Raw genomic sequence first — 56920 nt, forward strand, 5'->3', positions numbered from 1 at the left:
CCAACCGCCGAGCCGGCGGCATACCACCAGCCAAAGCCCACACCAACTACCAAACCCGCGCCCAGCAACCCCTGGCCGCCTAACCAAAAACAACAACGAGACCTGTCTCAAAAACTTGACGACCGCACACATCCCACTGCTTGCGGAGGGACCTTCTCTCACATCCCACTGCTCTCTGGCGGCTAGTGCCGCGGCGGCGTAGGGTCGGTTGGACCATGACTGAACAGCAGCCGTACGATCTGGTCCAGCAGTATCCGCACTTCGAGCTTCGTCGCTACCCCGCGCATGTCCTCGCGGAGGTGCAAGTCCACGCGGCGTTCGATCGCGCCGGGAACGAGGCCTTCCGTTACCTGTTCAACTACATCAGCGGCAACAACACCAGCAGGCAGAAGCTGTCCATGACCGCGCCTGTCATTCAAGAAAGCGGAACGTCGGAGGAACTGGTCATGACGGCGCCGGTCTTGCAAAGCGGACCGATCTCTGGGGCTGCAGATGATGACTACGTTGTTGCTTTCGTCCTGCCAGCAGTACTGACAGCAGAGACTGCTCCAAAACCTGAAGAGCCCAGGGTCAAAATCCGTGAGGTACCGGGGGCGTTATCTGCAGTAGCACGATTCACAGGCAATGGCTCAGCCGCGGCCTTTCAACGCCATACTGTAGCGCTGATGGAGGCTCTTCAACTGGCTGATCTAACTCCCATCGGTTCGCCCAGGTTCGCGCGCTTCGACCCACCTTTCAAACCTTGGTTCCTCCGCCACAACGAGATAGTCCTTGACGTTAAGGAACCCTAACCTGACCGATGTGAGAGATGGTTGGCCGGGAGGGCTCGGGATGTGAGAGACGGTTGGCCGGGAGGGCTCGGGATGTGAGCGATGGTTGGCCGGGAGGGCTCGGGATGTGAGCGAGCGTTTGGGTCCGGACGCCCCAATAGACTGGAACGGTGACTTCCCAGGACTCTCTGACATCCATTGGCGCCGCCCGGATCGCCGTTACGGCACTGCTCGACGGCGGTGTGCGGCACGTGGTGGTGGCGCCTGGTTCGCGTTCGGCGCCCATGGCCTACGCGCTCGCGGAAGCTGAAGCTGAAGGCCGGGTTCGGATCCACGTCCGCATCGATGAGCGGGATGCAGGGTTCACCGCGCTGGGCCTTGCCCTCTCCACAGAGGCTCCCGTGGCGGTGGTGACAACCTCCGGGACGGCGGTCGGCAACCTCCTGCCCTCGGTCATGGAAGCCAATCATTCGGCTGTCCCCGTGGTGGTGATTTCAGCTGACCGTCCCCAAGAACTTCACGGCACCGGGGCGAACCAAACCACCACCCAACTGGACCTTTTCGGCGATCACGTGAGATTCGCCGTCGACGTCCCGGCAGGTGATCACCCTCAAAAGGCGGTTGCCACAGCACTTTACGCCGCCACGGGGGCCCTTGAAGACACCCCGCCCGGCCCTGTCCAGGTGAACCTCGCGTTCCGGGATCCGCTGGTTCCGGACGCAGGCGACGCTCTTCCCGAGACCGCCGGTCGCGGGGTGTTCCATTACGACGCCGGTCCGCAGGCACTGGATCTTCCGGCAGCTTCCCGGCAACTCGCCGAAAGACGAACCGTGGTCCTTGCCGGGCATGACGCCGGCCCCGTAGCTGAAGCCTTTGCCCGCGCCCACGGTCTGCCACTGTTGGCGGAACCTTCGTCCAACGCACGCTTCGGGCCGAACGCTATTGGACCTTACCGGGTCTTGCTGGCCCACTTTGGTCCGGATTCACCCACGCCGATCGAACGCGTTGTCCTGTTCGGACGGGCAACGCTCTCCCGTCCTGTGGCTGCCCTGCTGGCGCGTGAATCTGTTGAATCCGCCATCTACCAGCCCGTCCCGGTTGCCTGGTATGAAGCAGGGCGGCGCCGCGAAACACCCATCGAAACTCTTCCCGAGCTCGCCGACTTTGCCGGACGTGGGTCTGCCGAATGGCTCGATTCCTGGCTGCTCGCCAGCGCGGCCGCCCAGCATGGCCTCGACGGCGTGCTCGCGGGGGAGAGCCTTGCAACCGGTCCCTCGGTTGGCGCTACCGTCTGGGAGCACTCCCGCGGACAGTTGGTGCTGGGTTCTTCCAGCGGCATCCGCGACGTCGACCTCGCGGGAGCACCTCACCCCGAACCCATCGCTACGGTTCACGCCAACCGCGGCCTCGCCGGCATCGATGGAACCATCGCCACAGCCACCGGAATTGCCCTGGGCAGCGGCCGTGAAACCACGGTCCTGCTTGGCGATGTCACCTTCCTTCACGATGCCGGGGGACTCCTCCTCGGCCACGGAGAACCCGCGCCGGATCTCAGGATCGTGGTGCTCAACGACTCCGGCGGCGCCATTTTCGGCCTTCTCGAACACGGTGCTGTGGAGGATTCGGGAGCCTACGGCACCGCCGTCGAGCGCCTTTTCGCTACCCCGCACTCAGTGGACATTGCGGCACTCGCGGCGGCTTACGGCGTCGGACACCAAGCAGTAACCACGACGGCGGAACTCGCCGCGGCCCTCAAGTCGCCTGTGAAGGGCCGCACCATAGTGGAGGTGCGCGTGGACCGGGCGGGTTTGAGGGCACTCCATGCGCGGATCAAAGAAGCCATATCGGCTGCGGTGGGCCAAGTCCTGACGGCGGGCTAACCCGCTCCGCCCCACCTCGCTACCGTTACCGCCGATCGCACCCGTAACCGCTGGTGCGAATGGCGCGAAGGGGTGCGCCGCGGGTGAAGGAGTGGTGCGCCGAGCGCGAAGGGGTGCGCCGCCCGCCGTCGTACTTCACTAGGGACAGACACCCACAATTCGACGGTGACGCAAAACGGGAGGGCGACACCCAAATGTGGGTGTCGCCCTCCCGGTTGGGTGGTGCTAACGACTATGCGCGGGGTTAGTCCTCCACCACGTCAATGTGCGTGGGATCGAGGACGCGGCGCAGGAATTCCTTGGTGCGCGGCTGGGTGGGAGCACTGATGACGTTCTCCGCCGGCCCTTCTTCCACCACGACGCCGGCGTCCATGAACACCACGCGGTCTGCCACTTCGCGGGCGAAGCCCATCTCGTGGGTGACCACCAGCATGGTCATGCCTTCCTGGGCCAGCTTGCGCATGACGGCCAGGACGTCGCCCACTGTTTCCGGGTCCAGGGCTGACGTGGGCTCATCGAAAAGCATGAGCTGCGGGTCCATGGAGAGGGCCCGGGCAATGGCCACACGCTGCTGCTGGCCACCGGAGAGCTGGTCCGGGAAACGGTCGGCAAGGTGACCCAGGCCGACGCGCTCGAGGTTGTGGCGCGCTACGTCGCCAGCCTCGGACTTGGACCGTTTGAGGACCTTCACCTGCGAGATGGTGCAGTTGTCCAGCACGCTCAGGTGCGGGAACAGGTTGAAGTGCTGGAACACCATCCCAACGTTCCGGCGCATCCTGTTGAGGTCCACGTCCGGGTCTGTTGCCTCGAACTCACCCACGTTGATGGTGCCGCCGTTGGGCTGTTCGAGCAGGTTGACGCAGCGCAGGAGGGTGGATTTACCCGAACCCGAAGGCCCAATCAGGCAAACAACCTGGCCTGGTTCAACGGTCAGCGAGATGCCTTTGAGGACCTCGTTGCTGCCGTAGGACTTGCGCAGATCCTTGATGTTTACGCCGGCGGCTTGAACGGTGGCCGTGCTCCCAGTGGAGTTATTCATGACTGTCCTGCCTATCGCTTAGTCCGCGCGGAGCGGCTTTCGAACTTCCGTGCCAGGAGGCTCAACGGGATGGTGATGACCAGGTAGAAAGCACCGGCTACGAGCAGCGGCGTGAGGCCGGCGCCGAGGCTGGAGATGCCGTCACGGCCAAACTTGGTGAGCTCGTACTGGGACGCGGTGAGACCCAGAACGTAGATCAGCGAGGAGTCCTTGGTGAGCAGGATGATCTCGTTGGTCAGCGGCGGCAGGACGATTTTGAATGCCTGGGGGATGACGATTGAGATCATGGCCCGCCAGTGCGGCATGCCCAGTGAGCGGGCTGCTTCCATCTGGCCCTTGGGCACAGCCTGAAGGCCGGCGCGGAGTGTTTCAGCGATATAGGCCGAGGCCACCATGCCCAACGAAACCATGACCACGATGTTGACGTCCCACTGCACGCCGAACGCCAGCGGAACGCCGTAGCCGAACGCGATGAAGACCAGCAGGGCGGGAACGCCGCGGAAAAACTCGATGTAGCCGGTGGCCAGCCAGCGGTACAGAGGGAAGGAGGAGAGCTTCATCAGGGCAAGCAGAAGGCCGCCGGACAAGCCCACTATGAAAGCTAGTGCCGTGTAAATGAGGGTGTTCTTGAGGCCCACCAGGAAGATGTCCGGGAACATCGGCCCGATCTTGGCGAAGTTGAAGACGCTGGTACCAATGGTCTTCCAGTCCACAGCAAGGATCACTGCGACCACGGCCACTACGAAGATTCCGGCCTGGACGTACAGACTGACTTTGGCGCGTTGACGTGCAGTCATTGCCATGGTGTTCTCACATTCGTGTTGCGCAGGTGGGGCCCCGAAACAACATATGGTTTCGGGGCCCGCCTGCGTGGATCTCGGGAGCCGGGGCTCGGACTACTTGGTGGCTTCGCCGAACCAGGTGGTCTCGAACTTCTTCAGGGAACCGTCATCGGTGATGCGCTTCAGGGTGGAGTTCACGGCGTCGGCCATGGCGGTGTTGCCCTTCTTGATGGCAATGCCAAGCTTCTCGCCCGTGGCGTAGTCTTCAACGCGCTTGAGGTTGGAGTCGTCCTTGATGGCGTAGCCCAGAACGGACTGGTTGCCGATTGCGGCGTCAATGGTTCCGGCCTTGAGGGCCTGGACCAGGAGGCCGGAATCCTCGAACTGCTGTGCGTCGATGCCCTTGTCCTTGGCGTACTGGGCGCCGGTGGTTGCCTGCTGGACGCCCACCTTCTTGCCCTTGGCGCCGTCAATGTTGTTGATGCCGGAGGAGGACGTGGCCACGAGGGTCAGGTCGTCGTCCAGGTACGGGGTGGAGAAGTCCATGACGCTCTTGCGGACGTCCGTGATGGAGATCGAGGAAATGGAGACGTCGCAACCGGTCAGGGCGGTGCCGGTCTCGATTGCTTCGAAGGAGCTGTCCACCACATTGAGTTCGGTCTTGGTGTCCTTGGCAATTTCGGCCGCGATGTCCATATCGAAGCCAACGATCTTGCCGTCCTTCTGGAATTCGAAGGGCTCGTAAGGCACGTCCGAGCAAACGGTCAGCTTGCCGGCGTTGATGAGCTTAAGGCCGGAGTCCGAGGACGCAGCCGGGGTGGAGGAACCACCGCAGGCGGTGAGGGCCAGGGCGCCGGCGGCGAGCACGGCGGCAATCTTGGTGCCGGACAGAACCGAACGGGAGATCTGCATGTTGTTTACCTTTTGTTGCAGTGGATGCTGAACTGAGTCGGTTTTAGTGTAGCGCCGAACGTGAGATGTGCATCACAGGAAACGAAGTTTCACTATTGGATAACAAGTTTACGCACTAATCAACCACTGCAGAAGTGATGGTGTCTGAAATCCCAGATTCAGCGCTTGATGCCCAGGGCTTCCAGCATCGGCCGGAATTTGGCCCACGTTTCGGCCAGTTCGGCCTCCGGCACGGAGCCTTCCACGATCCCGCAGCCCGCATACAGGCGCACGGTATTGGCGTCCTCAATCACAGCGCCACGGAGTGCGATGCCCCATTCACCATTCCCGGCAGCGTCCAGCCAACCTACGGGGCCGGCGTAAGGGCCGCGGTCCAAATGCTCCAGTTTGCGGATCAGGGCACCGGCTACCAATGTGGGCGTTCCGCAGACCGCCGCTGTGGGATGCAGGGCGTTGATCAGGGCCAGGCAGGTAGGAACGTGTCCCTCGATGTCAGCCAGCTCCGCCTTCACGTCCGAGGCCAGATGCCACACATTGGGCAGCTCCAGAATAAAAGGCTCGCTATGGGAATTCATTGCTTCGGAGAACGGCGCAAGCTGCCGCGTCAGTGAATCAATGGCGATCTCGTGTTCGTGGCGCTGTTTTTCCGAACCGGCCAGGACCCGCTCGGCGTACTCCATGGGGGAGCCGTCCATGCCGTCCGCATCGCGGCGATCCAAGGTTCCAGCCAGCACGCGGGCCTGCGCTGTGCGGCCCTCCACCTGAATCAGCATCTCCGGAGTAGCACCCACCAGTCCGTCGACGCCGTACGTCCAGCATTCGCGGTACCTCGCCGCGAGCTGACGAAGAACCTCAGCGGCGTTGACGCCCTCAGGAAGGTTAGCCACGACGTCGCGCGCCAACACCAGCTTCTCCAACTTTCCGGCGCGGATTTCCTCCACGCCGTTGGAAACGGCCTCCATCCAAGCGGCCTCGCTCAGGGAACCGCGGCTGAGATGACCAGCCGAACCGTTCGCCGCAACAGCGTCCGGTGAGAGTCCGACGTCGGGCCCTCCGGTGGCTGGAGCGTCGCCGTTGGGCTCCGGCTGAGTAAGCCAGCGGTCCACGGAGGCGAGGACACCGGCCTCGGTGAGGGGGCCGTCGTCGAACGTCAACTGGGTGGCCCACGCGCTGCCGTCGCGGATTCCAATCACGAGTTCGGGAAGGATCAAGCGGGAAACGTGGGGTGAGGTTTTGGAGAAAGCGAACGATCCAAAAGCCACCGGACCAGTGCCCGGGACCTCCACAAGATCCGTGATTTCCGCCTCAATAATGAGGTGCCGCCACCAGATGTCGGCCTCCAAGAACCGCTCGGGGCCTGTGGCGTTGAAGCGGGTTAACTCGCCATAGCCAACCAGGCCGGCCTCCCTGCGGGACCAGCACAGGACGTCGTCCCGCACCAGAAACGACGGCAGCCCCCCGGAGGATGATTCAACATTCAGGGGGACTGTCAAGGTGCGGAGCGTGCTCGTCATGATGGAACAACAGTACTCCCGTGCCCAGCCAGAATCTGAGCCGACTTCTACAGCGCAGCAAAGTCGGTTGAATGTCTGAGACAATTACAGGGTGAACCGAGCATCCTTGGAAAAGCGTCCGGACGAAGTTGCGACGATGTTTGATGATGTCGCCCCAAAATACGACGTCGTCAATGATGTCCTGTCCATGGGACAGACCCGGCGTTGGCGCCGGATCGTGGTGGACGCCATGGATGTGAAAAAAGGCCAGAAGGTCCTGGACCTCGCCGCCGGAACGGGAACATCCAGCGAACCCTACGCCGACGCAGGCGTGGACGTTGTGGCCTGCGACTTTTCCCTGGGCATGCTCAAAGTAGGCAAGCGCCGCCGCCCGGACATCGACTTCATTGCCGGCGACGCCACTAACCTGCCGTTCGCTGACAACAGCTTCGATGCCTCCACCATCTCCTTCGGCCTCCGCAACGTGGTGGAACCGCGCAAGGCTCTTGAAGAGATGCTGCGCGTCACCAAGCCTGGCGGGCGGCTGGTCATCGCCGAGTTCTCGCACCCCGTGGTTCCCTTGTGGCGCAACCTCTACACCGAGTACCTGATGCGTGCGCTTCCGGCCATCGCCACCAAGGTCTCCTCCAACCCGGACGCCTACGTGTACCTCGCCGAATCCATCCGCGCCTGGCCGGACCAGGACCACCTGGCCCAGTGGCTCAGCGACGCCGGCTGGACGGACGTAACTTACCGGAACCTCAGCGGCGGCATTGTTGCCGTGCACCGTGCGCAGAAGCCCGCCGATCACCGCGAAAGTGTTCCCGTGGCCAAGCTCCGCCGCCAGATCAAGCCGCGCCACCAGGCCGGCTAACCAGCACAGCCCGTTGATTAGGACGTCGTGAAAGTACTGATTGTTGGCGCGGGCCCTGCCGGGTCCACCGCCGCGTATTACCTCGCCCAGCAGGGCATCGATGTCACGGTGCTGGAAAAGACCTCTTTTCCCCGTGAAAAAGTCTGCGGCGATGGGCTCACTCCACGCGCGGTCCGCGAGATCCAGAAGCTTGGGCTGCCCCATGCTGTCTCGGAGGGTTGGCGCCGGAACAAGGGCCTTCGCCTTATTGCCGGTGGCCGCACCATCGAATTGCCGTGGCCCGAGGTTGCCGACTTCCCCACCTACGGCCTGATCCGGACCCGACTCGGTTTTGACGAGGACCTGGCCCGCCACGCCGAGTCCGCGGGCGCCGTCGTGCTTGAACGCCACAGCGTCACCTCCGCGTTGACCGCAGAAGACGGCCGCGTGATCGGCGTCCAGGCTTCCATCCTTGACGAGTCCGGACGCAAGACGGGCGAAACGCGCGACTTCCACGCCGACGTCGTCCTCGCCGCGGACGGCAACTCAACGCGAACTGCGGTGTCGTTGGGTATGCACAAACGCGACGACCGTCCGCTGGGCGTCGCAGTGCGCACCTATTTCACTTCGCCCAGGCATGACGATGACTGGATGGAGGGCTGGCTGGAACTCCCCGGCAAGTCCGGTAAACCGCTGCCCGGATACGGTTGGGTGTTCGGGGTTGGCGACGGAACCTCCAACGTGGGCCTGGGGATACTGAACTCGTCCAAGGAATTCGGCAAACTCGACTACAAGCAGGTCCTGCGCGAATGGACCGCCGGCATGCCGTCCGATTGGGGCTTCACACCGGAAAACCAGGTGGGGGAGATCCGCGGTGCCGCGCTGCCCATGGGCTTCAACCGCACCCCGCACTACTCACCCGGGCTTCTCCTGTTGGGTGACGCCGGCGGAATGGTGTCCCCGTTCAACGGAGAGGGCATTTCCTACGCCATGGAGTCGGCCCGGTTCGCGGCTGAGTTCCTGATTGACGCGTCGTCGCGCTCGGCTTCCGCCGGTTGGACAACGCACGACGCCGATGCTCACCTTTCGCGGTACGCGGACTATGTGCGGGACCAGTGGGGTTCACACTTCACACTGGGCCGCATGTTTGCCTCCCTGATCGGGAAGCCCGCCGTGATGAAGCTGGCACTGCGCACGGGTATGCCCATTCCTGTGCTCATGCGCTTTGTGGTTCGAATGCTCGCGAACCTCACGGATCCGTCCGCGAAGGGCTTCGAAGACCGGGTTATCCGGGTCCTCGAAATGCTGGTTCCGGCCACCTCCAACACTTCGCCTGCCCGCGCCCTTACGCCGGCAGGCTCCAACACCGCGGTTTCCGCAACAACTAGTTAGGGTTAACCCGTGACGAACTCTGCCGAACACAGCTGGACTCATGCCGGGCACGGCTTGCCGCAGGCCGTTGAGCCTGCTCCCAACACCACCGCAATAGCAACGGGACTCCAGCTGCCCGCCGGATTCGCCGCCATTGCCGGCGATGCCGAGCTCGGACCGGCCATCACCACCAACCTTGCACGGGTTGAGAAAAAGCTCCGCGAAGCCATTTCCAACTCGGACCCCCTGGCTGACGCGACGTCGCGCCACCTGGTGGAAGCCGGCGGCAAGCGCATTCGTCCGCTGTTGACCCTGCTGTGCGCTCACCTTGGCGATGCTTCCCGCCCCGAGGTTGTTCAGGCCGCTGTTGTGGTGGAACTGACACACCTCGCCACGCTGTACCACGACGACGTCATGGACTCCGCACCCTTCCGCCGCGGTGCTCCCACGGCCCACGAAGTATGGGGCAACTCCGTCGCCATCCTCACCGGTGACCTCATCTTTGCCCGTGCCTCCATCCTGGTGTCCGAGCTCGGTTCCCGCGCGTTGGGCATCCAAGCGCGGACCTTCGAGCGCTTGTGCCTCGGCCAGCTCCACGAAACCGTGGGCCCGCGCGAAGACGAAGATCCCGTGGAGCACTACCTGTCCGTCATCGCAGACAAGACCGGCTCACTGGTGGCAGCGTCCGGCCAGCTCGGAGCGATCTTCGCCGGCGCCGATGAGTCCTACGAGGACCTGCTGGTGGAATACGGCGAGAAAGTTGGTGTGGCTTTCCAGCTTGCCGACGACGTCATTGATGTCACCGGTGTGAAGGTCAAGTCCGGTAAGTCCCCGGGCACTGACCTCCGCGAAGGTGTTCCCACTTTGCCTGTCCTGCTGCTTCGCCGGGATGCTGGTGCAGGGGATGCCTCCGCTACTGCCCTCCTTGAACTGATCGACGGCGATCTGTCTTCCGACGCGGCTTTGGCTGAAGCCGTTGCTGGCCTGCGCGAGCACCCGGTCACCAACGAGTCCTGGAAGATCGCCCGCCAGTGGTCCGCCGAGGCCGTTGCGGCTCTGGACCCGCTGCCGGAGGGCGTCGTGAAGGCGTCGCTGACCAACTTCGCCCATGCTGTGGTGGACCGCAGTAGCTAGGTTTCTCTTTGCTTGCGGCAGGCGTCCGGCCCTTAAGGGGCTGGGCGCCTGTTTTGTTGGCTGCCCGTGTACCGCTGCCACCTACTTTGGGTGTAATGAGGACTGCATGGCCCTCGTTTTACGGCAAGTCCGGCTTTCTTGGCTTCAAAGTAAGTGGTGGCCGCACAGCCGTTTCGGCGCAGCCCCTGGTTTAAGAAGGAATGGCCCCGGTTCGTTGCAACGTTACGAGTCATACGCTGCACCGAACCGGGACCACAATCTCCGTTCGCATCAGACCCACCGGAGGCATTTAGTGGATCCGTGAAAAGCTTATGACAATCCTGTCACATATGCAACTTTCCAGGTCAACGGTTTTTTCGTTCACGCAGCGTGATTTACAGGACGGCGTTGGTCCTCCACCACCTACTTTGATCCTGGGAAACCCGGGACACGCCTACTGCGGGGTGTGTCGCAGCCTTCGAGCCCTCAAAGTAGGTGGTGGCGGCCCGCGAGAGTTGTCCACATAAGGAACTTCTCAACAACTGCAGGCTCTCCGCCGAAGTCAGCATGGCCTTATGAACATCGAGAACTTCCTCCACAGCCGCCACGGAGCAGCGACCACTCGGACCCTGCTGACCGCAGGCTTTACTCGCCGCGTGCTCGCGAATGCAGTCAGGGACGGCCGAGTGACCCGCCTTCATCGTGGCGTCTACACGTCCAGAAAAGCGGACCCCGACGTCGTTGCCGCCTTTCGAGCCGATGGCTTACTTACCTGCGTTTCAGCAGCTCGCTTCTATCGGCTTTGGACCCTTGGCGACCCCGGCTCTCTCCATTTGAGCTGCAGTACGGGCCAGGCGAGACGTGGTGTAGTACACCACGGAGCCTGCCTACACCCGGCACACTCGTATCTACCAGTTGCAGGGGTAGCCGATGTCCTGATCCACTCCCTCAGGTGCCTACCGGAACTTGAAGGACTGGTCATGGTGCAGAGCGCAGTTAGCCAAGCACTCCTGTCTACGGATTTCCTGAGATCGAAGCTACCCGGCAACCGGAATGGCAAGGTCCGCGAGATCTTGGGTTTGGTTCTCCCTCGTGCCGACTCCCTCTTGGAGGTGCTGGCCCATACACACTTCACCCGGGCAGGTCTCCGAGTCCGTATGCATGTGGACGTACCAGGCGTGGGAGAAGTGGACTGTATGGTCAATGAATGCCTGATTGTAGAACTCGACGGCGGGACTCACCTTGAGGGAAAACAGGTCAAGAAGGACCAATACAGGAACAACGCGGGCATCCGGGGAGGCCTTTTGACGCTCCACTATTACTACGTGGACGTCGTACACCATCCGGAGAGAATGGTCGCCGAAGTCCTGACAGTCCTGCTCAATAGGGAAGCCGGCCGTTTCGGCCCGTTCCGATACATAGCCGGCCGCCCGCCGTCGTAATCCTTCGCGAGAGGTGTACCGCCACCACCAACTTTGACTCCGAAATGCCCCAACAACGCCCTCCGAAGGTGTGTCGCCGTTGGAGTTGGCTCAAAGTGGGTGGTGGCGGTTTGGGGAGGGGAAACAAAACAGCCCCTTCCCAACCCGGAATGGGTGAGAAGAGGCTGCTCGAAAACTTCAAACTTAGTCTTCGTCGTCGTTGAATGCCCACTCGAACATGTCGAACACGAACTCGGAGAACGTACCTTCTTCGCTCTTCCACTGGCCGCGGGCGTTATTGCGGCGCCAGACGATGGGGTCCGGGATGCTGAGATCCGCGGTGCGGAAGCCCCACGTGAATTGCTCGTCCTCGTCTTCGAGGAACATGAGGAAGCCTTCGTCATCAACTTCGAGTTCCTCAGGGTCCCAGAAGTAGTGGTAAGCCTCCATGAGGTCCTCGCAGCCGCCGATAGCAAGGTAGAACTCGCGCAGAACCAGCGGGATGGTGAAGGAGTGATCGGCCAGGGCGTCGTCCAGCTCGGCCGGCGTGAGGCCGTCTTCTTCCTGCCATTCATCCTCGAGATACTTTGGGACCAGCGCGCGGAACTTCTCGAGGAACATGTCAGTCATGCTCTTATCCTAGCTAATCCCGGGGGCCCGAAATTGCGCCCCCACCGGTGGCTGCTCGATGCCATCCGCGCACAGCCAACGGCACATACCAACTGCGCCGCCACGCGGTCACCCGGAAAGCGAAAACAACGCCAGCGATGACACAAGCGGTAACCCCATTGAACAGGCCAAGGTTCCACAACAAGGTGGTCAAGCCGGCACCCGCGAAGGCCGGCAGCGCATAGATGTCGCGGTTGTTGAACAGGGTAGGGATTTCGTTCGCGGTGATGTCACGGAGCAGGCCTCCGCCCACGGCAGTGGTGACCCCCAGCAGGATCGCAGCCACCGGATTCATGCCCGCGCCGATTGCCTTCAGCGTGCCCGTGATGCAGAACAAGGCCAGCCCGCCGGCGTCGAACAGGGTCAGCAGAGAGGTGAAGCGCTGCACGGAGGAAAACAAGTAGTAAACCAGCAGCGCAGCCAACAACGGCGGGGCCAGGTACGCGGGGTTGGTGAAAGCGATAGGGGGACCGGCGTTGATCACGATGTCACGGATTACGCCACCGCCCAGTGCCGCGATGGACGCGAGAAGTATGGAGCCCACGAAGTCGAACTGCTTCCGGGCCGCCAACAACGAGCCTGACACAGCAAAAAAGAACACGCCGATGAGGTCAAGCCAAAGAAGAACAATGTCAAAGGAAATCAAGTGGACGGGTTCTTTCTTAACGCGCTTAACAACAGGTGCTGGCTCAACGTTACGCTAGCTCCCATGAACAGCCCCGTTTTGATCGCTTGCGCCCATGGAACCCGCAACGCCGAAGGCCAGGCTGCCATCCGGCGCGTGATGGCAGACATTGAAACTCTCCGCCCCGGTTTGCGTGTTGTTGAGGCGTACGTTGACGTTCAGGAACCGGAGCTGGGCGGCGTGGTGGAGGGCCTGCCGGAGGGGACTGCCGCCGTCGTCGTACCGCTTTTGCTCTCTACCGGCTTCCACATCAAAGTGGACGTGCCCAAAGCCATCAAGAGCCGCCCTGAGGTAATTGCCGCCAGGCCCCTGGGTCCGGACCCTCGGCTGGCAGAGCTGTTGGCCAACCATCTGCGTGCGGCCGGGCTGACTGAGAACGACGGCGTGCTGCTGGCCGCCGCTGGATCGTCCCTTCCGGACGGCTCGGTTGACTCGGAAGAGCAGGGGAGGCTGCTCGGCGAGCTGCTGCCGAACAAAGTGCGCGTCGCCTATGGCGCCAGTGCCCAGCCAACAGTGCCCGACGGCGTCGCCTCCTTGCGTGCCGAACTCGCCGCAGACGGTGGGACAGGCAGGGTTTTCATTGCCTCATACCTGCTGGCAACCGGCTATTTCCACGACCAGTTGGCCAAAGCGGGCGCGGACGTTGTGGCGGCACCTTTGCTGCCTTCTCCTGTGTTGGCAGAGATCGCGCTGGAACGGTATGACGCAGTGGTGGCTAGCCGCTGACGACAGGTTTGCGGCGAGGGTTGTTGAGTAGTTCGGGGGGTAACTGCCGCAGTTTGTCGGCGACTTCCGAGCGGGCTTCTGCCCCTCCTTGACTGATGTAGGCCGTCTCTTTAGGGTGCAGCAGGGCAACGCCGACCAAGGCCACATCACCATTTGGGGTGTTGACTACTGACGGTATGCGCGGATGATTGATGCCCATGATGAGATCGGCTTTGCCGGCCGCGTTGAGCCACCGCCGGGGAGTTCTTGCTGGCACAATGTTGTGCAGAATCAGGGCCTCGTAGTGCCTCAGCGCGGCGATAATGCCCGGGTTATCTGCACATACCTGCGCAGCCATGTAGAGCAGTTTGAACTGCCAGACCTTATCAAGGTTGAGAATGTCTTTGCCGACGAGGCCGGTGCTGGCCAGATACACCTCGAGACCGTCGCCAATGGGGGAATTGCCTTCCAGTCAGGGGTCGGAGAGCCCGTCGGACGCAACGACCGATACACGCCCGACATTGTCAATTTTCTGGAAAGCTTGCCGAAGGCCGGGCCACCTGGGGCCGCCGAAGAAGACTGGATTCAGTATGTGCGTATAAAGAATCGGGTCAAGAGTACCGACTTCCGACCACAGCGCATCCAGGGCCTCGGCTGTCTGCTCAAGAACGCGGTCATGGGCTTCCCGGCGTGCATTGTCCAGTTCTTCTTGGGAAGGGGTCTTGATGCCCTTGAGTTCGTCCCTGAACCAGTCGGGGATGTGCTCGTCATCCCGGGGGAAGATCCGTAATTCGTCGGCGTAATCTGCGGTTCCCGGTTCTTCGGACTCCCAAGAGGGCTTCTTCGAGTGGTTGTAGATGGACGACTTCCCGCTTCCATCCGCCCAAACCTCAAACTGCATCGACAGCCACGTTCCGTGGTCAGGCTGGCTCATGTGTTCGCGGATTCTCAGTGCGGCAGCACGAACTGCCCCGTCCGGCTCAATGCGGCCCACTTCCTTGTCTTCAACGCAGAGCCGTACGATGCAACATTGCTTTGATCCGGTCGCCGATATGTCCAGTCTGATGCTGTCCCATTTCGAGTTCCGAGGTCCCAGGTCCAAAAGTCGATCGGCCAGGACCTGACTCCGAGCGTCGTTTTCCTTCGTCCATTCCGGATTGGAAAGCTGCTCCGACATGCGTTACTCCTTTTGCGCCGCCGAGTAGACCGTGCGTTTGCGGGAGTCTGGGTCTCCAAATGGGTGTGACTTTCGCCTCGGGGAAGGGGAATTTCTAGGGTGCGGGCGGGAGGCTGGAGATCTAATCAGTCTCCGGGGTCCAGGTGGAGTTCTTTATTTTCTCCTTGAACCAGTCGGGGATGTGTTCCTCGTGGCGGGGGAAAAGGTAGAGCTCCTGGGCGTAGGTGTCGTCGACTGGGTCTCCGAGTTCCCATACGGGCTTCTCGGTGTAGTTGTAGTCCGCTTCCCAGCCGTCGCCTTTCGGTGTGATCTTCAGGGTCATGGAAATCCATGTTCCCTTGCCCGGTTTGTACATGACTTCCCTGAGTGTCCGGGCTGCAATGAGAACGTTATCGTTCACGTGCACGCGTTTCACCTCGTGATCGGTTAGGTAGGCCTTTGCGTTTGAGCTCGCTCTGCTTCCAATATCGGCGCGAATATACACAAAGGAATCCCACTGGATGTCCTGGGGACAGCCCAGAGTCCTTCCGCAATGGTTCTCTCCAATTCTCTGGCTTCCGCAAAATCGTTCAATTAAGTTGCTCCCTGGTGGCGCTGACGTAGCGGGTTCCGCCGTACACTCCGCGGATCTTGTTCGCGCAGTCCTGCTCGGCTTCTGCGAACCGGGCTTTGATCTTGTTGAGTTCGGCGAGGAGCCGGTGCTGTTCGTCCACGATCGCCGGGACGGTCCCCCAGTCATCACCTTTGAGGTCGATGCGACTACTGAGCTTCGAGGCGTCCTCCGTGAGATTCCCGGACAGGGTCTTCACGGCTTGGCAGGCAGTGGCAAATTCGGACAAAGCCGCGGCGGCCACGGACGTGCCGTCGTTGACTGTGCCGGCCATGACTCTCACCGGGGTGAAAGCGGCCAGGAGGTCAGGGAGTTCCGGGGTGTGGAACGGGACGGCCAGAACGTTCCAGTTCGTTGCGGTTGTGGTGACAGCATCCCGGAGTCCGGCTCCTGCGGCGTGTAGGTCCTTTGCCGCCAAATCGAGTGCGGCGGGATCCGGGACCATCGGCAACGCCGCTAAGTCCAGGCCCGGGACGCCGCCCTGCGGGGCGATACACCTGCCAAAGTTGTCTGCCATGCCGTACTCAGCCGCGCTCGGGCGAACGGCGACCGCCCCACGACAGCGAGCCGCCGCCGTCGAGCCCCGAGACACGACCCAACCCTGACCCGTCGGCTGCCAGGGTGGATGCCGAGGCCTGCGCCTGTCGCGCCATGTCGGCGTCGGCCCGTACATAAGCCGTCAACGCGACCGCTGCGCCTTCGATGATGCGGTTGGACCGTCCGGCGATGGCTGTGAGGTGGGGGAGCACGGAGATCTCGGCGTGCTCATGAAGGGCCTTGCCCACCAGACCACCGCCCACCACAGTGCCTGCGCCATCGAGCGAGGCGCCCAACCGTGCGGCAGCTTGGTTCTGCCCGTCCGCATCCGCGGTAGCCAGCACAGCCCGCGTACCGGCAGGGTCAATATCCCAGCTGATCGTCACCACATCCCCCCAAAACGGCTCCTCCGGGACCGGAAAGCAAGACTTGAGAGGATGCTACTAATTCGCAGGGCCGGCATCGCAGCCCATAAAAAGTCCCCAAAAAAACGTCACGAAAAGGGCCAGAGCGCCACAATAAGAACCTGCACAAGATGCCCTCAGCAACAAGGCCAATGACGCCTTCGTGACGAAATGTTTCCCTAGGTGACTTAGCATTTCCGGACCTTTGCTGGCGAAATCTGGCCAGACCTACAGTCGATGTATGACAGATACAGCTGTAGCCGGTGCGTCCGCGGACACCGCAGTCCCCTCGCGTCCGGCGCGCACCCGCCCTGCCGCCAAGCCCCACGGCCAGTGGAAGGTTGACGGCACCGCTCCACTCAACGCCAACGAGACCTGGAAACAGGAAGACAACGGGCTGAACGTCCGTGAACGCATTGAGTCTGTCTACTCCAAAGAGGGCTTCGATTCGATCGACGGCACCGACCTTCACGGCCGCTTCCGTTGGTGGGGCCTCTACACCCAGCGCAAGCCCGGGATCGACGGCGGCAAGACCGCAACGCTTGAACCGCACGAGCTCGAAGACAAGTACTTCATGCTGCGTGTGCGCATTGACGGCGGCGCGCTGACCACCGAGCAGCTTCGCGTTATTGGCCAGATTTCCGTGGACTTCGCCCGCGGCTCAGCGGACCTCACGGACCGCCAGAACATCCAGCTGCACTGGATCCGTGTTGAGGACGTGCCGGAAATCTGGCGCCGCCTCGAAGGTATCGGGCTGTCTACTACTGAGGCTTGTGGCGACGTTCCCCGCGTCATCCTCGGCTCCCCGGTTGCGGGCATTGCCAAGGACGAGATCATCGATCCCACACCGCTGATCCACGAGCTCGCCGAGCGTTTCATCGGCGATCCCGAGCTGGCCAACCTGCCGCGCAAGTACAAGACCGCCATCACGGGCCACCCGTCCCAGGACGTGGTGCACGAGATCAACGACTTCGCCTTGGTAGGCGTGGTTCACCCTGAGCTCGGCGCGGGCTACGACCTCTGGGTTGGCGGCGGCCTGTCCACCAACCCGCGCCTGGCCGAACGCCTGGGTGTGTTCGTTTCCGCCGACGTCGCCGCAGAGGTGTGGCTCGGCGTCACCAGCATCTTCCGCGACTACGGCTACCGCCGCATGCGCACCAAGGCCCGCCTGAAGTTCCTCATGAACGACTGGGGACCGGCCAAGTTCCGCCAGATCCTTGAGGACGAATACCTCGGCTTCAAGCTTCCCGATGGCCCTGCAGCTCCCAAGCCCACGGCTCCCGGTGACCACATTGGTGTTCATGAGCAGAAGGACGGCAAGTTCTTCATCGGCGTGACCCCGACTGTGGGACGCACGTCCGGCGAGGCACTCGTTACGCTGGCAGACACTTTGGAGAAGCACGGCAGCTACCGCCTGCGCACTACTCCTCACCAGAAGCTGGTCATCCTGGACGTGGCCAAAGAGCAGGTTGAGCCGCTCATCGCCGAACTGGACACTTTGGGCCTCTCGGCTCGTCCGTCCGTGTTCCGCCGCGGCACCATCGCCTGCACGGGCATCGAGTTCTGCAAGCTGGCCATCGTGGAAACCAAGGTCACAGCTGCTACGGCCATCGCTGAGCTGGAGCGCCGCTTGGCCGACCTCGTGGAAACCAAGCAGCTCCCGTCGGCACTGTCCCTCCACATCAACGGCTGCCCCAACTCCTGCGCCCGTATCCAGACGGCCGATATCGGCCTGAAGGGCATGATGCTGCCAACGCCCGACGGCGACCCCACCCCGGGTTTCCAGGTCCACCTCGGTGGCGGGCTGGCCAACAACGAGCGCGAGGAAGCCGGTTTGGGACGTACCGTCCGCGGCCTCAAGGTCACGGTGGAAGACCTGCCCGACTATGTGGAGCGCGTGGTCCGTAAGTTCGTCGCCGTTGGCGCCGAGGGCCAGACCTTCGCAGAGTGGGCACACTCGGCAGATGAAGGAGATCTCCAATGACAGATCCCGTCACCATTACCAACCTCGCCAGCGCACCAGCCCGTCCGGCGCTTCGTTCCCATGAGGAACTTAAGGCCCTGGCCGAATCCGGCGCCGCTGAGCTCGGCTGGAACGCTCCTGCCCGGGATGTCATCGCCTGGGTGGCCCGCAACTTCGAGCTGCCTACGGTCACGGTCGCCTGCTCCATGGCCGACGCCGTCCTGCCGGCTTTGGTCGCGGACCAGCTTCCCGGCGTCGATGTCTTGTTCCTGGAAACCGGCTACCACTTCAAGGAAACGTACGAGACGCGCGACGAAGTCGCGGCGAATCTCCGCGTCAACGTGGTGGACGTCCTTCCCGAAACCACTGTGGAACAGCAGGACAGGCTCCTGGGCAAGGACCTGTTCGCCCGCGACCCCGCCCAGTGCTGCGCGCTGCGCAAGGTCCAGCCGTTGCGCCGCTCGCTGGCTGGCTACGAGGTGTGGTTCACCGGTGTCCGCCGAGACGAAGCACCCACCCGCACCAACACGCCCGTGGTCACCTGGGATGAGGGCTTCGGCCTGGTCAAGGTGAACCCGATGGTCGACTGGACCTTCGATCAGCTGATCGAGTACTCCGAGGACAACATCCTTCCCGTCAACCCCCTCCTGAGCCAGGGCTACCCGTCCATCGGCTGCCAGCCCTGCACCCGCAAAGTGGCCCCGGGTGAAGACCCCCGCGCCGGCCGCTGGGCAGGTTCCGACAAGACAGAATGCGGACTACACACATGAGCACCCAAACAACGTCAACGGACGCCTACGCAGCAGATGCCGCCCCCGCCCCTTCGCTGGACGGCAATGCTGCAAGCAGCATTGCGTCCAGCTTCGACAGGCCCGATGCCACTCCCGGGGCGGCATCTGCTGCTTCGGCTCTGCAGTCAACTCGCCTTTCGTCACTGGACACCCTCGAGTCCGAAGCAATCCATATCATCCGCGAGGTTGTTGCCGAGTTCGAGAAGCCTGCGCTGCTGTTCTCCGGCGGCAAGGATTCCGTGGTCATGCTGCACCTGGCCACCAAGGCGTTCTGGCCGGGCAAGGTTCCCTTCCCTGTCCTTCACGTGGACACCGGCCACAACTTCCCGGAGGTCATCGACTTCCGTGACCGCACCGTTGAGCGTCTGGGCCTGAAGCTGGTTGTTGGCTCAGTCCAGGAATTCATCGACCGCGGCGAGTTGGCTGAGCGTGCCGATGGGACCCGGAACCCGCTGCAGACCGTTCCGCTGTTGGATGCGATCCAGCGCAACAAGTTCGACGCCGTGTTCGGCGGCGGCCGTCGCGACGAGGACAAGGCCCGCGCCAAAGAACGCATCCTGAGCCTCCGTGACGAGTTCGGCCAGTGGGACCCGCGCAACCAGCGCCCCGAACTGTGGAACCTGTACAACGGCCGCCACACTGTGGGCCAGCACGTCCGTGCGTTCCCCATCAGCAACTGGACCGAGCTGGACATTTGGCGCTACATCGAACGCGAGAACATCGAGCTTCCCAGCCTGTACTACGCCCACGAGCGCGAAGTCTTCGCCCGCGAAGGCATGTGGCGCGCTGTGGGCGAAGTTTCCCAGCCGCTGCCGCACGAGGAAGTCATCACCAAGCTGGTGCGCTACCGCACGGTGGGCGACATGTCCTGCACAGGTGCTGTCGAGTCCGACGCACGCACCGTGGCCGACGTCGTTGTTGAAGTCGCTGCCTCCACCCTGACCGAACGTGGCGCCACCCGAGCAGATGACCGCATCTCCGAGGCAGCCATGGAAGACCGCAAGAAGGACGGCTACTTCTAAATGAGCACCGAAACATTGGCTGCCGGGCTGGAAACAGCCCTGCCCACCACCCTTTTCCGTTTCGCCACTGCCGGATCGGTGGACGACGGCAAGTCCACTTTGGTGGGCCGCCTCCTTCACGATTCCAAGGCAATTCTTGCTGACACGCTCGACGCCGTTGCCCGCACCTCTGCGGACCGCGGCTTCGGCGGGGAAAAAGGTGGGATTGACCTGGCCCTCCTGACCGACGGCCTGCGTGCCGAGCGCGAGCAGGGCATCACCATCGATGTCGCCTACCGCTACTTCGCTACGGACCGCCGCAGCTTCATCCTGGCGGACTGCCCCGGGCACGTTCAGTACACCAAGAACACGGTGACCGGCGCGTCCACTGCGGATGCCGTCGTCGTACTCATTGACGCCCGCAAGGGTGTGCTGGAGCAGACCCGCCGGCACCTGTCCGTGCTGCAACTGCTTCGGGTTGCCCACGTCATTGTGGCCGTGAACAAGATCGACCTGGTGGACTTCAGCGAGCAGGTGTTCCGCGACATCGAAACTGACGTGCAGAAGGTTGCCCGTGAGCTCGGACTGGGTTCCGACGGCGTGGCTGACCTGCTGGTGGTGCCGGTGTCGGCCCTTGATGGCGACAACGTGGTGGACCGCTCTGAGCGCACCCCTTGGTACACGGGCCCGGCACTGCTGGAGGTCCTCGAAACCCTCCCTGCTGCTGACGAGCTTGAGGCCGAACTGGAGAGCTTCCGCTTCCCGGTCCAGCTGGTGATCCGCCCGCAGGGTGCCCTCGCTCCCGACGCTGTAGCTGGTGGGCTCGATGTGGAGGCGTACCGCGATTACCGCGCCTACGCAGGCCAGATCACCGAAGGCTCCGTGAAGGTTGGCGACGAAGTTTCTGTGATCAGCCCGGGCCACGAACCTCGCACCACCACGGTGATCGGCATCGACTTTGCCGGTCAGTCGCTGGAGGAAGCTGCTGCTCCGCAGTCAGTGGCCGTCCGTTTGGCCGACGAGATCGACATCGCCCGTGGCGACACTATCGCCGCTGCCGGAACTGTCCGCGAAAGCACAGCTGACCTGTATGCCTCGCTCGCATGGCTTTCACCGAAGCCGCTCCGCGAAGGCCAGAAGGTCCTGGTGAAGCACGGTACGCGCACCGTCCAGGCACTGGTTCGCAACGTCACGGGCAAGCTTGACCTGGCCACGTTCAACGTGGAGCCCGCGACCAATCTGGAGCTCAACGACATTGGGCACGCACAGCTGCGCCTGTCCGCTCCGCTGCCGCTGGAGAACTACCTGCACCACCGCCGCACCGGCGCTTTCCTGGTGATCGACCCCATCGACGGCAATACTCTCGCCGCCGGTCTTGTGAAGGACCACCCGGGCGACCACGAAGACGAACGTTACGTCATCTAGGGTCACACACAGTCACAAAACCGCAGCTTGTTCGCGACTCCTCACGTTGTACGGCGGGAATTTCGAACAGGCTGCGGTTTTCTTTTTGGGGAAGGACCCATGCCACAGAACACCTCGCTCAGCACTCTCCTCAACGCCGGCAAGGATCTGGTCCTGGACGGTGCGTTGGCCACGGAACTGGAAGCCCACGGCTGCGATCTGGAGGACGCATTGTGGTCGGCCAAGGTGCTGCTGGAACAGCCGCATCTGATCAAGCAGGTTCACCGGGATTACTTCGACGCCGGTGCCTCCGTGGCCATCACGGCCAGCTACCAGGCGACCCCGCAGGGTTTCGCCAGGCGCGGGTTGTCCGTAGAAGAGTCGTTGGAGTTGGTGGCGTTGAGCTTCCGGCTGGCCGATGAAGCCCGCCAGGAAGCCTTGGCGGAAGGTTCAGCGAGTGGGCCTCTATTGGTGGCCGGATCCGTTGGCCCGTACGGCGCCTACCTCGCTGATGGCTCTGAATACCGCGGCGATTACACGCTTTCCGCCGCGGAATTCCGGGACTTCCACCGCCCGCGCATCTCTGCGCTCGTGGAGGCCGGCGTGGATTTCCTGGCATGCGAGACCCTGCCGTCGTACGCCGAAGCAGAGGCGCTGTTGGCGCTCGTGGCGGAGTTCGACGTCGAATCCTGGTTTACGTTCACGCTGCGGGACAGCGGCCACATCAGTGACGGAACGCCGATTGCTGACGTGACTGCGCTGCTCAGCGCGGAACCGCGGGTGGCCGCCGTCGGCGTCAATTGCGTGCCGCTGGAACTGGTGACCGAAGCGCTTGCCAACCTTCAGAAGTCCTCGACCAAGCCGCTGGTGGCGTACCCGAATTCGGGGGAGACCTACGATGCTGTGAACAAGACGTGGGGTCCTTCGGAGGGCGTTCAAGGTAACGGAACTTTGGCGGGCAACGCAGCTTTTTGGCTTGACCGGGGCGCCCATCTCATAGGTGGATGCTGCCGCACAACTCCACGCGACATTGAAGGCCTGGCAGCGAATATGACGCCACGTGAACCTGCGTGAACCTTGATTTCTACGGGATTGAAGCCGAAATATGACAGTCCCTACTGTGAAGGCATGACCTCTCCGGAATGGTCCTTGCTTGCCCTCGACGGGCGATGTCACGGGGCCTGATCTTCGCCCCTCTCGCATCCCACATCTCCTAAGGACCCACCCCCATGGCTAACACACCCGAGTCGCCCAACACGGGCACCACCCGCATCGTCGCCGGTGAATCCGCATCCAAGCCCAAGCGCCGCCGCACACTGGAAATCGGCCTCGCCGTCGGCCTCGTGCTGCTGATCGGTGCAGGCGCTGCAGTTGCTTCCGCTGTCTCGCAAAACAACCAAGCTGCACCGGCACCCACCACCACGCCTGCAGCCGAACTCAAACTCGGATACTTCAGCAACGTCACGCACGGCCCCGCGCTGGTAGGCACCAGCAAGGGCCTCATTGCCAAGGAACTTGGCGAAACCAAGCTCAGCACCCAGGTCTTCAACGCAGGCCCCGCCGCGATCGAAGCCTTGAACGCCGGCGCCATCGACGCCACCTACATCGGCCCGAACCCGGCCATCAACTCCTTCGTCAAGAGCAAAGGCGAGTCCATCAGCATCATCGCCGGTGCCGCTTCAGGCGGTGCCCAGCTGGTGGTCAAGCCGGAGATCACCTCCGCAGCCGACCTCAAAGGCAAGATCCTCAGCTCCCCGCAGCTCGGCGGAACCCAGGATGTGGCCCTCCGGGCCTGGTTGGGCGATCAAGGCTTCAAGACCAACACCGATGGCAGCGGCGACGTCAACATCAACCCGACAGAAAACGCCCAGTCGCTGAAGCTCTTCCAAGACGGAAAGCTCGACGGCGCGTGGTTGCCTGAGCCTTGGGCCTCCCGTCTGGTGCTCGAAGCCGGAGCGAAGGTGTTGGTTGACGAGAAGGACCTCTGGGAGAACGGTGACTTCACCACCACCATCCTGATCGTGAACAAGAAGTTCGCCGCAGAACACCCGGAAACCGTGAAGGCGCTCCTGAAGGGCCACGTTGAATCCGTGAACTGGCTCAACTCGGCCTCGGCTGAGGAGAAGGCGACCACCATCAACGCGGTTCTCAAGGACACGGCAGGCAAGCCGCTTCCCGCGAACGTGATTGAACGCGCTCTGCAGAATATCAAGTTCACCACCGATCCGCTGGCTGGAACCTACAACAAGCTCCTGGAAGACGGCGTCAAAGCCGGAACCACTCAGAAGGCCGATATCAACGGCATCTTCGACCTTCGCACATTGAACGAGGTTGAAGGCAAGAAGACCTCAGCTGCAGGTCTTGGCCAGGACTAAGCAGTAACAGGCTGGTCCGCTTCCCTCAGCACGGGGGAGCGGGCCGGCCTTTAGCCACATCAGCTCTACCAATCAACACGAAGGACGGGACCATGCCAGTCGTACTCGAGAACCTGGGCAAGCGCTTCGGCGACGGCGCCCCGGTGCTGGACGACGTCAACGCCACCATCGCGCAGGGCGAGTTCGTCGCCCTCCTCGGTGCGTCCGGCTGCGGCAAGTCCACCCTGCTAAACATCATGGCGGGACTGGAAAGGCCGACGTCGGGCGCTCTTGAAGTACCCAGCGACGGTGCCGCCTTCATGTTCCAGGACGCGTCCCTGTTCCCTTGGCTGACCGCGCGCGGAAACATTGAGTTGGCGTTGCAGCTTGCAGACAAGTCCAGCACCAAGGCCAGCCGGCGTGCCCGCGCCACGGAACTCTTGGAACTGGTGCATTTGGGCGGCGCGGGGGATAAGCGTCCCCACGAACTGTCAGGCGGCATGAGGCAGCGCGTTGCCTTGGCCCGCTCCTTGGCTCAGGACCGTCAGTTGCTGCTGATGGACGAGCCGTTTGCTGCCCTTGACGCCATCACCCGTGACCTTCTGCACGATGAACTTGAGCGTATTTGGAAGGAAACGGGCCGGACCATCGTGTTCGTTACCCACAACGTCCGCGAGGCCGTTCGCCTGGGCCAGCGCGTACTGCTGTTGTCCTCGCGTCCCGGCCGTGTGGTGGCCGAATGGGACGTCACCGAAGAGCACCGCACCGATGCCGGGCGCGCAGGGGAGCTCACCGGAACCATCACGCGCCGCCTTCGCGAGGAGATCCGCCGCCATGCCAAGTAACCCCATCACCACCGAAGAGCGGACCCTTCCCGTGACAGATTCCAAAGAGCACATCACCTCGCCGTCGCTGAAGGGCAACGCCTCGGAACTCCGGGACCTTGAAGCAGGCCTGGACAACCTCCAGTCGGACAGCGGACGTAAAACCGGCATCGAATGGAAACGGGTACTGCTGCCTGTTGCCGCCTTGGTGGTCCTGATTCTTGCGTGGCAGTTCTACGTATCCCTCGAGTTCAAACGACGTGACCTGGTTCCCGGGCCCCTGGACGTTCTCACCCAGTTCGTCACTATGTGGAGCGAAGGTAAAGTCCAGGAAGCAGTGTGGACATCGCTGCAGCGTGGTGTGATCGGCTTCCTGATTTCGGTGGTCATCGCTACCCCCGTGGGGTTGATCCTGGCTCAAGTGGCTCCCTTGCGCCGTGCGTTCGGGCCGCTCATTTCCGGTTTGCAGGTGCTCCCTTCCGTGGCATGGGTTCCCGCTGCCATCATCTGGTTTGGCCTCACTGACGCCACCGTCTACTTCGTGGTGTTCATGGGCGCTATCCCGTCCATCATCAACGGGCTCATCTCCGGTGTGGACCAGATCCCGCCGCAGTACCGCAGTGTGGGCACAGTTCTCGGAGCGAACCGTCTCCAGATGGCACTGCAGATTGTCCTGCCAGCAGCTCTTCCCGGGTACATCGGCGGCTTGAAGCAGGGCTGGGCTTTCTCCTGGCGTTCACTCATGGCCGCAGAGATCATCGCAGTGGGCGGAACGATTGGGTTCGGTCTGGGCTCGCTGCTGGATCAGGGGCGTTTGCTCTCCGACATGACAATCGTGATGTCCGCGATCCTGCTGATCCTGTTTGTGGGAATCCTGATCGAACTGCTTGTGTTCGGGCCCATTGAGAAGCGTTTGCTGCAGCGTCGGGGTTTGCTGGCGGGAAGCAGCCGCTAACCCTCCGGAGTTTTCGTACACATAATGCCCTTAAGAGCCCTTCTTTGGGGCATTATGTGTACACAAACTCCTGTTCGCGGGTTCACACCCCATCGGCTTCTGGCTCCCCTTCCTCCGCTCTCTGCGCGCACCTAGAATCGTCGAATGGGCCTTCTAACGTTCAGTATCAACGTCACTCTTGATGGTTGCGTCGACCACCGGGAGGGAATCGCGGACGACGAGACTCATGCCCTCTTCACCCGTCTCCTGGAGCAGGGCGGTGCGATGCTCTGGGGCCGTACTACCTACGAAATGATGGAGAGCTATTGGCCCTTGGTGGCAAGCGGTGAAGTAGACGCACCGCCAGCGTTGCGGGAGTGGGCGCTGACCCTGGAGACAATACCCAAGTACGTCGTATCGTCCACTCGGTCAAAATTCCCCTGGACCAATAGCCACCATCTTGTTGGCGATCTGCAGATTGCGGTGCAGGAACTCAAGGACAGGACCCCCGAGGGCGTGCTGGTCGGCAGCGGCAAACTAGCCACAGAACTGGACCGCCTTGATTTGATCGACGAATACAAATTCCTTATCCATCCCATGATCGCTGGCCACGGGCCCACCCTGTATCAGGGCGGGCTGCCCAGCACCCGGCGCCTCAAGCTTGTCTCATCGGAGCCGCTCAGCAACGGCGCGGTCTACATGCACTATCGACGAGCCGATTGAGGGCCGGTCCCGCACCGCGCGCACCCGTTTCCGCCTACCGCACCCGTTTCCGCCTACCGCACCCGTTTCCGCCTACCGCACCTTTTCGGCGTGGGGACCGCTCCCTTTCGCGCCTTCCGCGCCAGAGGTTACGGGGGCGCCAGGCGGTAGAGACTGCGGTGCCTGGCGGAAAACCCGACGCGAACGCACGACGGCGACCTGCCGCCGTCGTGTGTTCGCCGTGCAACAGGCCTGCTAGAGGGTGGCCAGCAGGGCTTTCATCTCCTGAATCTCCTTCTCCTGCGAGGTCACGATGTCCTTGCTCAACTGGATGGCCTCCGGGAACTTGCCTTGGCTGGTCTCCGTCTTAGCCATGCTGATGGCGCCTTCATGGTGGGCAATCATCTGTGAGAGGAAGATCTTGGACGCTTCCGTGCCCTGGGCTTCACTGAGTTTCTGGAGGTCGCTTTCGCTGACCATGCCGTCCATGCCGTGGCCGCCATGACCTGAGGAACCCATGACCGGCATGTTCCAGCTCTGGAGCCAGCCCGTCATCTTCTCAATTTCGGGTGCCTGAGCCGCTTTGATCTTATTGGCCAACTCCGTTATCGCGGCAGGAATGTTGGCCTTTGCGAGCATGGCATCGGACATCTCCACCGCTTGGGCATGATGGGGAATCATCATCTGGGCAAACATGACGTCCGCCGCGTTGTGCTCTGCAGAAGTGATATTGGTGGGCGCGCTGGTATTGGAGTTTCCGTGGTCCATTCCCGGCATGGAGCCAGGGTTCGCGGGAGAGGCACAGCCCGCCACAGCAAGGAGACCTGCAAAAGTGGCGGCGCTAAGGGTGAGCTGGGTTTTGTTCATCAGGGTTGTGGTCTTTCGATAGTGGGGCGGCCCGGGGCGCGAGCCATCCTGGTGATAAGCACGATGATTGCCTCGTGGTCCTACGTGGAGGGATGCGAGGCCTTGCGAAGGCGGCAAAACTTGGGGCCGCCAAGGCAAAACGCTTACGTCCTACTGATCGAAAGTTGACTCAGGGACGGCTTGGGAGGGAGATAGGTCCACGCTCGCGGTGCTTCGACTGTGGCCCACGGACCATCAGCCAAGCCGCCAGCTCCGCTGCCCGGAAGCGGAGCGACCAAGGAGCCGGTCTTCAACGAGGGGGTGCAGTGCTCAGCGGTTGATTCTGCACATGAGCAGCTACCCGAGGAGCAGGACTGTGCATCAATGCTGGAACCCAGCGGGTGGTGGAGCGTGCTGGCTGCTTGGGAGCCGGGCGTTGCATGCCCGAGATGAGCACTGTGCAGCGCTAAAGCCTGAGTAGCGGGAGCGGAATGGGTCGCATGGGAGTCCGTCACCACATGCATGCCGAAAATTCCGGCAATGACGCCAAACACCAGTACGAGCAGGGAAGCCCGACGAAGGGGTTGTAGAAGTGCTGATGGGCTCACGTTGGGCCTCCTTCCGCCGACTATCCACTGGGGTTACGTTCACCTCTACCATACCCCTGGAGGGTATGGATGCAAACGAGGAATCAGCGTATGTGGAATTCCCTCGCCCCCCGCACGGTTGTCCTGAGCATGCACAAGAAACGGATCGGCTTCCTCTCCTTCGGACACTGGGCGCGTGTACCTGGCTCATTGGTTCCCACGGCTGGGGAGGCCCTGAAGCAGGGGATTGAACTCGCTGTCGCGGCGGAGGAACTGGGCATGGACGGGGCTTTCTTCCGGGTCCACCACTTCGCCCGGCAGCAGGCTTCTCCCTTCCCGCTCCTCAGCGCGATCGCGGCCAGGACCAGCCGGATCGAAATCGGCACAGGCGTGATCGACATGCGCTACGAAAACCCGCTCTACATGGCCGAGGAAGCCGCCGCCACGGACCTCATCAGCGATGGGCGTCTGCAGCTCGGCGTGAGCCGCGGTTCACCTGAGCCCGCCCGGAACGGCGCCGCGAACTTTGGCTACGTCCCCGCCGACGGCGAGGACGGCGGCGACATGGCACGCCGTCACACGGCGCTGTTCCGGAAAGCCATCGCCGGGCACGGTGTTGCCGAAGCCGATCCGCACTACGCTGGCGGAGCCACGGGGCTGCTACCCATCCAACCCCAGTCACCGGGCCTCTCACAGCGGATCTGGTGGGGAGCCGGCACCCGGAAAACTGCCGTGTGGGCCGCAGAGCAGGGCATGAACCTTATGAGCTCCACACTCCTCACCGAGGACACAGGCGTGCCGTTTGATGAGTTGCAGGCCGAACAGATCCACATGTTCCGTGAGGCCTGGGCCGCAGCCGGGCACGACCTTGAGCCGAGGATCTCAGTCAGCCGCAGCGTGATCCCGATTGTGGACGAGGTAGACAACCACTACTTCGGCCTCCGCGCCCAAGCCGACAGCAAGGACCAGGTGGGCGTCCTCGACGGCGCGCTGTCCCGCTTCGGCAAAAGCTACATCGGGGAGCCGGATCAGTTGGCGGAGGAACTTGCCAAGGACGCTGCGGTTCAAGCGGCTGACACCGTCCTGCTCACTGTGCCCAACCAGCTGGGAGTGGATTACAACGCCAAGCTCCTGAGGAACGTAGCAAAGCACGTAGCCCCTGCCATCGGATGGAGTCCACACCTGGCCACATAACCTATGGCTGTGCGTAACGTCCCTGCGTGTACGCCAGCGGTCCACACGGAGCCGCTTTAAGGCAGGTAGTGTTGCTGGCTGTGTGTTGTTGCGCCAAGAGCGCGCGAACACTTGTCGGTCCCTTCAACGGCGAGGGGGCTACGCAGAAAGCAAAGGTTATCCCGTGGACATTCAAAACCTTCTCGAAGACATTGTCGGGGCGGTTCAACCGCACATCGGCCAAGGCAAAGTAGCGGACTATATCCCGCAACTCGGCGCAGTAGACCCGCATCAATTCGGGATCTCGGTAGTCACCCGGGAAGGCGATGTCTTCTCCGCAGGGGACGCCCATGTGGAATTCTCCATTCAAAGCATCTCGAAGGTCTTCGCCCTCGCCCTGGTGTTGGCTGCCGACGGTGACCACATCTGGAAGAGGGTTTTCCGAGAGCCCTCGGGCAACCCCTTCAACTCCCTGGTCCAGCTGGAGAGCGAGGACGGCATTCCCCGTAACCCGTTCATCAACGCCGGAGCCATTGTGGTGACGGACAGGCTCCTTAGCCTTACGGGCAACGCCGCCCACGCAGTCCGGGACCTGATGCGCCAAGAGACCGGCAATGCCGGCGTCGACACGGATCACCGCGTGGCGTCCTCCGAATTGGGCAAAGGGCACCGCAACGCCTCGCTGGCGCATTTCCTGGCGAGCTGCGGCAACTTGGAAAACCCCGTGGAAGAGGTCCTGAACTCCTACGCCGAGCAATGCGCCCTGGCCATGACGTGCGAAGACCTGGCGCTCGCAACCCGGTTCCTTGCATCCAACGGTTTGGGTGCAGATGGGACACTGGTGCTTTCCCCCGCGCAGACCAAAAGAATCAACGCTGTCATGCTCACCTGCGGTACCTACGATGCTGCGGGCGAATTCGCGTACAGGGTGGGGCTGCCGGGCAAGAGTGGCGTCGGCGGAGGGATAGTGGCCGTGGTGCCCAACAAGTGCTCCATCAGTGTGTGGAGTCCCGGCCTGGGAAGGTCGGGCAACTCGGTGGCTGGTGTGGCCGCGCTGGACGAATTCACTACGCGTACTGGCTGGTCGGTCTTTTAGGCGCATTATTGAGTGATGACCCCCAAGTCCGGAAAGACCCCAGACACCGGTAAGAAACTCAACACCGGGAAGACGGCCACCGCTGCCAAGGCCCCCAAGGCAGGCAAGTCCCCAAGAGCCGCGCTGGCGCCGGGCACCCAGCCCACCGCCGTCGAGTTTCTGGCACGGCTGCAAGTGCGGCAGTCCGACGTCGAACAGGCCAAATACCAGCGGTATTTCAAGACGGGCCAAGGAGACTATGCCGAGGGTGACTTTTTCCTGGGCGTCCGCATGGGCGAGGTTTTCACTCTCGGCAAGGAGTTCGCAGCCATGCCCCCGAAGGAGATTGAGGAACTCCTGGAGCAGGACATCCACGAGGCAAGGGCCGGGGCCGTGAAGATCATGGCCCTGCAAATGCAGAAAAAGAAGACCACTGAAGATCGGCGCAGGGAACTTTACGAGCTGTATCTGCGCAGGCACGACCGCATCAACAACTGGGACCTTGTTGACCTGGGTGCCGGACGGGTTGTGGGTGGGTGGCTGATGGATAAGCCGCGCGATCCCCTCTATCACTTGGCCCGTTCGGAGGACATGTGGGAGCGCCGGACAGCCATCGTGGCGACGTCGGCGTTCATCCGCGAAGGCCAGCTGGACGACACTTTCGCCATCGCCGAGATCCTGCTCCATGACACTGAAGACCTCATTAACAAAGCCGTGGGTGGTTGGGTCCGGGATGCCGGGCGCAGTAGCCGCGAGCGCCTCCTGGCTTTCTTGGATGAACACGCTGCCACCATGCCGCGGACGGCGCTTCGTTACGCGATCGAGCACCTCGGCAAGGAGCAGCGGGCCTATTACTTGAGGCTCAGGGACAGTGTTTCTCCGACTTAAGCGGGGAATTATGTGACGTTGGATTACCCAGCGTTACCGGGTGTTTCCGAGCCTTTGAAGCATGTTACGGAGCCGCCCTACAGTTTTTTCATGGCAATACAGGACATTTACCCCACCGCCCTGCGGCTGCTCGGCCGCCCGGTGCTGGTGGTTGGCGGCGGCCCCGTTGCGCAGCGTCGCGCCAAGGGACTGCTCGACGCCGGTGCTGAAGTCACCGTGGTCGCACCCGTTGCCACCGAAACACTTCGCGGTCAGGCAGCATCCGGGCTTCTCACCTGGGAGCCGCGCGAGTACCGCACCTCGGACCTCGACGGCGTCTGGTTCGTCCAGACCGCCACTGGCACAGCCGCTGTGGACACCCAGGTAGCGGCCGACGCCGAAGCTCAGCGCGTCTGGTGTGTCAACGCCTCTGATCACGAAGCATCCGCTGCCTGGACGCCGGCCGTTGCCGTGGTGGACGACGTCAAGATCGCCATCAATGCCGGGGGAGACCCTCGCCGCGCCATGGCCCTTCGCAACGCTGTTGCCACCGCACTGGAAACGGGTGATCTTCCGCTCCGCCGGCACCGTAAGCTGGACGCCGCCGGCAAGGCACCCCTTGGCTCTGTGGCTTTGGTGGGTGGCGGCCCCGGCGACTCGGGACTCATCACCGTCCGCGGCCGACGCCTGCTGGGCCAGGCCGACGTCGTAGTGGCGGACCGTCTTGGCCCCCGTGCGCTGCTGAATGAACTCGCTCCGGATGTCCGTGTGATCGAGGTAGGCAAGACGCCCGGCCATCATCCCGTGCCGCAGCTGGAGATCAACCGCATCCTGGTGGAGGAAGCCCTGAAGGGCAACCGCGTGGTCCGCCTCAAAGGCGGCGATCCCTACGTCCTGGGGCGCGGAGGCGAGGAAGCAGAATTCTGCCGGCAGAACGGCGTCGAGGTTGAAGTAGTGTCCGGCGTGACGTCGGCAATCTCGGTTCCGGCCGCCGCCGGTATTCCAGTGACACACCGCGGCCTGGCCAAGGGCTTCAGCGTTGTGACCGGACATGAAGAGCTGTCCGAGGTCCCCGCGCGCCCCGATCACACTGTGGTGTTGCTCATGGGAGTAGCGCAATTGCGCGATTCCGCGGCTGCGCTGGCAGGCTCGGGTCTGCCTTTGGACACGCCAGTAGGTATCGTAGAGAACGGGTATTTGCCGGATCAGCGCGTCACCATCGGCACTCTGGGCACCATTGCGGACCAGGCGGAAGCCGTCGGCGTGGCCAACCCGGCGGTCATTGTGATCGGCGATGTGGTCCGTGTCAGCCCCTTTGCCCCGCAACATTTCAAGACCGCTGACTACAGCACTATTACCCCCAACCGTCCCCGCGTCCGCAGTAACTGAGAAGAAGAAGGAACACAGCCGTGTCAATTAGCACCCCCGTAGGTTCTGCGGACCGTCCGCTTCGCGTCGCCGTCATCGGCTCCGGCCCGGCCGGCGTGTACGCAGCGGACATCCTGACCAAGAGCGAGGCCGTCAAGAGCGGTGAGCTCACCGTCAGCATCGACCTCTTTGACCGCTACCCGGCACCGTATGGCCTCATCCGTTACGGCGTAGCCCCGGACCACCCCCGCATCAAGGGCATCGTCAACGCCTTGCACAAGGTGCTGGATCGCGGCGATATCCGCTTCTTCGGCAACGTGGACTACGGCACGGACATCTCCATCGAGGACCTCCGCAAGCACTACGACGCCATCATCTTCGCCACCGGCGCCATCAAGGACGCGGACCTGAACATCCCGGGCATCGAACTTGAGGGTTCCTTCGGCGGCGCGGACTTCGTTTCCTGGTTCGATGGACACCCGGACGTTCCCCGCGAATGGCCGCTGGAGGCCACCGAAATCGCTGTCCTCGGCAACGGCAACGTGGCCCTGGACGTAGCGCGTGTTCTTTCCAAGCACGCTGATGACCTGCTGGTCACCGAAATCCCGGACAACGTCTACGCCGGCCTGAAGGCCTCACCCGTCACGGATGTGCACGTCTTCGGCCGCCGCGGCCCGGCACAGGTGAAGTTCACCCCGCTGGAACTCCGCGAACTCTCGCACTCCAAGGACGTAGACATCATCCTCTACGCCGAGGACTTCGAATTCGACGAAGAGTCCGACCGCCAGGTCCAGACGAACAACCAGATCAAGACCATGGTTGGCACGCTCACCAACTGGATCGCCGAGCAGCCCGAGGACCTCTCCGAGCTGAAGGCTTCCCGCCGCCTGCACCTTCACTTCCTGCACAGCCCGGTGGAGATCGTTGACTCCGCCGAGACTCCGGGCAAGGTTGCCGGCATCAAGTTCGAGCGCACCGAACTGGACGGCACGGGCAACGCCCGCGGCACCGGCGAGTTCATCGACTACCCGGTCCAGGCCGTGTACCGCGCAATCGGCTACTTCGGTTCGGCCCTGCCGGACGTCGAGTTCGACCACAAGAAGGGCGTCATCACCAACGACGGCGGCCGCGTCCTGGACGCCGACGGCCAGCACGTCCCGGGCCTCTACGCCACGGGCTGGATCAAGCGTGGTCCCGTAGGCCTGATCGGCCACACCAAGGGCGACGCCTTGGAAACCGTCACGTACCTGCTGGAAGACCGCGAGAACCTGCCGGTTGCCGAGGTTCCCGCAGCTGATGCAGTGGTTGATCTCCTGGACTCCCGCGGCGTGAAGTTCACCAGCTGGGAAGGCTGGCTGGCACTGGACGCCCACGAGCTCGCCCTCGGCGCCGCAGCAACCGAGGCTGGCACCTCCCACGGTGTTGAGGTCAAGCGTGAGCGCATCAAGGTTGTTCCGCGCGAGGACATGGTCAACATTTCCCGCGATGGCGTCGCCGCACAGGTCTAGTCGTTCCATGCAGGGCGGGTCACTCATTTCGGGTGGCCCCGCTCCTGTTTAAAGCCCAGCGGTTCTGGGCCTCAGCGGTACCCTGAATCATGGATGTCGTCGTCATCGAAACTCCTCCGTTGGGCGACCGCAGCTACCTTGTGCACGACGGCGATGTGGCTCTGGTAGTTGATCCCCAACGAGACATTGACCGGGTGGAAGCCGCTGCGCGGGACTCGGGAGTCCGTATTACGCACGTGGCCGAAACCCACCTCCATAACGACTACGTCACCGGCGGGTTGGTGCTGGCCGAAAAACACGGGGCTGCCTATCTGGTGAACGCCGAGGACCACGTCACGTTCACCCGTGTCCCCGTTTCCGATGGCCAGGTCCTCCGCGTCGGCCGCCTTGTAGTCACCGTGGTGGCGACCCCCGGGCACACCCATACCCACCTGTCATATGTGGTGCGGGATGAAGCGCGCGACGGCGGCCCGGCGGCTGTGTTTTCCGGCGGCAGCTTGCTCTACGGCTCGGTGGGGCGGACGGACCTGGTCTCGCCCCATGACACCGCGACGCTGGCGCACCATCAGTATTCATCGGTCCGTCGATTGGTGTCCTCGGCTCATCCAGACGCTGCGCTCTACCCGACCCACGGCTTCGGGTCCTTCTGCTCGACCGGGCCTGCGAGCCGCCAGGAATCGTCAACCATTGGCGAGCAAGCTCTCTCCAACCACGCACTGACGGACCCTGACGAGGACCACTTTGTTGCAGAGTTGCTGGAGAATCTCACGGCGTACCCCGCGTATTACGCCCACATGAGCCCTCTCAACGCCGCCGGTCCGGGCGCAGCGGACCTGTCCGTGCCGGATTCCGTGGATGCCGGTGAGCTGGGCCGGCGGTTGAGGGCCGGGGAGTGGGTGGTGGACCTTCGGCACCGGGTGGCTTTCGCCGAGGACCATCTCCAAGGCAGTGTGGGCTTCGAGTACGGCACTGGAGAGAATTTCACCAGTTACCTCGGCTGGGTGATCCCGTGGAACCAGCCACTGACGTTACTGGGGCCTTTGGCGGAAGTGGAAAAGGCGATCCGCGATCTGGCGAGGATCGGCATCGACAGCCCGGATGCCGCCGTCGGGCCTGACCCAACACCTCTGGAGATTGGGGCGCTGGCGCCGGAGTCTCCCCGTGCCAGATACCCGCACGGGGACTGGACGTTGCTGTTGAGGGAGCGGAACCCTGAGGACGTGGTCCTGGATGTTCGCCGTCCGGATGAGTTCGGGACCTCGCACGTGGCGGGTGCGCTGAACATCCCCGTTTACGAGCTCCTGGGGAGGATCACGGAGGTACCGGATGCCCGGATCTGGGTGCACTGCGCCACTGGATACCGGGCGGGTGTTGCCGCGAGCCTGCTGGACCGGGCCGGGCGCGACGTGGTGCTGGTCAATGCGAGGTTCAGGGACGCGGCCGGGGCGGGGATCGAGGTGGCAACCTGATGCGTTGCGGTCCTGTCCTGACTGGGGCCAGGCTATTCCAAGCCATCAAGGCGGCGCAGCGCACCGATCCGGTGCAGAGGTACCAGCAGGGTACGCCTTATGGCGTTGCCTCATAGGTCCGGATTTTTGTGATCGCTGCGGTCTTTGCGGTGTTCGCGAAACGAAGCACATGGCAGAAGTTCACCACCTGACCGTCTTTGAACAGCGTCACGCCGTCAATGCTTGCTTCCCTGCCGTGGGTGATGACCGAGAGAACACGTAGCTCGACGGCCGGGCTCCTCGGCTCGGCATTGGCAAGAATTGCAGGTAGGCCCCGGGATGCTGCCTTTCCCAGAACGTCCCACTCGGCATCGGGAGAGAGCAGCGATTCCAGTTCTGTTGAATCAGCGCCTGCGAGAGCTACGGCTAAGCGGCGGGCAACCTCATGCCGAGGCGCGTTACCGCAGTTGGGTTCGGTGTGAACGCGGATGACCATACGACCAGTTTGGACTTTTCCTGAGGGCACGTGTCAACCGGACACGCCCTGAGTCGTTCCTCAGCATCACCTTCATCGTCTTCGTCGCCTTCATCGCCGAAAGTTACCGAGGCGCTGAGTCCGAGCAGTAATCCAGATTCCGGTACACGCTCTGCACGGCGGCATCGGGATCATGCGCTTCGAGGGCATCAACCAATTCGTCGTGGCCTTCGCGGGGGATGCCATTGAAGCCACCCTTGCGTTGCTGGCGCAGCAGATCGTTGTGGAAGACGCCGCCGAAGGAAGCGTAGAGCTGGTGCAGCAGCGGATTGCCCGAGGCCAGGGCTACGCGCTCGTGGAATTCCCAGTCGGCGCTGGCCCAGGTGGGGTAGTCCCCGGCCTGCCAGGCATCGTGCCGGAGGGCAAGGAGGCGCCGCATCTCGGCCAGGTCTTCGGTGGTGGCATGCTTGGTGGCCAGACGGGCTGCTTGGGTGTCCAGGCCCAGGCGGACTTCCACGATATGTTCCTGGGTGTGCTCCAGGTACATGCGCTGGGCTGCGCCGGACATCTCGCTGTTGGCCCTGACGTAGGTGCCATCGCCGCGGCGGACTTCCAGCATGCCGGAGTGGGCCAGCGCCTTGATGGCTTCGCGGAGGGTGCCGCGCGAAACGCCCAGTGTGGACATGAGCTCGGGCTCGGCAGGAATTCGCTCCTGGAGCGGCCATTCACCGGACTTGATCATGTCCCGCAGCTTGGCGGTGATCTCCTCGGCAAGGGCCGGGCGATGCGAAGGCGTAAGGGTCATGCTGTCCTCGGTCCGGTCTTGGTGGCAGTGCGCTTACTGGTGAGCATGTGGCAAGTAACCATGAGCGCCACGGCAACCACCGACAGCAGGCTCAGGGGCAACACCCAGCCGCCCGTGGCGCTGTGGAGAAGTCCCATGCCGAAGGGACCAATTGCCGCAATCAAGTATCCCAGCGATTGGGCGATGGTGGAGAGCGCGGTGGTTTCCGCCGTCGAACGTCCGCTGCGGCTGATGATCACCAGAACCAGCGGGAAAATGCCCAAGCCCAACCCGAAAAGAACAGCAGGGACAACGGCCAACGACGTCGGCAGCCAGAGCATGGCGGCAATGGCCACCAGCGTGGAGCTGCTGGCGAGATACAGTGCGGGGCGCAGCATTCCCGGGCGGGAGCCGAAGGCTAACAGGATCATGCCGGCGGCAACGGACACCAGCTGCATCACGCCAAACTGCAGGCCGCTTTCGGAGGCGCTGAGGCCTTGGGACGTGAGGATGTATGCAAACCAGCTCATCACGGCGTAGGCAAGGAAGGCCTGGAAGGTGAAGATTGCGGTGATCAGGATGCCCAAGCGGGTGCGCAGGAGAGGCCACATGGAGACCCTTGGGCGATCAGTTTTGGTGGTGTTCCGGTGAGTGTGCAGGACAACCGGCAGGAATCCAAGCAGGGCCGCGACGCCCAGCAAGCCCCAGGCAGCCAGGCCCATGGACGGGGAACCGAGCTCCTGGGCCAAGGGAACGCTGACGACTGCGGCGAAGGTGGCGCCGCCGGACATGGTGAAGGTATAGAGGCCTGTCATCATGGAGGTGCGCTCGGAGTAGTGCTCACGGATGAAGGACGGCATGGCCACGTTGCACACGGCCAGGCCGGACATCGCCAGGACGGTGCCTCCGAGGAGTGCACCTGTTACCGGAACGCCGCGGACCAGCAGACCGCCAGCCAGCAGTGCCAGCGCAATTGCGATGGCTTTCTCTACACCCACCCGACGCGTGAGCCATGACGTTCCCATGCCCGCAACCGCAAAGCACAACAGCGGGATGGACGGCAGGATGGAGGCCACCAACGCGCCATAGCCCAGTACCTGTTGCAGATCGTGGAACAACGCCGCGGCACTGGTGATGCCTGCCCGAAGGTTCAGGCCGATGAGCACCACGGCAATAATGCCGACGACGGCGACGACGCGCGTCTTGGGAGCCGAAGGGTTCGCAAGGACTGCGGGGGCAACCTGGGCGTTGCTCACAGTGGGGATGTTTCCAGTGCTGGGGGTAAGAGGAGTCGTCGCGGCCATATCTAAAGGTTAGACGTTTGACGTCTAATGTCTAGAACTTTGTGGCGAACCTCTCCACGCTCACTACAGAGGGGACTACCGCGGGTTGCGCGAACCCAGCCGCTGCACGGCAAGGGCAAGCCATAGCTGCACCCGGTCTTGCGTCTGTGAGGGGTCGTAGCCCGTCAGTTCTGTGATTTGCGCCAAACGGTAACGCACCGTATTGCGGTGCAGGGTCAAGGCCTCGGCGACGGCGGCCACTGATCCGTTGTGGTTCAGGTAGCTTTCCAGTGTGGTCACCAGTTCGGCGCCGTGGGCGGCGTCGAACTTCCGCAGCGGCGTGAGGGACTCGCTGGCCATATCCGCCAAAGGAACATCCTCGCTGGCGAGCAACAGCGACGTCAGGCTCAGCCGTTCGGGTTCGTTGACCGGCAAGCCGTGCGCCACGGCGTCGCGCGCTTCAAAGTAGCTCCAGCGCAGGCCGTTTGGCTTCGTGTAGGCACCGCCGATGCCGATCACGGCGTGGATTCCGGCCTCCTGCAAGTGATCACTGAGGCTTTTGGCCAGAGCGGTGGCCGAGCTGCCGTCGTCGTTGATGACCGTGACCAGGTCCTTCCCGACGACGGCGCTCACGCCGGCTTCCAGCGCCTGGGGCAGGGAAATGCTGACCAGCTGCTTGTGGTGTGCGGTGGACTCCGCCACGAGCACCACGTTCTTCCTGGTGCTGTTGATGCCCACTCCAGCCAGGCGCCGGGCGGCCTCGATGCTCTCCAAAGTGCCGTGGATAACGTCGTCCAACACTTGCCCGGCCATGGCGCGCTGGGACTGGCGCTGCTTGACCATGTTGTTGAGCTCAACGCTGATGAGGTTCTGCGCGTAGCTGACTATCCCGGAGTCCACAAAAGGCTGCCTAAGCCACAGCGTGCAGGCATCCCTGCGGCCGGTGGGAATCGGATATGAAGCCCAGCCGTCCGCCGTCGGGGCCGGTTTCCCAGCCATGCTGTTGTAAAGCTGCGCGCTGAACTGGGTGAGCACCACGTCGGTGCGGAGCATGCTGCCCAATTGTTTGAGGAGCTCGTTCAGGCCGCCGCCGGTGAGGAGTGAGCGTGCCAGGATCTGGTGCCCGGCGAGGAGCCGCTCCAAGTTGGAGTAGTGGTCAGCCGAATGCGATTCCGCCACCAGTTTGCCGATGGCTATGAAGGGGGTCTCGTAGGGGACTTCCACCAGCGGTAAACCCCAGCGGTTGGCTTCGGCGATGAGGGCTTCCGGAACGGACTCGTGGGTGAGGCCGATGCCGAAGCCGATCCCCACCGCGCCGGCGCGCTGGGCCTGACGAACGAACCGCCGCTGGTCCGCGGCGCTCTTGAGGCGGAGCCCGGTGGTAAGGACCAATTCGCCGCCGCTGAGGAAGCGCTGGGGATCTTCCAGTTCTGTCACGGCAACCCAGCTGATGTCCTGGTTCCAGGTAGTTTCGGCAAGGCCGGCCTGGCGGAGTTTCAGGGAGGGGACAGCGACGAGCGAAGCGAGGGACATTGCCATGCTTTAAAGCGTAACCCGGCACTGGTCAAGCGCACTAAGCGGAGGGTTCTTGTGTGTGCAGCTGGCTATTCCTTGGTCCACCTCCCTGGCATAGGCTCTGATCAGCTAAACCCATGCCCAGACTCCGAAAGAGGGTTGCACACCGTGGTTCAAACCTTGCAGAACTTCATCAACGGCGAATTCGTTACGCCGGCAGGTACGGGTCTTCTGGACATCGTGAACCCCGCCACCGGGGACATCGTTGCCAAGTCGCCGATTTCGGTGCAGGAAGACGTGGACGCCGCCATGACTGCGGCCAACCAGGCCTTCAAGTCCTGGAAGAAGGCCACCCCGGGCCAGCGCCAGCTGATGCTCCTCAAGCTCGCCGACGCCGTGGAGGCCAACAGCGACGAACTGGTCGAAGCCCAGCACCGCAACACCGGACAGGTCCGCTCCCTGATCGCCTCAGAGGAAGTTGCCGCCGGCGCAGACCAGCTCCGCTTCTTCGCCGGCGCTGCCCGCATCATGGAAGGCAAGTCCGCGGGCGAGTACTTCGAGGGCCACACCTCTTACGTACGCCGCGAACCGATCGGCGTGGTGGCCCAGGTTGCTCCGTGGAACTACCCGTTCCTCATGGCCATCTGGAAGATCGGCCCGGCCCTGGCCGCAGGCAACACCATTGTCCTGAAGCCCTCGGACACCACCCCAGAATCCACCCTCGTGTTGGCACGTCTCGCCGGGGAGATCTTCCCGGCCGGTGTCCTCAACGTTGTCCTCGGCACCGGCGAAACCGGCGCCATGATGGTTGACCACAAGGTCCCCGGGCTGGTTTCCATCACCGGCTCCGTCCGCGCAGGCATCGCCGTGGCAAGCGGCGCAGCCAAGGGCCTCAAGCGTGCCCACCTGGAACTTGGCGGCAAGGCTCCGGCCATTGTGTTCAAGGACGCAGACATCAAGAAGAGCGCCGCGGCCATCGCCGAGTTCGCTTTCTTCAACGCCGGCCAGGACTGCACGGCCATCACCCGCGTTCTGGTGGAAGACTCCGTTCACGACGACGTCGTGGCAGCCATGGTCGAACACACCAAGACCCTGCACACCGGTTCGCAGAACGACGAAGACAACTACTTCGGCCCGCTCAACAACGTGAACCACTTCAACGCGGTCACGTCCGTGGTGGAGAACCTGCCGGCCAACTGCAAGATCGAGACCGGCGGCCACCGGGCAGGGGAGAAGGGCTTCTTCTTCGAACCCACCATCATCTCCGGCGCCAAGCAGACCGATGACATTGTGCAGAAGGAGACCTTCGGCCCGGTCATCACTGTCCAAAAGTTCAGCTCGGAAGAAGAAGCGCTGGAGCTGGCCAACGACGTCGAATACGCCCTGGCGTCCAGCGTCTGGACCACCGACCACGGCACGGCCATGCGCATGAGCCGCGACCTTGACTTCGGTGCAGTCTGGATCAACACCCACATCCTCCTGACGGCAGAGATGCCGCACGGTGGCTTCAAGCAGTCCGGCTACGGCAAGGACCTCTCCATGTACGGCGTTGAGGACTACACGCGCATCAAGCACGTCATGTCCGCACTCGATGCATAACCCGGCTGCATAGCGCAGCCGCGTAACCCGTACGAATTTCCCAGAAAGGCAACCACCCCATGACCACCACCGCGAACGAGCTCTCGTACCGCATCGAGCAGAAGCGCAACATCAACGGCACCTTCCCCGGCCCCAAGTCGCAGGCACTTGCCGAGCGTCGCGCCGCCGTCGTTGCTGCCGGAGTTGCGTCCGGCGTCCCTGTCTACGTTGAAGACGCCGACGGCGGAATCATCCGCGACGTCGACGGCAACTCCTTCATTGACCTCGGCTCAGGCATCGCCGTGACCAGCGTCGGCGCGTCCGATCCCGCCGTCGTCGCCGCTGTCCAGGAAGCTGCCACGCACTTCACCCACACCTGCTTCATGGTGACCCCGTACGAGGGCTACGTTGCAGTTGCCGAGCAGCTTAACCGCCTCACCCCGGGCGACCACGCCAAGCGCACCGTGCTGTTCAACTCCGGCGCTGAAGCCGTCGAAAACGCCGTCAAGGTTGCCCGCCTGGCCACCGGCCGCGACGCGGTCGTAGCCTTCGACCACGCCTACCACGGCCGCACCAACCTGACCATGGCACTGACTGCCAAGGCCATGCCGTACAAGACCAACTTCGGCCCGTTCGCGCCCGAGGTCTACCGCATGCCCATGAGCTACCCGTTCCGTGAAGAGAACCCGGAAATCACCGGTGCCGAGGCTGCCAAGCGCGCCATCACCATGATCGAGAAGCAGATCGGTGGCGACCAGGTTGCCGCGATCATCATCGAACCCATCCAGGGCGAAGGTGGCTTCATTGTTCCGGCCGAAGGCTTCCTCCCGGCACTGTCCGCATGGGCCAAGGAAAAGGGCATCGTCTTCATCGCTGACGAGGTCCAGTCCGGCTTCTGCCGCACGGGCGAGTGGTTCGCCGTTGACCACGAAGGTGTTGTCCCGGACATCATCACCATGGCCAAGGGCATCGCCGGCGGCCTTCCGCTCTCGGCCATCACCGGCCGCGCCGACCTCCTCGACGCCGTTCACCCCGGCGGCCTCGGCGGCACCTACGGTGGCAACCCGGTTGCCTGCGCCGCAGCACTCGCAGCCATCGACACCATGGAGCAGCACGACCTCAACGGTCGCGCCCGCCACATCGAAGAGCTCGCCCTGGGCAAGCTCCGCGAACTGGCTGAAGAAGTTTCCGTGGTTGGCGACATCCGTGGCCGCGGCGCCATGCTGGCCATCGAGCTCGTTCAGTCCGGCTCCAAGGAACCGAACGCCGAGCTCACCAAGGCTGTTGCGGCTGCTTGCCTCAAAGAAGGCGTCGTGATCCTGACCTGCGGTACGTACGGCAACGTGATCCGCCTGCTCCCGCCGCTAGTCATCAGCGACGAACTGCTGATTGACGGCCTGGAGGTTCTCGCGAACGCCATCAAGGCTCACGCGTAAGTTTTACCCACAAGCAGGGCCGGATCCATTCGTGGATCCGGCCCTGCTTGCTTTAACCGGTCGCGCTCTCACATCCCACCGGTCTTTCGGGATTGCTCTCTCACATCCTGCAGGTTTTTGGCGGTTCCTCTCTCAGCTTCCGCCGGGCACGGGTGGCGGGGGCCGACGGCGGCTCCGGGCTAGGCCGCGGCCGTTGCCTCGCGTCGGGCCTGCTTTTTCATGACGGAGTTCTTGCGCGTGGTCCGGAGCATGTCGATGGTCAGCAGGACCAGCGCCAACCACACCACGCAAAAGCCGATCCAACGGGCCGTGGTCATGGTTTCATGGAACACCGTCAGCGCCACAATGAACTGAAGGACCGGGGCAAAGTACTGCAGCAGCCCGATGGTGGTCATGGGCAGGCGGCGTGCGGAGGCACCGAAGAAGAGCAGCGGCACGGCGGTGATCACGCCCGAGGCCACCAGCAACCAGAAGTGGCCGGCGCCTTGGGTGGTGAGCGTTGCAGCGCCCGTCACGCCCAGGACAACCATGGTGATACCGGCGAGGGGAGCCAACACCACGGTCTCGACGCTGAGGCTGGTGAGGGCGTCAACCTTGGGTCCCACGCGCTTCTTGACGAAGCCGTAGAGGCCAAAGCTGAACGCGAGGATCAAGGCGATCCAGGGAAGCTGCCCGTAGGAGAACGTCAGCACCCCAACGGCCACGAACCCGATGCCCACAGCTGCCCACTGCAGGGGACGCAGCTTCTCCTTCAGGACGAAAACGCCAAGCAACACCGAAACCAACGGGTTGATGAAATAGCCCAGAGACGTCTCAACGGCGTGCCCGGTGGTGACACCAAAGGTATATGTCAGCCAGTTGATGGCAATCAGCACAGCAGCCAAGGCTAACGGGCCGAACACAGTGCGGTCCTTAACCGCAGCGCCGAAAACCCGCCAGGCCCGGGTGATGGTGATGAGCAGGGCACAGAAGATCAAGGACCACACGATCCGGTTGGCTACGATCTCGATGGCGCTGGCCGGCATCAGGACAAAGAAGTACAGCGGAAGCAGGCCCCACAGGCCGTAAGCGCCGATGCCGAACAGGATTCCCGCGGTCGACTCGCTCCTCACGGGCTTGCCGCCCGCTTTACCGGAACCGCCGGTGCCACCAACGCCGCCCCCGACTGTCGCCGTCGTTGGCTGGTTTGAAGAGGGTGGGTTGGCAGCTATCTGATCCGGAGTCGACACAATGTCGCCAACGCCACCTCCCCCCGCAATATTCCGCAATCTTTACTAATTTCTGTGACTCCTGCCATATAGGCGGCCCGGTGTGGGGTGGACATCTAGAATTGGAATCTGCGCGCCCCACACAATGGCGTGGCTCACTGCTTCGGAAGGGCTAACGGTGTCCAACTCAGCCGCAACAACCCCCAATCGTCCGCTTCGCGTCGCGATCGTCGGCGCGGGACCCGCAGGTGTGTACGCCGCGGACATCCTGACCAAATCCAATGAGGTCAAGGACGGGCAGGTGGAGGTCAGCATTGATCTCTTCGAGGCATATCCGGCGCCCTACGGGCTGATCCGCTACGGGGTGGCCCCGGACCACCCCCGGATCAAGGGCATCGTCAACGCACTGCACAAGGTCCTGGACCGCGGCGACATCCGTTTCCTGGGTAACGTGACCTACGGCAAGGACCTCACGCTCCACGATTTCCGTGCTTTCTACGACGCCGTGATTTTCTCTACCGGTGCCATCAAGGACGCAGACCTGAACATCCCGGGCGTCGGTATGGAGGGTTCTTTCGGGGGCGCTGACTTCGTGTCCTGGTACGACGGACACCCGGACGTTCCCCGCGACTGGCCGCTTGATGCCAAGGAGATCGCCGTGATCGGCAATGGCAACGTGGCTTTGGATGTGGCCCGGATGCTGGTCAAGCACCCTGAGGAACTCCTGGTCACGGAGATCCCGGACAATGTCTACGCCGGGCTGAAAAAGTCGCCGGTTACCGACGTCCATGTGTTCGGCCGTCGCGGCCCGGCCCAGGTGAAGTTCACGCCGTTGGAGCTTCGGGAGTTGTCCCACTGCAAGGACGTGGACATTGTCCTGTACCCGGAGGACTTCGAATTTGATGAGGCCTCCGATGAAGCGATCAAGACCAACAACCAAATCAAGACCATGGTCAACACCATGACCAACTGGCTGGTGGAGGAGCACGCAGAATCGGAGCAGCCTTCCTCCCGCCGCCTGCACTTGCACTTCCTGCACAGTCCCGTGGAGATTCTCGACTCACCTGAGACGCCCGGCAAGGTCTCCGGGATCAAGTTCGAACGCATGCAGCTGGATGGCACGGGTAACGTCAAGGGAACCGGGGAGTTCATTCAATACCCTGTCCAATCGGTCTACCGGGCAATCGGCTACCACGGTTCGCCGTTGGAAGAGCTGGAGTACGACTCCCGCCGCGGCGTCATACCGAACGACGGCGGTCGCGTCCTGGACTCCGATGGCAACCCGGTGCCGGGAATCTACGCCACGGGCTGGATCAAGCGCGGACCGGTGGGGCTTATCGGACACACCAAGGGCGATGCTTTGGAGACCATCGGCTTCCTCCTGGAGGACAGGCTCAATCTGCCCCCGGCGGAAAACCCGGACCCGCAAGCGATCATCGACCTCCTTGAAGAACGCGGGGTGGAATACACCACGTGGGAGGGCTGGAACAGGCTGGATGCCCACGAGGCCGCCCTGGGTGCTGCGTGGACCGGCAGTGACGGTGACGGTAACGGCGTGGTCCGCGAGCGCATCAAGGTTGTTCCGCGTGAGGAAATGATCCGGATCTCCCGCGGCTGACGAGGGAGTTTTTGTACAGCTGATGCCCTCATTCGACCACTTTGGGGGCCTTAGCTGTACAAAAACTCCAGCCCTGGAACTAGACTGCTGGGTACTGTCCCGCCCACCACACGTGCAGCGCACTGTTGTTGCGGACTATCAGGGAGTTCGATGAGGAATCCAGTCCATCCGCCCGTTCCAGGCAGCGATGCCGCGGAGCTGCTGCAGAAGCATGCCCTGGTTGGCCATGAACGCTTGGACTCCCTGCGCCTTGGAGCACCGGAGGACATTGTTGGATTACGCCGCTTGGTTCGTGAATCCTGGCAGCGTTCGGCAAACCTGCAGGCCAATCCGGACGTCCCCGAGGCGCCCCTCGCGATGGACCAGGATGAGCTGGAGGAGTACCGCCGGCAGCATCCCTTGGCCACCATCATGCCCGTCATTAAGAAGCTCCTGGTTCAGCCCAGCCATGACAGTGGCCTGCTGGTGGCGGTGGGTGACGACGTCGGCCGGCTTCTGTGGGTGGATGGTGATCCGGTGATGCAGCGCCGCGCTGAAGGCATGATGTTCGTGGCCGGTGCTGACTGGTCCGAGGCCTCCGTGGGCACCAGCGCACCCGGTACCGCACTTGCTTTGGACCGCAGTATCCAGATTTCGGGAGCGGAGCACTTCAAGCGCTCCGTGCATCCGTGGAGTTGCACGGCTGTTCCCTTCCACGATCCCGATTCGGGCGCTGTGCTGGGCGTTGTGGACATCACGGGCACTGAGACTGCCGTGGCGGCGCACACCCTTTCCCTGGTGGAGGCGACAGTTGCTGCCGCTCAGGCACAGCTGCGGATCGAGCGTCTTCAGCTTGCCGCAGCGGTCAAGGACAAACCTCGACGCCGGAGCGCGGCTGCCGCCTCCAGCCACGCGCTGTACCGGAACAGCCTGCAGCTGTTGGGCCGTGACCAGGCCTTGCTCAGCATCGATGGGCGGACGGTTTCCCTCTCTGCCCGGCACAGCGAAATCCTGGCCATCCTCAGCAGCCAGCCCGCCGGACTCAGTGCTGAAGACCTCTGCACGCAGCTGTATCCGGGGGATGGCTCTGCGGTGACCCTTCGCGCGGAGATGGTGCGGCTTCGCAAGGTCATCCAGGAGCTCAGCCCGGACGCGGTCCCCGGGTCCCGTCCTTACCGTCTGCCGGTTGAGCTCTTGCCCGATTCCGGCCAGGTGCTTAGCTGCCTTCAGCGCGGCGCCCACCGCATCGCCTTGGAAATCTACAAAGGTGCGCTCTTGCCACGTTCGGAGGCGCCCGGCGTCGTGCAGTTGCGCGAGCGGGTTTCGCACCTGCTGCGCGAAGCGCTGCTCAGCGACGGCAGCGTTGATTCGCTCCTCAAGTACGCTGAGCTGCCCGAGGCGAAGTACGACGTCGACCTCCGCCTTGCGCTCCTGAAGCTGCTGCCGCCTCGCTCGCCCAAGCGGGCCGCCGTCGTGGCAGACCTTGAGCGGATCGAAACGGAACTGAAAGCGTGAGCTGACTCACATGGTTGCAACGTAGCTGCAACCTCCCCGCTCCTAGGCTCGGATCAATGGCGACAGCCACCGTGATTCGCAGCAAAGGAGCTAGCAATGACTGTTTACGCACAGCCGGGTGCCGAGGGTTCGAAGGTCACGTTCAAGGACCGTTACGAGAATTGGATCGGCGGCGAGTGGGTGGCCCCTGTCAAGGGCGGCTACTTCGAGAACATCACCCCTGTTACGGGCAAGGCTTTCTGCGAAGTTGCCCGCGGCACTTCCGAGGACATCGAGCTGGCACTGGACGCCGCCCACAAGGTTGCACCCTCGTGGGGCAAGACGTCCGCCACGGAACGCGCAGCCATCCTGAACAAGATCGCGGACCGCATCGATGAGAATGTGGAGCTCCTCGCGGTCGCTGAAACGTGGGACAACGGCAAGCCCGTCCGTGAGACCCTCAACGCTGACATCCCGTTGGCGGCGGACCACTTCCGCTACTTCGCCTCTGCCGTTCGTGCGCAGGAAGGCCACCTCTCCCAGCTGGACGAGGACACCACGGCCTACCACTTCAAGGAGCCGCTGGGTGTGGTGGGCCAGATCATCCCGTGGAACTTCCCCATCCTCATGGCAGTCTGGAAGCTGGCGCCGGCGCTGGCAGCGGGCAACGCCGTGGTGCTCAAGCCAGCTGAGCAGACGCCCACGTCAATCCTGGTTCTCATGGAACTCATCGGTGATCTCCTCCCGGCAGGTGTGGTGAACGTGGTGAACGGTTTCGGCGTTGAAGCCGGCAAGCCGCTCGCCTCCAGCTCGCGGATCCGTAAGATCGCCTTCACCGGCGAGACCACCACGGGCCGGCTGATCAGCCAGTACGCCTCCAACAACCTCATCCCGGTCACCCTGGAACTGGGCGGCAAGAGCCCTAACATCTTCTTCGACGACGTCGCTGACCAGAACGATGCTTTCTACGACAAAGCCCAGGAAGGCTTCACGCTTTTTGCCTTCAACCAAGGTGAAGTCTGCACCTGCCCCTCACGGGCACTGGTCCAGGAGGGCATCTACGATTCCTTCATGACGGACGTCGTGGCCCGGACCAACAAGATCATCCAGGGCAACCCGTTGGACACCGAGACCCAGGTTGGAGCCCAAGCATCCAATGACCAGCTGGAGAAGATCCTGTCCTACATCGATATCGGAAAGCAGGAAGGTGCCAAGCTGCTCACCGGTGGCGCCCGGGCGGAGCTGTCAGGCGACCTGGCCGGCGGCTACTACGTCCAGCCCACCATTTTCGAAGGCCATAACCGGATGCGGATCTTCCAGGAGGAGATCTTCGGCCCGGTAGTGTCCGTCACCAAGTTCAGCGACTATAACGACGCAATCGGCATCGCCAACGACACCCTCTACGGACTGGGCGCCGGTGTCTGGTCGCGCAACGGAAACGTGGCCTACCGCGCAGGCCGGGAAATCCAGGCCGGCCGTGTGTGGGTCAACAACTACCACGCCTACCCGGCAGGTGCCGCTTTCGGCGGCTACAAGTCCTCAGGTATTGGCCGTGAGAACCACGCCATGATGCTGGACCACTACCAGCAGACCAAGAACCTCCTGGTCAGCTACAACGAGAACAAGCTGGGCTTCTTCTAAGAGTTTTTGTACAGCAGATGCCCTTATTGAGCGTTCTTAGGGGCATCAGCTGTACAAAAACTTCCACTATTCGTATAGATCAAAGGAGATCGTCAATGACTACAACCATGCGAGCTGCAGTAGTTACGGAATTCGGAACCGACCTTACGGTCAAGGATGTTGAACGCCCGACGCCGGGGCCAGGCCAGGCGCTGGTCCGTCTCATAACGTCGGGGGTATGTCATACCGACCTGCACGCCGCCGAAGGCGACTGGCCGGTCAAGCCGACGCCACCGTTTATCCCAGGCCATGAAGGTGTGGGAGAAGTAGTGGCCCTCGGGGAAGGCGTCACGGATGTCGCCGTGGGCGACCTCGTAGGGAATGCCTGGTTGTGGTCTGCCTGCGGGGACTGCCAGTACTGCCGGACCGGCTGGGAAACCCTGTGCGAGTCCCAGCAGAACGGCGGCTACAGCGTGGACGGCTCGTTCGGGGAGTACATGCTGGTGGATACACGCTTTGCGGCGCGGATTCCCGAGGGCTCGGACCCCGTTGAAGTTGCTCCGGTGCTGTGTGCTGGAGTCACTGTGTACAAGGGCCTGAAGATGACAGAGACCAGGCCCGGCCAGTGGGTCACCATCTCCGGCATCGGCGGTCTGGGACACATCGCCGTGCAGTACGCGGTGGCCATGGGCCTGCGGGTAGCCGCGGTGGACATTGCCGATGACAAGCTGGCTCTGGCACGTGAGCACGGCGCCGAACTGACGGTCAATGCCTTGCACGAGGATCCGGCGGAAGTCATCCAGCGCGAAACAGGCGGCTGCCACGGTGTCTTGGTGACCGCAGTCCACCCCTCTGCATTCGGCCAGGCGATCGGCATGGCACGGCGTGGTGGAACCATCGTCTTCAACGGCTTGCCTCCGGGAGACTTCCCTGCGCCGATCTTCGAGATCGTCCTCAAGGGACTGACCGTCCGGGGCTCCATTGTGGGCACGCGGCAGGACCTTGAAGAAGCATTGGAGTTCTATGCCCAGGGAAAGATCAAGCCCACAGTCTCAACAAGGGAACTCTCCGAGGTCAACGCTGTGTTTGACGAGATGAAGCACGCCAAGATCGACGGCCGCGTGGTGCTGAAGTTCTGATGAACAACATCAGCGTAGAAGCCGCGGTGACGCTACCCGGGGAAAATTTCTCCCGGGTGGCGCTCACCGCGGTGTCCGTGGACCTGCTCCGCAAGCTCTGGAAGCAGCACGGGCCGCTCATGTTCCATCAGTCCGGTGGCTGCTGCGATGGATCCGCCCCTATGTGCTTTCCGGCGGGGGAGTTCGTGACAGGCGATTCCGACGTTCTCCTCGGCAGGTTCGATATCGGCACCGGAGGAGAGCCGCAGCCGCTCGAGTTTTGGATGTCCAAGGAACAGTTCAATTACTGGTCCCACACCCACCTGACCGTGGATGTCGTCAACGGCCGAGGCAGTGGTTTCTCGGTTGAGTCACCCGAGGGCAAGCGATTCCTGATTCGTTCCACCCTCATGGACTGGGATGTGCCTAGCATCTAGGGCCAGATAGCTGGTGTGACGGGGGTTACCGGACCTCCGTCACATCAGTCCCACCGGCCCCGCCTTTCACAAGCCGTCTCACTATCTGGGATAAATATGGTCGTCCATTGGCCGGACACTATTCTTGATGAGTCCTATACCACTCCCATCCAGAATGTGGCATTTTTATGAACATTTTCAGGACCAAGTCGATCGAGCAGTCGATCGCCGATGCCGATGAGCCCGGGCGTAAGCTGAAGCGCAGCCTCAGTACCTGGGACCTGATGATCATGGGCGTCGCCGTTGCTGTCGGCGCCGGTATCTTCTCCGTCGGTGCCAAGGCTGCTGCAAACTTTGCCGGCCCGGCCGTCACCATCTCGTTTGCCATTGCCGCTGTCACGTGCGCTTTGGCCATCATGTGCTACGCCGAGTTCGCCACGGCGATCCCCGTTGCAGGCTCCGCCTACGTCTTCACTTATGCCACTATGGGCGAGGTCCTGGCTTGGATCATCGGCTGGAACCTCATCCTTGAACTCTTCACCGCCGCTGCCGTGATCGCCAAGTACTGGGGTATCTACCTCAGTACGGTCTTTGGCCTGATGGGCGTGGAGATGCCGCCGTCATTCCAAGTGGCTGGTGTGGACCTCTACTGGGGTGCCTTCCTGATTGTTGCGATCTTCACGGTCCTGCTGGTGCTGGGGACAAAGTTGTCCGCACGTGTTGGCAACATCTTCACCCTGATCAAGATCGCCGTGGTGCTCTTCGTGATCGTTGTTGGCTTCAGCTACGTGAAGTTCTCCAACTACACGCCGTTCATTCCCGCCTCGGAGCCCACCGAATCCGGCGCCGCTGACGTCATGAAGCAGTCCTTCTTCGGCTTCCTCACCGGCGCTGCTCCCGCCCAATACGGAACCCTCGGCGTCTTCGCCGGTGCAGCCCTGGTGTTCTTTGCCTTCATCGGCTTTGACGTGGTGGCAACCTCGGCGGAAGAAGTCAAGAACCCGCAGAAGACCCTTCCCCGCGGCATTTTCGGTGGGCTCGCAGTGGTCACGCTTCTCTACATTTTGGTCTCCCTGGCGCTGACGGGAATGGTTTCCTACACGCAATTGGCCGAGGTGAAGAACCCCACCCTGACCACGGCTTTTGAGGCCGTGGGTAACACTGATGCTGCCAAGATCATCGCGTTTGGCTCCCTGGTGGGCCTGACCACCGTGATTATGGTGCTGCTCATGGGCCTGTCCCGTGTGGTCCTTGCTATGAGCCGCGACGGACTCCTGCCGCGTTCTCTGTCCAAGACCAGCGACAAACGCTCCACGCCGGCCCGCCTGCAGATCATCTGTGGCGCAGCAGTGGCCATTGTGGCTGGCGTAACCAAGGTGGACTTGCTGGAGGAAATGATCAACATCGGGACGCTCTCTGCGTTCGTGATGGTGAGCCTGGGCATCCTGGTGCTCCGCAAGAAGCGCCCGGACCTGAAGCCTGCCTTCCGTGTCCCGTTCGGCAAGGTCCTGCCCTGGGTCTCCGCAGTACTCTGCTTCTACCTCATGACCAACCTCGCCGTTGAAACCTGGATCTTCTTCGCCATCTGGCTGGTCATCGGCATGGGCATCTACTTCGCTTACGGCCAGCGCCACTCGCGGCTGAACGAGAAGTTCGCTGTAGCCAAGGCCTCTGTCAACAACAGCCCGGAAGGCCGCCAGGGCAAGGGCGACGAGGACGAGGATACCTTCACCAAGGTATAGACCAATGTGAGCAGCTTGTCAGACAGCTGCCTGATACAGCTGTACCAGTCGTCTAAATAGCTCTCTAGGCGCCCGGGAACCATCGGTTTACGAACCATCGGTCTCCGGGCGCTTTTGCGTGGCGGCGGCAGCAGCGCCGGCATCGGTTCGCGCCGGCATCGGTTCGCGCCCGCCTCGCCTCGGCTACGGCGCTGCATGCTCACCCACCCATTCAACCAGCGGCCTCAGCACTTCCCACCGGGCAGCAATCTCTTGACAGGCTGCGGACGTGGACACCCACTCCGGTTGGCCCACCTCTACGCCCGCTGACAAGGACTTGTGCTTGAGAAGCTCGGCCCGTGGATGGTCCTTATCGAAACCTCGCGGAACGGTCTTGAGTCTCTCACCTTCAATGGCGAAACCTGCCGCCGCCACCGCATCCACAATCTTCTGGAGCTCCAACCCGCTCTCAGGGGCGTCCACTGCAGCCCGGAAACGTGCCAGTTGCGCCGGAGTGTGGGAGTGGTAGCCGCCGCCGATCAGCAGGCCGTCGGCGCTGATCTGCAGATAGAAGCCCACGCCCTCCTGCCCGGCAGCAAAAGCCCCTTGAGCTGTCTTGTACGGGGACTTGTCCTGGGAAAACCTGACGTCCCTGTTCGGCCGAAAGATCTTTGCCGGCCCGAACTCCGGCTCCAGCTCCGAAAGGAGCGATACCAGCGGTTGCTTCACCTCGGCGTCGTACGTTGTTTTGTGTTCCAGCCACCACTCACGGTTGTTGTTCTCTTCAAGCTCGGCGTAGAAACGGAATGCGGCGGTAGGGATGCCTTCAAATGTGGTCATAGAAGGATCCTAGGGACGGCAACGTCTGCCCAGCCATAGCCTGGGTGGGCTATGTGGAAAACAAAAGAACACCCCGCCGCGGAGAAGATCCGCAGCGGGGTGTTCTGGAAAGCACTAGAGCAAAAGACGCTTAGACCTTGTTGGCTGCTTCGGCGTCGGACTCGGTCTGGCCTGCACCGAGGTTGGCACGGAGCTTGGCGCCAAGATCGGAGTCGACGTTGGTCCAGTACTGGATGGCGCGTTCCTTGATGTCGGCGTTCTTCACGCCGCCAACAGCACCGGTGATGGTGTCCAGGAGGCGGGCCTTTGCGGCGTCGTCGTAGACCTCGCGGTACAGGGTCCCGGCCTGGCCGAAGTCGTCGTCCTCAGCGTGCAGGGTGTGGGCGGAGAGGGTGAGCTCGCCGTCGTTCTCCCAGCCGCCAGCCGGTGAAGTCGGCTCAACAGCAGCCGGGCCACCCACCGAGTTCGGTGCGTACACCGGGGTGGAGGGGGAATTGAACAGGAAACGACCCTGGCCGTCCTGGCTGTAGTTGTTGACCTGGTTCTTCGGCTGGTTCACCGGGATCTGAGCGTGGTTGGTGCCCACGCGGTAGCGGTGTGCGTCTGCGTAGGAGAAGATGCGGGCCTGCAGCATCTTGTCCGGGGAAGCGGCGATGCCCGGTACGAAGTTCGACGGCGCGAAGGTGGCCTGCTCGATCTGCGCGAAGTAGTTCTCCGGGTTCTTGTTCAGCTCCATGGTGCCCACGTGGATCAGCGGGTAGTCAGAGTGCGGCCACACCTTGGTGAGGTCGAACGGGTTGAAGCGGTACGTCTTGGCATCCTCGTACGGCATGACCTGGACGTGCAGTTCCCAGGAGGGGAAGTTGCCATCGGCAATGTTCTCCTGGAGGTCGCGGATGTAGAAGTCCGCGTCCGAACCGGCGAGTTCTTCGGCCTGGTCGCCCGTGATGGTCTTGACGCCCTGGTTGGACTTGAAGTGGTACTTGACCCAGAAACGCTCGCCGGCGGCGTTGATCCACTGGTAGGTGTGCGAGCCGTAGCCCTGCATTTCACGCCAGGAAGCCGGGAGGCCGCGGTCGCCCATAAGCCAGGTGACCTGGTGAGCGGACTCGGGGGAGAGGGTCCAGAAGTCCCACTGCATGTCAGCGTCACGCAGGTGGCTGCCCGGGAGGCGCTTCTGGGAGTGGATGAAGTCCGGGAACTTGATGCCGTCGCGGATGAAGAAGACGGGGGTGTTGTTGCCAACGAGGTCGTAGTTGCCCTCGGAGGTGTAGAACTTCACGGCGAAACCGCGGGGGTCGCGCCAGGTATCGGGAGAACCGTTCTCGCCTGCGACGGAGGAGAAACGGATCAGCATGTCCGTCTCGACGCCCGGCTGAAGGAAAGCTGCCTTGGTGTAGGCCGAAACGTCCGAGGTGGTCTTGAACGTACCGAAAGCGCCGCCGCCCTTGGCGTGCACTACGCGCTCCGGCACCCGCTCGCGGTTGAACTGCGCAAGCTTTTCCACCAGGTAGTGGTCGGTGAGGATGATGGCACCGTCAGCGCCGACGGACTTCGAGTGCGCGTCGGAGGTAACGGGGGCACCTGACTGAGTTGTTGAAATGGCAGTCATTGTTCTCCTTTTTCTTATTTCTGAGTTACGGAAGTTACGGGAAGCTGTTGTTTGGACTGGCAGTCCTGGCAGATGCCTTGGTACAGGACATCTGCGATCTGGATGGTCATGGGCTTGGAATTCTCATCCCAGTGCGGGGTGAGGCATGGAGCATGGCCCACGGCGCAATCCACGTCCTCCACCTTTCCGCAGCTGATACAGACGGCGTGATGGTGGTTGTCGCCCACGCGGGTCTCGTATAGAGCAGGGGAGTGCGGCGGTTCAAAGCGGCGCAGCATCTGCAGGTCCGTGAGGTCGCTGAGCACAACATAAACGGACTGCGCCGTCAGTTCAGGAAGCTCTGTGCGGGCAGCGGCAAGAATGCCTTCTGCCGGGGAGTGCGGATGGTGCTGGACTGCGGCGAGCACTGCCAGCCGCTGTTTTGTCACACGCCGGCCGTGGGCATGCAGGGCGGCTGCCCATTCTGCTTGCTCGGCTGTGTGATCTGTCATGCACTCATTGAAACACTTATTTTGAGGAGTTCACAATAAGGCAAGGCTAACTTCTGGTGAACTCATCAGCGCTTCCAGCGGATTGGCTTCCTCTGCCGCGGATCGGCCCAGCGCATGGACCCGCAGCGGACTACCTGCTGTCTCCGATTCCAGTGCCAGGCAGCTGAATCCGCTCAGACCCCCGCTCAAGGGAAGCTCAGCCAAGGCGGCCGCCATGGCCAGCAACTCCGCCGGCAAAACATCACGGACCAGCGCCACCGCCCGGACAGGCTCAATCACTGTGTGGTGGGGTCCTGCTTGCACCGCCCGCACCAGCGGACCGGGAATAGTGGAAGGCTCGACGGCGTCGCCCGCCCCCGGCTCAGAACTCATGGCGGCTTCTGGCCGCCTCCGCCGCAGCGCCTCACGGACGGCGGCATCGGTAGCTTCCAAGTGATCAGGCTCCCCGAGACGACGGTGGGCCGGCAACGAAAGCTGAGCCCCCGGCGTCGTGGTCTCTCCGTCCCAGCGCCCGAACAGATGGAACGTAGGTGTTGAAGACTCAGCCACAGGCTCGCCGATGGCGGAGCCCAGCGGATGCCAACGGTGGGCGAACATCACAGCGTAGCGGGTTGCCCCCAACACGTCATGGAGTGCTGCGCGCACAAGGTTGTGGCAGAAAAGCCAGTCGGACGCTGATGCATGGGCGAATTCGGTGGCAGGGTCAGACAACCGGATCAGGATGTGCCCGGCCGTGAGGGGGTGGCGCGGCCGGGCTATTTCCCAAAACCCCGAACGGTACAGCAATCGTCGCTCCAAGCCCATGTCAACTCCTTCCCCGGGGTGAGCCTACCAAGCGTTACCGAAGGCGGGGAGAGTTACGGGAGGTTGCCTCAGGGGTAGTTAGGGTAAGACGGTGGCGAAACTATTGGCAGATATCACCCCTTTGAAGGAGAGCCCGGCTTTTCGGCGGCTCTGGCTGGGGGCCTCGGTAGCTGCCATAGGAACCCAATTGACCTTGGTGGCCGTTAGCCTGGAGGTCTACCGGCTCACACAGGAGAGCTTCTACGTGGGCCTCCTGGGCATCTTTGCGCTGGTGCCCTTGGTCATCGCCGGGCTTTACGGAGGCTCCGTTTCGGACGCCTACGATCGCCGCAAAGTTGCCCTCGTTGCTTCGCTTGTCCTATGGGCCACCACGGCCGCCCTGGCCTTGCAGGCGTGGCTGGAAATCGGGAACATCTGGCTCCTTTATGCGCTGGTGGCCGTACAAAGCGGCGCCCAAGGCATCAACGGCCCGGCCCGCAGTGCCATCATTCCGCTCCTGGTCCGCAAGGATCTGCTTCCCGCGGCCAATGCCCTGAGCATGCTGACATTCGGCCTGTCCATGACAGCCGGGCCGCTTCTGGCAGGTGTCCTGGTGGCAACCATTGGATTCGGATGGACGTACACCATTGACGTCATCAGCTTCACCTTCGCTTTGTGGGGGCTTTTCAAACTCCCGCCCCTACCGCCTTCCAAAGACGCTGTGCGGCCAGGGCTCCGCTCCGTGGTGGAGGGATTCCGGTTCCTGGGGACGCGGCCTAATGTTCGCATGACGTTCATCATCGACCTCATCGCCATGATCTGCGCCCAACCCCGGGCCTTGATGCCGGCCATCGGGGCAGTAATGATCGGCGGAGGCGAAACCACGGTGGGTGTTCTGCTTGCCTCAACAGCCGTGGGTGCTTTCCTGGCCGGGCTCTTTTCAGGGCCCCTGGGGAGAGTCCGCAAGCAGGGCAGCGCCGTGGTGTGGTCGGTGATCGGCTGGGGCGCGTCCATTGCCGGTTTTGGGCTGGTGGTGCTGCTGGCCGGCGACTCAGGGAAGGGTGGCGTCACCGCCTGGCTGATCCCCGCCGCGCTGTGTTGCGCCCTCGCAGGGATCTCGGACTCCATTAGCGCCGTCTTCCGTACCACCATCCTCCAGTCAGCCACGCCGGACCACATGAGGGGGCGGCTTCAGGGTGTGTTCATCGTGGTGGTGGCCGGAGGTCCCCGAGTGGGGGACATGCTGGCCGGCGGTGTCACCCAGTTCCTGAGTGAAGGCGGAGTGTTGCTCCTTGGGGGACTTCTCTGCATAGTCCTGGCCTGGGTGGCTTCGCGAATGCAGCCCGGATTCGTCGCCTACGACGCCAAGCATCCGGTGCCCTAGGCCACCAGGCTCACGCCTTGGCGTCCGGGCCCCTTCGCGTAGCCCCTTTGCGTTGTGAGGCCAGCTCTGCCGGGTTTCGGGGACGTTTACCCTGCGTAGCGGGCCCCGCAACGTAGGCTGACAACGGAACACGACGGCCGCCGTCGGCGTTAATCCGTACAGAACCCCTGCCACAGCCGAGGAAAGTGACCAGATCTACCGTGCATAAACACAACAATGGACTCAAGACCGCGGCGCTCTTTGGTGTGCTGTGGGCGGTGTTGTTGGGTTTGGGCGCCATCATCGCGGCCGGGACGCGC

The 56920-nt window shown here is 62.7% G+C and carries 54 protein-coding genes and 1 pseudogene (1 of these 55 cut by a window edge); 33 read left to right on the plus strand and 22 right to left on the minus strand.

What is annotated here, in order from left to right:
• The first annotated feature begins 215 nt into the window (after window positions 1-215).
• The gene (locus MOD31_RS05510) at window positions 216-791 is read left to right on the plus strand and encodes a heme-binding protein (protein ID WP_250820070.1); all 576 of its coding nucleotides are present in this window, start codon (window positions 216-218) and stop codon (window positions 789-791) included.
• Window positions 792-940: 149 nt separating this feature from the next.
• Window positions 941-2650 (plus strand): 2-succinyl-5-enolpyruvyl-6-hydroxy-3-cyclohexene-1-carboxylic-acid synthase, encoded by a 1710-nt coding sequence (gene menD, locus MOD31_RS05515; protein WP_250820071.1) that lies wholly within the window; start codon window positions 941-943, stop codon window positions 2648-2650.
• A 244-nt stretch (window positions 2651-2894) separates the two neighbouring features.
• Here menD and MOD31_RS05520 read toward each other — a convergent pair whose 3' ends face one another.
• The 4 genes from MOD31_RS05520 to MOD31_RS05535 form a co-directional block, all read right to left on the minus strand.
• Window positions 2895-3689, minus strand: coding sequence for an amino acid ABC transporter ATP-binding protein (locus tag MOD31_RS05520; RefSeq protein ID WP_142938239.1), 795 nt, complete (start codon window positions 3687-3689; stop codon window positions 2895-2897).
• An 11-nt stretch (window positions 3690-3700) separates the two neighbouring features.
• Window positions 3701-4492 carry an amino acid ABC transporter permease gene (locus tag MOD31_RS05525; protein WP_142938240.1) on the minus strand — a complete coding sequence of 264 codons (792 nt, stop codon included), beginning with the start codon at window positions 4490-4492 and terminating at the stop codon, window positions 3701-3703.
• Window positions 4493-4585: 93 nt separating this feature from the next.
• A complete protein-coding gene (locus tag MOD31_RS05530) occupies window positions 4586-5383 on the minus strand; it encodes an ABC transporter substrate-binding protein (RefSeq protein ID WP_250820072.1) in 798 nt (265 codons plus the stop codon).
• A 158-nt stretch (window positions 5384-5541) separates the two neighbouring features.
• Window positions 5542-6897 (minus strand): isochorismate synthase MenF, encoded by a 1356-nt coding sequence (locus MOD31_RS05535; RefSeq protein WP_223940708.1) that lies wholly within the window; start codon window positions 6895-6897, stop codon window positions 5542-5544.
• Window positions 6898-6988: 91 nt separating this feature from the next.
• Between MOD31_RS05535 and MOD31_RS05540 the strand changes: the two genes are divergently transcribed.
• The 5 genes and pseudogenes from MOD31_RS05540 to MOD31_RS22055 all read left to right on the plus strand — a co-directional run bounded on the left by MOD31_RS05540 (window position 6989) and on the right by MOD31_RS22055 (window position 11655).
• Window positions 6989-7750 (plus strand): demethylmenaquinone methyltransferase, encoded by a 762-nt coding sequence (locus MOD31_RS05540; protein ID WP_142938243.1) that lies wholly within the window; start codon window positions 6989-6991, stop codon window positions 7748-7750.
• Window positions 7751-7777: 27 nt separating this feature from the next.
• The gene (locus tag MOD31_RS05545) at window positions 7778-9121 is read left to right on the plus strand and encodes a geranylgeranyl reductase family protein (RefSeq protein ID WP_166839778.1); all 1344 of its coding nucleotides are present in this window, start codon (window positions 7778-7780) and stop codon (window positions 9119-9121) included.
• 9 nt (window positions 9122-9130) lie between these two features.
• Entirely contained in the window at window positions 9131-10234 is a 1104-nt protein-coding gene (locus MOD31_RS05550) for a polyprenyl synthetase family protein (protein WP_250820073.1), read from the plus strand.
• 554 nt (window positions 10235-10788) lie between these two features.
• A pseudogene (locus tag MOD31_RS22050) lies at window positions 10789-10869 on the plus strand (hypothetical protein); the annotation flags it as partial.
• 324 nt (window positions 10870-11193) lie between these two features.
• Window positions 11194-11655, plus strand: coding sequence for a DUF559 domain-containing protein (locus tag MOD31_RS22055; RefSeq protein ID WP_308196354.1), 462 nt, complete (start codon window positions 11194-11196; stop codon window positions 11653-11655).
• 183 nt (window positions 11656-11838) lie between these two features.
• Here MOD31_RS22055 and MOD31_RS05560 read toward each other — a convergent pair whose 3' ends face one another.
• A complete protein-coding gene (locus MOD31_RS05560) occupies window positions 11839-12264 on the minus strand; it encodes a hypothetical protein (RefSeq protein WP_062073394.1) in 426 nt (141 codons plus the stop codon).
• Between the two features lie 13 nt (window positions 12265-12277).
• Window positions 12278-12949 (minus strand): trimeric intracellular cation channel family protein, encoded by a 672-nt coding sequence (locus tag MOD31_RS05565; RefSeq protein ID WP_024817735.1) that lies wholly within the window; start codon window positions 12947-12949, stop codon window positions 12278-12280.
• Here MOD31_RS05565 and MOD31_RS05570 point away from each other — a divergent pair, their 5' ends adjacent.
• Window positions 12950-13714: a sirohydrochlorin chelatase gene (locus MOD31_RS05570; RefSeq protein WP_250820075.1), complete on the plus strand. Its 765-nt coding sequence runs from the start codon at window positions 12950-12952 to the stop codon at window positions 13712-13714.
• On the opposite strand, the gene MOD31_RS05575 is transcribed toward MOD31_RS05570, so the two are convergent.
• The 5 genes from MOD31_RS05575 to MOD31_RS05595 form a co-directional block, all read right to left on the minus strand.
• Window positions 13704-14129: a hypothetical protein gene (locus MOD31_RS05575; RefSeq protein ID WP_250820076.1), complete on the minus strand. Its 426-nt coding sequence runs from the start codon at window positions 14127-14129 to the stop codon at window positions 13704-13706. The two genes, MOD31_RS05570 and MOD31_RS05575, sit on opposite strands and share 11 nt — an antisense overlap.
• Before the next feature lie 36 nt (window positions 14130-14165).
• Entirely contained in the window at window positions 14166-14870 is a 705-nt protein-coding gene (locus tag MOD31_RS05580; RefSeq protein WP_250820077.1) for a hypothetical protein, read from the minus strand.
• A 121-nt stretch (window positions 14871-14991) separates the two neighbouring features.
• A complete protein-coding gene (locus MOD31_RS05585) occupies window positions 14992-15276 on the minus strand; it encodes a hypothetical protein (RefSeq protein ID WP_250820078.1) in 285 nt (94 codons plus the stop codon).
• Window positions 15277-15439: 163 nt separating this feature from the next.
• Window positions 15440-15997 (minus strand): hypothetical protein, encoded by a 558-nt coding sequence (locus tag MOD31_RS05590; protein WP_250820079.1) that lies wholly within the window; start codon window positions 15995-15997, stop codon window positions 15440-15442.
• Between the two features lie 7 nt (window positions 15998-16004).
• On the minus strand, window positions 16005-16403 hold the full coding sequence (locus MOD31_RS05595; protein WP_250820080.1) for a DUF6507 family protein: 399 nt from the start codon (window positions 16401-16403) through the stop codon (window positions 16005-16007).
• 259 nt (window positions 16404-16662) lie between these two features.
• Between MOD31_RS05595 and MOD31_RS05600 the strand changes: the two genes are divergently transcribed.
• The 9 genes from MOD31_RS05600 to MOD31_RS05640 all read left to right on the plus strand — a co-directional run bounded on the left by MOD31_RS05600 (window position 16663) and on the right by MOD31_RS05640 (window position 26415).
• Window positions 16663-18405 (plus strand): nitrite/sulfite reductase, encoded by a 1743-nt coding sequence (locus MOD31_RS05600; RefSeq protein ID WP_250820081.1) that lies wholly within the window; start codon window positions 16663-16665, stop codon window positions 18403-18405.
• The gene (locus tag MOD31_RS05605) at window positions 18402-19154 is read left to right on the plus strand and encodes a phosphoadenylyl-sulfate reductase (RefSeq protein WP_142938254.1); all 753 of its coding nucleotides are present in this window, start codon (window positions 18402-18404) and stop codon (window positions 19152-19154) included. The genes MOD31_RS05600 and MOD31_RS05605 overlap by 4 nt, the downstream gene beginning before the upstream one ends.
• Window positions 19151-20197, plus strand: a complete 1047-nt coding sequence (gene cysD, locus MOD31_RS05610) for a sulfate adenylyltransferase subunit CysD (protein WP_250820082.1) — start codon at window positions 19151-19153, stop codon at window positions 20195-20197. Before MOD31_RS05605 ends, cysD begins: the two co-directional genes overlap by 4 nt.
• Entirely contained in the window at window positions 20198-21601 is a 1404-nt protein-coding gene (locus MOD31_RS05615; protein WP_250820083.1) for a sulfate adenylyltransferase subunit 1, read from the plus strand.
• Window positions 21602-21700: 99 nt separating this feature from the next.
• A complete protein-coding gene (gene mmuM / locus MOD31_RS05620; RefSeq protein ID WP_250820084.1) occupies window positions 21701-22654 on the plus strand; it encodes a homocysteine S-methyltransferase in 954 nt (317 codons plus the stop codon).
• 155 nt (window positions 22655-22809) lie between these two features.
• Window positions 22810-23955 (plus strand): ABC transporter substrate-binding protein, encoded by a 1146-nt coding sequence (locus MOD31_RS05625; RefSeq protein WP_250820085.1) that lies wholly within the window; start codon window positions 22810-22812, stop codon window positions 23953-23955.
• 92 nt (window positions 23956-24047) lie between these two features.
• Window positions 24048-24779, plus strand: a complete 732-nt coding sequence (locus MOD31_RS05630; protein ID WP_166839796.1) for an ABC transporter ATP-binding protein — start codon at window positions 24048-24050, stop codon at window positions 24777-24779.
• Entirely contained in the window at window positions 24769-25713 is a 945-nt protein-coding gene (locus tag MOD31_RS05635; protein WP_250820086.1) for an ABC transporter permease, read from the plus strand. Before MOD31_RS05630 ends, MOD31_RS05635 begins: the two co-directional genes overlap by 11 nt.
• 144 nt (window positions 25714-25857) lie before the next feature.
• Window positions 25858-26415, plus strand: coding sequence for a dihydrofolate reductase family protein (locus MOD31_RS05640; RefSeq protein ID WP_250820087.1), 558 nt, complete (start codon window positions 25858-25860; stop codon window positions 26413-26415).
• Between the two features lie 234 nt (window positions 26416-26649).
• Here MOD31_RS05640 and MOD31_RS05645 read toward each other — a convergent pair whose 3' ends face one another.
• Together MOD31_RS05645 and MOD31_RS05650 are read right to left on the minus strand one after the other, a co-directional pair.
• Window positions 26650-27261: a DUF305 domain-containing protein gene (locus MOD31_RS05645; RefSeq protein ID WP_250820088.1), complete on the minus strand. Its 612-nt coding sequence runs from the start codon at window positions 27259-27261 to the stop codon at window positions 26650-26652.
• Window positions 27262-27404: 143 nt separating this feature from the next.
• Window positions 27405-27848, minus strand: coding sequence for a DUF6153 family protein (locus MOD31_RS05650; protein ID WP_250820089.1), 444 nt, complete (start codon window positions 27846-27848; stop codon window positions 27405-27407).
• A gap of 129 nt (window positions 27849-27977) precedes the next feature.
• Here MOD31_RS05650 and MOD31_RS05655 point away from each other — a divergent pair, with 129 nt between their 5' ends.
• From MOD31_RS05655 to MOD31_RS05680, 6 genes are all read left to right on the plus strand, one after another.
• Window positions 27978-29021, plus strand: coding sequence for an LLM class flavin-dependent oxidoreductase (locus MOD31_RS05655; RefSeq protein WP_250820162.1), 1044 nt, complete (start codon window positions 27978-27980; stop codon window positions 29019-29021).
• A 163-nt stretch (window positions 29022-29184) separates the two neighbouring features.
• Window positions 29185-30096, plus strand: a complete 912-nt coding sequence (locus MOD31_RS05660) for a glutaminase (protein WP_166839800.1) — start codon at window positions 29185-29187, stop codon at window positions 30094-30096.
• A 15-nt stretch (window positions 30097-30111) separates the two neighbouring features.
• On the plus strand, window positions 30112-30963 hold the full coding sequence (locus MOD31_RS05665) for a DNA alkylation repair protein (RefSeq protein ID WP_238703381.1): 852 nt from the start codon (window positions 30112-30114) through the stop codon (window positions 30961-30963).
• A 90-nt stretch (window positions 30964-31053) separates the two neighbouring features.
• Window positions 31054-32331, plus strand: a complete 1278-nt coding sequence (gene cobA, locus MOD31_RS05670; RefSeq protein ID WP_250820090.1) for a uroporphyrinogen-III C-methyltransferase — start codon at window positions 31054-31056, stop codon at window positions 32329-32331.
• 20 nt (window positions 32332-32351) lie between these two features.
• Entirely contained in the window at window positions 32352-33818 is a 1467-nt protein-coding gene (locus tag MOD31_RS05675; RefSeq protein WP_166839803.1) for an FAD-dependent oxidoreductase, read from the plus strand.
• A gap of 89 nt (window positions 33819-33907) precedes the next feature.
• Entirely contained in the window at window positions 33908-35287 is a 1380-nt protein-coding gene (locus MOD31_RS05680; protein ID WP_250820091.1) for a rhodanese-like domain-containing protein, read from the plus strand.
• 97 nt (window positions 35288-35384) lie between these two features.
• Here MOD31_RS05680 and MOD31_RS05685 read toward each other — a convergent pair whose 3' ends face one another.
• From MOD31_RS05685 to MOD31_RS05700, 4 genes are all read right to left on the minus strand, one after another.
• On the minus strand, window positions 35385-35762 hold the full coding sequence (locus MOD31_RS05685) for a hypothetical protein (RefSeq protein WP_142938269.1): 378 nt from the start codon (window positions 35760-35762) through the stop codon (window positions 35385-35387).
• A gap of 103 nt (window positions 35763-35865) precedes the next feature.
• Window positions 35866-36546: a FadR/GntR family transcriptional regulator gene (locus tag MOD31_RS05690; RefSeq protein WP_142938270.1), complete on the minus strand. Its 681-nt coding sequence runs from the start codon at window positions 36544-36546 to the stop codon at window positions 35866-35868.
• The gene (locus tag MOD31_RS05695) at window positions 36543-37829 is read right to left on the minus strand and encodes an MFS transporter (RefSeq protein ID WP_250820092.1); all 1287 of its coding nucleotides are present in this window, start codon (window positions 37827-37829) and stop codon (window positions 36543-36545) included. Before MOD31_RS05695 ends, MOD31_RS05690 begins: the two co-directional genes overlap by 4 nt.
• Window positions 37830-37904: 75 nt before the next feature.
• Window positions 37905-39347 carry a PucR family transcriptional regulator gene (locus tag MOD31_RS05700; RefSeq protein ID WP_250820093.1) on the minus strand — a complete coding sequence of 481 codons (1443 nt, stop codon included), beginning with the start codon at window positions 39345-39347 and terminating at the stop codon, window positions 37905-37907.
• Window positions 39348-39491: 144 nt separating this feature from the next.
• Between MOD31_RS05700 and MOD31_RS05705 the strand changes: the two genes are divergently transcribed.
• Window positions 39492-40922 (plus strand): gamma-aminobutyraldehyde dehydrogenase, encoded by a 1431-nt coding sequence (locus tag MOD31_RS05705; protein ID WP_250820094.1) that lies wholly within the window; start codon window positions 39492-39494, stop codon window positions 40920-40922.
• A gap of 59 nt (window positions 40923-40981) precedes the next feature.
• Window positions 40982-42337, plus strand: coding sequence for a 4-aminobutyrate--2-oxoglutarate transaminase (gene gabT, locus MOD31_RS05710; RefSeq protein ID WP_142938274.1), 1356 nt, complete (start codon window positions 40982-40984; stop codon window positions 42335-42337).
• 179 nt (window positions 42338-42516) lie between these two features.
• Here the strand turns inward: gabT and rarD are convergent, their stop codons facing one another.
• Window positions 42517-43605 (minus strand): EamA family transporter RarD, encoded by a 1089-nt coding sequence (gene rarD / locus MOD31_RS05715; RefSeq protein ID WP_166839812.1) that lies wholly within the window; start codon window positions 43603-43605, stop codon window positions 42517-42519.
• 85 nt (window positions 43606-43690) lie between these two features.
• Here rarD and MOD31_RS05720 point away from each other — a divergent pair, with 85 nt between their 5' ends.
• The 6 genes from MOD31_RS05720 (at window position 43691) to MOD31_RS05745 (ending at window position 51532) form a co-directional block, all read left to right on the plus strand.
• Window positions 43691-45163 carry an FAD-dependent oxidoreductase gene (locus MOD31_RS05720; protein WP_284705278.1) on the plus strand — a complete coding sequence of 491 codons (1473 nt, stop codon included), beginning with the start codon at window positions 43691-43693 and terminating at the stop codon, window positions 45161-45163.
• Window positions 45164-45313: 150 nt separating this feature from the next.
• Window positions 45314-46657 carry a GAF domain-containing protein gene (locus MOD31_RS05725; RefSeq protein ID WP_142938277.1) on the plus strand — a complete coding sequence of 448 codons (1344 nt, stop codon included), beginning with the start codon at window positions 45314-45316 and terminating at the stop codon, window positions 46655-46657.
• A gap of 96 nt (window positions 46658-46753) precedes the next feature.
• A complete protein-coding gene (locus MOD31_RS05730; RefSeq protein WP_142938278.1) occupies window positions 46754-48277 on the plus strand; it encodes an aldehyde dehydrogenase family protein in 1524 nt (507 codons plus the stop codon).
• Between the two features lie 95 nt (window positions 48278-48372).
• Window positions 48373-49395, plus strand: a complete 1023-nt coding sequence (gene adhP, locus MOD31_RS05735; RefSeq protein ID WP_187697113.1) for an alcohol dehydrogenase AdhP — start codon at window positions 48373-48375, stop codon at window positions 49393-49395.
• Window positions 49395-49811 (plus strand): DUF779 domain-containing protein, encoded by a 417-nt coding sequence (locus MOD31_RS05740; protein WP_142938279.1) that lies wholly within the window; start codon window positions 49395-49397, stop codon window positions 49809-49811. The genes adhP and MOD31_RS05740 overlap by 1 nt, the downstream gene beginning before the upstream one ends.
• A gap of 167 nt (window positions 49812-49978) precedes the next feature.
• A complete protein-coding gene (locus tag MOD31_RS05745; RefSeq protein WP_223940689.1) occupies window positions 49979-51532 on the plus strand; it encodes an amino acid permease in 1554 nt (517 codons plus the stop codon).
• Window positions 51533-51715: 183 nt separating this feature from the next.
• On the opposite strand, the gene MOD31_RS05750 is transcribed toward MOD31_RS05745, so the two are convergent.
• The 4 genes from MOD31_RS05750 to MOD31_RS05765 form a co-directional block, all read right to left on the minus strand.
• Window positions 51716-52351, minus strand: a complete 636-nt coding sequence (locus tag MOD31_RS05750) for a DUF2461 domain-containing protein (protein ID WP_223940688.1) — start codon at window positions 52349-52351, stop codon at window positions 51716-51718.
• A gap of 130 nt (window positions 52352-52481) precedes the next feature.
• Window positions 52482-53963, minus strand: a complete 1482-nt coding sequence (locus tag MOD31_RS05755) for a catalase (RefSeq protein ID WP_223940687.1) — start codon at window positions 53961-53963, stop codon at window positions 52482-52484.
• A gap of 14 nt (window positions 53964-53977) precedes the next feature.
• Window positions 53978-54454 (minus strand): Fur family transcriptional regulator, encoded by a 477-nt coding sequence (locus tag MOD31_RS05760; protein ID WP_142938282.1) that lies wholly within the window; start codon window positions 54452-54454, stop codon window positions 53978-53980.
• Between the two features lie 30 nt (window positions 54455-54484).
• Window positions 54485-55258, minus strand: coding sequence for a hypothetical protein (locus tag MOD31_RS05765; RefSeq protein ID WP_250820095.1), 774 nt, complete (start codon window positions 55256-55258; stop codon window positions 54485-54487).
• A 91-nt stretch (window positions 55259-55349) separates the two neighbouring features.
• Here MOD31_RS05765 and MOD31_RS05770 point away from each other — a divergent pair, with 91 nt between their 5' ends.
• Together MOD31_RS05770 and htpX are read left to right on the plus strand one after the other, a co-directional pair.
• Entirely contained in the window at window positions 55350-56621 is a 1272-nt protein-coding gene (locus MOD31_RS05770) for an MFS transporter (protein ID WP_142938284.1), read from the plus strand.
• A gap of 200 nt (window positions 56622-56821) precedes the next feature.
• A protein-coding gene (gene htpX, locus MOD31_RS05775) for a zinc metalloprotease HtpX (RefSeq protein WP_142938350.1) crosses the window boundary here: on the plus strand, window positions 56822-56920 show its 5' end (the start). 771 nt of this gene lie beyond the right edge of the window; the window shows 99 of its 870 coding nt (coding positions 1-99); it begins with the start codon at window positions 56822-56824; its stop codon lies off the right edge, out of view.

Origin of the sequence: Paenarthrobacter sp. TYUT067, from assembly GCF_023656375.1 — a bacterium.
Taxonomy (GTDB): domain Bacteria; phylum Actinomycetota; class Actinomycetes; order Actinomycetales; family Micrococcaceae; genus Arthrobacter.

What these genes read in the sequence shown, in the direction of transcription:
- MOD31_RS05510 (WP_250820070.1), top strand. Translation starts at nt 216, where the DNA reads ATGACTGAACAGCAGCCGTACGATCTGGTCCAGCAGTATCCGCACTTC.
- MOD31_RS05520 (WP_142938239.1), bottom strand. Translation starts at nt 3,689, where the DNA reads ATGAATAACTCCACTGGGAGCACGGCCACCGTTCAAGCCGCCGGCGTA.
- MOD31_RS05525 (WP_142938240.1), bottom strand. Translation starts at nt 4,492, where the DNA reads ATGGCAATGACTGCACGTCAACGCGCCAAAGTCAGTCTGTACGTCCAG.
- MOD31_RS05530 (WP_250820072.1), bottom strand. Translation starts at nt 5,383, where the DNA reads ATGCAGATCTCCCGTTCGGTTCTGTCCGGCACCAAGATTGCCGCCGTG.
- MOD31_RS05535 (WP_223940708.1), bottom strand. Translation starts at nt 6,897, where the DNA reads ATGACGAGCACGCTCCGCACCTTGACAGTCCCCCTGAATGTTGAATCA.
- MOD31_RS22055 (WP_308196354.1), top strand. Translation starts at nt 11,194, where the DNA reads ATGGTGCAGAGCGCAGTTAGCCAAGCACTCCTGTCTACGGATTTCCTG.
- MOD31_RS05560 (WP_062073394.1), bottom strand. Translation starts at nt 12,264, where the DNA reads ATGACTGACATGTTCCTCGAGAAGTTCCGCGCGCTGGTCCCAAAGTAT.
- MOD31_RS05580 (WP_250820077.1), bottom strand. Translation starts at nt 14,870, where the DNA reads ATGTCGGAGCAGCTTTCCAATCCGGAATGGACGAAGGAAAACGACGCT.
- MOD31_RS05590 (WP_250820079.1), bottom strand. Translation starts at nt 15,997, where the DNA reads ATGGCAGACAACTTTGGCAGGTGTATCGCCCCGCAGGGCGGCGTCCCG.
- MOD31_RS05600 (WP_250820081.1), top strand. Translation starts at nt 16,663, where the DNA reads ATGACAGATACAGCTGTAGCCGGTGCGTCCGCGGACACCGCAGTCCCC.
- MOD31_RS05605 (WP_142938254.1), top strand. Translation starts at nt 18,402, where the DNA reads ATGACAGATCCCGTCACCATTACCAACCTCGCCAGCGCACCAGCCCGT.
- cysD (WP_250820082.1), top strand. Translation starts at nt 19,151, where the DNA reads ATGAGCACCCAAACAACGTCAACGGACGCCTACGCAGCAGATGCCGCC.
- MOD31_RS05615 (WP_250820083.1), top strand. Translation starts at nt 20,198, where the DNA reads ATGAGCACCGAAACATTGGCTGCCGGGCTGGAAACAGCCCTGCCCACC.
- mmuM (WP_250820084.1), top strand. Translation starts at nt 21,701, where the DNA reads ATGCCACAGAACACCTCGCTCAGCACTCTCCTCAACGCCGGCAAGGAT.
- MOD31_RS05625 (WP_250820085.1), top strand. Translation starts at nt 22,810, where the DNA reads ATGGCTAACACACCCGAGTCGCCCAACACGGGCACCACCCGCATCGTC.
- MOD31_RS05630 (WP_166839796.1), top strand. Translation starts at nt 24,048, where the DNA reads ATGCCAGTCGTACTCGAGAACCTGGGCAAGCGCTTCGGCGACGGCGCC.
- MOD31_RS05635 (WP_250820086.1), top strand. Translation starts at nt 24,769, where the DNA reads ATGCCAAGTAACCCCATCACCACCGAAGAGCGGACCCTTCCCGTGACA.
- MOD31_RS05640 (WP_250820087.1), top strand. Translation starts at nt 25,858, where the DNA reads ATGGGCCTTCTAACGTTCAGTATCAACGTCACTCTTGATGGTTGCGTC.
- MOD31_RS05645 (WP_250820088.1), bottom strand. Translation starts at nt 27,261, where the DNA reads ATGAACAAAACCCAGCTCACCCTTAGCGCCGCCACTTTTGCAGGTCTC.
- MOD31_RS05655 (WP_250820162.1), top strand. Translation starts at nt 27,978, where the DNA reads ATGCACAAGAAACGGATCGGCTTCCTCTCCTTCGGACACTGGGCGCGT.
- MOD31_RS05665 (WP_238703381.1), top strand. Translation starts at nt 30,112, where the DNA reads ATGACCCCCAAGTCCGGAAAGACCCCAGACACCGGTAAGAAACTCAAC.
- cobA (WP_250820090.1), top strand. Translation starts at nt 31,054, where the DNA reads ATGGCAATACAGGACATTTACCCCACCGCCCTGCGGCTGCTCGGCCGC.
- MOD31_RS05680 (WP_250820091.1), top strand. Translation starts at nt 33,908, where the DNA reads ATGGATGTCGTCGTCATCGAAACTCCTCCGTTGGGCGACCGCAGCTAC.
- MOD31_RS05685 (WP_142938269.1), bottom strand. Translation starts at nt 35,762, where the DNA reads ATGGTCATCCGCGTTCACACCGAACCCAACTGCGGTAACGCGCCTCGG.
- MOD31_RS05690 (WP_142938270.1), bottom strand. Translation starts at nt 36,546, where the DNA reads ATGACCCTTACGCCTTCGCATCGCCCGGCCCTTGCCGAGGAGATCACC.
- MOD31_RS05695 (WP_250820092.1), bottom strand. Translation starts at nt 37,829, where the DNA reads ATGGCCGCGACGACTCCTCTTACCCCCAGCACTGGAAACATCCCCACT.
- MOD31_RS05700 (WP_250820093.1), bottom strand. Translation starts at nt 39,347, where the DNA reads ATGGCAATGTCCCTCGCTTCGCTCGTCGCTGTCCCCTCCCTGAAACTC.
- gabT (WP_142938274.1), top strand. Translation starts at nt 40,982, where the DNA reads ATGACCACCACCGCGAACGAGCTCTCGTACCGCATCGAGCAGAAGCGC.
- MOD31_RS05720 (WP_284705278.1), top strand. Translation starts at nt 43,691, where the DNA reads ATGGCGTGGCTCACTGCTTCGGAAGGGCTAACGGTGTCCAACTCAGCC.
- MOD31_RS05725 (WP_142938277.1), top strand. Translation starts at nt 45,314, where the DNA reads ATGAGGAATCCAGTCCATCCGCCCGTTCCAGGCAGCGATGCCGCGGAG.
- MOD31_RS05730 (WP_142938278.1), top strand. Translation starts at nt 46,754, where the DNA reads ATGACTGTTTACGCACAGCCGGGTGCCGAGGGTTCGAAGGTCACGTTC.
- adhP (WP_187697113.1), top strand. Translation starts at nt 48,373, where the DNA reads ATGACTACAACCATGCGAGCTGCAGTAGTTACGGAATTCGGAACCGAC.
- MOD31_RS05740 (WP_142938279.1), top strand. Translation starts at nt 49,395, where the DNA reads ATGAACAACATCAGCGTAGAAGCCGCGGTGACGCTACCCGGGGAAAAT.
- MOD31_RS05745 (WP_223940689.1), top strand. Translation starts at nt 49,979, where the DNA reads ATGAACATTTTCAGGACCAAGTCGATCGAGCAGTCGATCGCCGATGCC.
- MOD31_RS05750 (WP_223940688.1), bottom strand. Translation starts at nt 52,351, where the DNA reads ATGACCACATTTGAAGGCATCCCTACCGCCGCATTCCGTTTCTACGCC.
- MOD31_RS05755 (WP_223940687.1), bottom strand. Translation starts at nt 53,963, where the DNA reads ATGACTGCCATTTCAACAACTCAGTCAGGTGCCCCCGTTACCTCCGAC.
- MOD31_RS05760 (WP_142938282.1), bottom strand. Translation starts at nt 54,454, where the DNA reads ATGACAGATCACACAGCCGAGCAAGCAGAATGGGCAGCCGCCCTGCAT.
- MOD31_RS05765 (WP_250820095.1), bottom strand. Translation starts at nt 55,258, where the DNA reads ATGGGCTTGGAGCGACGATTGCTGTACCGTTCGGGGTTTTGGGAAATA.